The sequence below is a fragment of the Actinomadura sp. 9N407 genome, from assembly GCF_044326315.1.
GTDB lineage: Bacteria > Actinomycetota > Actinomycetes > Streptosporangiales > Streptosporangiaceae > Spirillospora.
On sequence record NZ_JBIRAW010000032.1, the window covers coordinates 1 to 55,709 of the forward strand.

The 55,709-nt window shown below is 73.4% G+C and carries 49 protein-coding genes and 1 pseudogene; 19 read left to right on the top strand and 31 right to left on the bottom strand.

The window, feature by feature from the left end:
* Window positions 1–102: 102 nt before the first annotated feature.
* From aztD to aztB, 4 genes are read right to left on the bottom strand one after another with little or no spacing between them, the layout of a single operon-like run.
* Window positions 103–1,281: a zinc metallochaperone AztD gene (aztD, locus tag ACH34Q_RS36460; protein ID WP_395987726.1), complete on the bottom strand. Its 1,179-nt coding sequence runs from the start codon at window positions 1,279–1,281 to the stop codon at window positions 103–105.
* Between the two features lie 47 nt (window positions 1,282–1,328).
* Window positions 1,329–2,252 (bottom strand): zinc ABC transporter substrate-binding protein AztC, encoded by a 924-nt coding sequence (gene aztC / locus ACH34Q_RS36465; protein WP_395987727.1) that lies wholly within the window; start codon window positions 2,250–2,252, stop codon window positions 1,329–1,331.
* The gene (locus ACH34Q_RS36470; protein WP_395987728.1) at window positions 2,246–3,424 is read right to left on the bottom strand and encodes a hypothetical protein; all 1,179 of its coding nucleotides are present in this window, start codon (window positions 3,422–3,424) and stop codon (window positions 2,246–2,248) included. The genes aztC and ACH34Q_RS36470 overlap by 7 nt, the downstream gene beginning before the upstream one ends.
* On the bottom strand, window positions 3,421–4,275 hold the full coding sequence (aztB, locus tag ACH34Q_RS36475) for a zinc ABC transporter permease AztB (protein WP_395987729.1): 855 nt from the start codon (window positions 4,273–4,275) through the stop codon (window positions 3,421–3,423). Before aztB ends, ACH34Q_RS36470 begins: the two co-directional genes overlap by 4 nt.
* Before the next feature lie 70 nt (window positions 4,276–4,345).
* Here aztB and aztA point away from each other — a divergent pair, with 70 nt between their 5' ends.
* On the top strand, window positions 4,346–5,011 hold the full coding sequence (gene aztA / locus ACH34Q_RS36480) for a zinc ABC transporter ATP-binding protein AztA (RefSeq protein WP_395987730.1): 666 nt from the start codon (window positions 4,346–4,348) through the stop codon (window positions 5,009–5,011).
* 29 nt (window positions 5,012–5,040) lie between these two features.
* Here aztA and ACH34Q_RS36485 read toward each other — a convergent pair whose 3' ends face one another.
* From ACH34Q_RS36485 to ACH34Q_RS36505, 5 genes are all read right to left on the bottom strand, one after another.
* A complete protein-coding gene (locus ACH34Q_RS36485; protein ID WP_395987731.1) occupies window positions 5,041–5,853 on the bottom strand; it encodes an enoyl-CoA hydratase/isomerase family protein in 813 nt (270 codons plus the stop codon).
* A complete protein-coding gene (locus ACH34Q_RS36490) occupies window positions 5,850–6,659 on the bottom strand; it encodes an enoyl-CoA hydratase (protein ID WP_395987732.1) in 810 nt (269 codons plus the stop codon). The genes ACH34Q_RS36485 and ACH34Q_RS36490 overlap by 4 nt, the downstream gene beginning before the upstream one ends.
* A 242-nt stretch (window positions 6,660–6,901) precedes the next feature.
* Entirely contained in the window at window positions 6,902–7,714 is an 813-nt protein-coding gene (locus ACH34Q_RS36495) for an acyl-CoA thioesterase (protein ID WP_395987733.1), read from the bottom strand.
* A 120-nt stretch (window positions 7,715–7,834) separates the two neighbouring features.
* Complete coding sequence (locus ACH34Q_RS36500) at window positions 7,835–8,890, bottom strand: phosphotransferase (RefSeq protein WP_395987734.1); 1,056 nt, start codon at window positions 8,888–8,890, stop codon at window positions 7,835–7,837.
* Complete coding sequence (locus ACH34Q_RS36505) at window positions 8,887–9,867, bottom strand: hypothetical protein (RefSeq protein ID WP_395987735.1); 981 nt, start codon at window positions 9,865–9,867, stop codon at window positions 8,887–8,889. Before ACH34Q_RS36505 ends, ACH34Q_RS36500 begins: the two co-directional genes overlap by 4 nt.
* A gap of 220 nt (window positions 9,868–10,087) precedes the next feature.
* Here ACH34Q_RS36505 and ACH34Q_RS36510 point away from each other — a divergent pair, with 220 nt between their 5' ends.
* Window positions 10,088–11,032 (top strand): PDR/VanB family oxidoreductase, encoded by a 945-nt coding sequence (locus tag ACH34Q_RS36510; RefSeq protein ID WP_395987736.1) that lies wholly within the window; start codon window positions 10,088–10,090, stop codon window positions 11,030–11,032.
* A 10-nt stretch (window positions 11,033–11,042) separates the two neighbouring features.
* Complete coding sequence (locus ACH34Q_RS36515; RefSeq protein ID WP_395987737.1) at window positions 11,043–12,236, top strand: cytochrome P450; 1,194 nt, start codon at window positions 11,043–11,045, stop codon at window positions 12,234–12,236.
* Window positions 12,237–12,291: 55 nt separating this feature from the next.
* Here the strand turns inward: ACH34Q_RS36515 and ACH34Q_RS36520 are convergent, their stop codons facing one another.
* Window positions 12,292–13,269 (bottom strand): polysaccharide lyase family 1 protein, encoded by a 978-nt coding sequence (locus ACH34Q_RS36520; RefSeq protein ID WP_395987738.1) that lies wholly within the window; start codon window positions 13,267–13,269, stop codon window positions 12,292–12,294.
* A 20-nt stretch (window positions 13,270–13,289) separates the two neighbouring features.
* Window positions 13,290–14,270: an arabinan endo-1,5-alpha-L-arabinosidase gene (locus ACH34Q_RS36525; RefSeq protein ID WP_395987739.1), complete on the bottom strand. Its 981-nt coding sequence runs from the start codon at window positions 14,268–14,270 to the stop codon at window positions 13,290–13,292.
* 302 nt (window positions 14,271–14,572) lie between these two features.
* Between ACH34Q_RS36525 and ACH34Q_RS36530 the strand changes: the two genes are divergently transcribed.
* Both ACH34Q_RS36530 and ACH34Q_RS36535 read left to right on the top strand, forming a co-directional pair.
* Complete coding sequence (locus ACH34Q_RS36530) at window positions 14,573–15,580, top strand: alpha/beta hydrolase (protein WP_395987740.1); 1,008 nt, start codon at window positions 14,573–14,575, stop codon at window positions 15,578–15,580.
* A gap of 119 nt (window positions 15,581–15,699) precedes the next feature.
* Window positions 15,700–17,031: a protein kinase gene (locus ACH34Q_RS36535; protein WP_395987741.1), complete on the top strand. Its 1,332-nt coding sequence runs from the start codon at window positions 15,700–15,702 to the stop codon at window positions 17,029–17,031.
* A gap of 27 nt (window positions 17,032–17,058) precedes the next feature.
* Here ACH34Q_RS36535 and ACH34Q_RS36540 read toward each other — a convergent pair whose 3' ends face one another.
* From ACH34Q_RS36540 to ACH34Q_RS36585, 10 genes are read right to left on the bottom strand one after another with little or no spacing between them, the layout of a single operon-like run.
* Window positions 17,059–17,898: an IclR family transcriptional regulator gene (locus ACH34Q_RS36540; RefSeq protein WP_395987742.1), complete on the bottom strand. Its 840-nt coding sequence runs from the start codon at window positions 17,896–17,898 to the stop codon at window positions 17,059–17,061.
* A 22-nt stretch (window positions 17,899–17,920) separates the two neighbouring features.
* The gene (locus ACH34Q_RS36545) at window positions 17,921–19,390 is read right to left on the bottom strand and encodes a dihydroorotase family protein (protein ID WP_395987743.1); all 1,470 of its coding nucleotides are present in this window, start codon (window positions 19,388–19,390) and stop codon (window positions 17,921–17,923) included.
* Window positions 19,391–19,427: 37 nt separating this feature from the next.
* Window positions 19,428–20,795 carry an FAD-binding protein gene (locus ACH34Q_RS36550; protein ID WP_395987744.1) on the bottom strand — a complete coding sequence of 456 codons (1,368 nt, stop codon included), beginning with the start codon at window positions 20,793–20,795 and terminating at the stop codon, window positions 19,428–19,430.
* Complete coding sequence (locus ACH34Q_RS36555; RefSeq protein WP_395987745.1) at window positions 20,792–21,445, bottom strand: aspartate/glutamate racemase family protein; 654 nt, start codon at window positions 21,443–21,445, stop codon at window positions 20,792–20,794. Before ACH34Q_RS36555 ends, ACH34Q_RS36550 begins: the two co-directional genes overlap by 4 nt.
* Window positions 21,445–22,845 carry an MmgE/PrpD family protein gene (locus tag ACH34Q_RS36560; protein WP_395987746.1) on the bottom strand — a complete coding sequence of 467 codons (1,401 nt, stop codon included), beginning with the start codon at window positions 22,843–22,845 and terminating at the stop codon, window positions 21,445–21,447. Before ACH34Q_RS36560 ends, ACH34Q_RS36555 begins: the two co-directional genes overlap by 1 nt.
* Complete coding sequence (locus ACH34Q_RS36565) at window positions 22,842–23,543, bottom strand: ABC transporter ATP-binding protein (protein WP_395987747.1); 702 nt, start codon at window positions 23,541–23,543, stop codon at window positions 22,842–22,844. Before ACH34Q_RS36565 ends, ACH34Q_RS36560 begins: the two co-directional genes overlap by 4 nt.
* A complete protein-coding gene (locus tag ACH34Q_RS36570) occupies window positions 23,530–24,324 on the bottom strand; it encodes an ABC transporter ATP-binding protein (protein WP_395987748.1) in 795 nt (264 codons plus the stop codon). The genes ACH34Q_RS36565 and ACH34Q_RS36570 overlap by 14 nt, the downstream gene beginning before the upstream one ends.
* Complete coding sequence (locus ACH34Q_RS36575; protein WP_395987749.1) at window positions 24,321–25,367, bottom strand: branched-chain amino acid ABC transporter permease; 1,047 nt, start codon at window positions 25,365–25,367, stop codon at window positions 24,321–24,323. The genes ACH34Q_RS36570 and ACH34Q_RS36575 overlap by 4 nt, the downstream gene beginning before the upstream one ends.
* On the bottom strand, window positions 25,364–26,434 hold the full coding sequence (locus ACH34Q_RS36580; RefSeq protein ID WP_395987750.1) for a branched-chain amino acid ABC transporter permease: 1,071 nt from the start codon (window positions 26,432–26,434) through the stop codon (window positions 25,364–25,366). Before ACH34Q_RS36580 ends, ACH34Q_RS36575 begins: the two co-directional genes overlap by 4 nt.
* Window positions 26,431–27,681: an ABC transporter substrate-binding protein gene (locus tag ACH34Q_RS36585; protein WP_395987751.1), complete on the bottom strand. Its 1,251-nt coding sequence runs from the start codon at window positions 27,679–27,681 to the stop codon at window positions 26,431–26,433. Before ACH34Q_RS36585 ends, ACH34Q_RS36580 begins: the two co-directional genes overlap by 4 nt.
* Before the next feature lie 303 nt (window positions 27,682–27,984).
* Between ACH34Q_RS36585 and ACH34Q_RS36590 the strand changes: the two genes are divergently transcribed.
* Genes ACH34Q_RS36590 through ACH34Q_RS36605 form a run of 4 tightly spaced genes read left to right on the top strand, consistent with a single transcriptional unit; the run spans window position 27,985 to window position 32,229 of the window.
* Window positions 27,985–29,172 carry a CaiB/BaiF CoA transferase family protein gene (locus ACH34Q_RS36590; protein WP_395987752.1) on the top strand — a complete coding sequence of 396 codons (1,188 nt, stop codon included), beginning with the start codon at window positions 27,985–27,987 and terminating at the stop codon, window positions 29,170–29,172.
* Window positions 29,169–30,005 carry an HpcH/HpaI aldolase/citrate lyase family protein gene (locus ACH34Q_RS36595; RefSeq protein ID WP_395987753.1) on the top strand — a complete coding sequence of 279 codons (837 nt, stop codon included), beginning with the start codon at window positions 29,169–29,171 and terminating at the stop codon, window positions 30,003–30,005. The genes ACH34Q_RS36590 and ACH34Q_RS36595 overlap by 4 nt, the downstream gene beginning before the upstream one ends.
* Complete coding sequence (locus ACH34Q_RS36600; RefSeq protein WP_395987754.1) at window positions 30,005–30,835, top strand: cyclase family protein; 831 nt, start codon at window positions 30,005–30,007, stop codon at window positions 30,833–30,835. Before ACH34Q_RS36595 ends, ACH34Q_RS36600 begins: the two co-directional genes overlap by 1 nt.
* Window positions 30,832–32,229 (top strand): MmgE/PrpD family protein, encoded by a 1,398-nt coding sequence (locus tag ACH34Q_RS36605; RefSeq protein WP_395987755.1) that lies wholly within the window; start codon window positions 30,832–30,834, stop codon window positions 32,227–32,229. Before ACH34Q_RS36600 ends, ACH34Q_RS36605 begins: the two co-directional genes overlap by 4 nt.
* A gap of 66 nt (window positions 32,230–32,295) precedes the next feature.
* Here ACH34Q_RS36605 and ACH34Q_RS36610 read toward each other — a convergent pair whose 3' ends face one another.
* Complete coding sequence (locus ACH34Q_RS36610; RefSeq protein WP_395987756.1) at window positions 32,296–32,808, bottom strand: hypothetical protein; 513 nt, start codon at window positions 32,806–32,808, stop codon at window positions 32,296–32,298.
* A gap of 74 nt (window positions 32,809–32,882) precedes the next feature.
* Complete coding sequence (gene ligA / locus ACH34Q_RS36615) at window positions 32,883–35,006, bottom strand: NAD-dependent DNA ligase LigA (RefSeq protein ID WP_395987757.1); 2,124 nt, start codon at window positions 35,004–35,006, stop codon at window positions 32,883–32,885.
* A 168-nt stretch (window positions 35,007–35,174) separates the two neighbouring features.
* Here ligA and ACH34Q_RS36620 point away from each other — a divergent pair.
* The 6 genes and pseudogenes from ACH34Q_RS36620 to ACH34Q_RS36645 all read left to right on the top strand — a co-directional run.
* Window positions 35,175–35,339 (top strand): annotated as a pseudogene (locus tag ACH34Q_RS36620) (PadR family transcriptional regulator); the annotation flags it as partial.
* Window positions 35,340–35,856: 517 nt separating this feature from the next.
* Window positions 35,857–36,360, top strand: a complete 504-nt coding sequence (locus ACH34Q_RS36625; protein WP_395987758.1) for an FtsX-like permease family protein — start codon at window positions 35,857–35,859, stop codon at window positions 36,358–36,360.
* A gap of 57 nt (window positions 36,361–36,417) precedes the next feature.
* The gene (locus tag ACH34Q_RS36630; RefSeq protein WP_395987759.1) at window positions 36,418–40,527 is read left to right on the top strand and encodes a HEAT repeat domain-containing protein; all 4,110 of its coding nucleotides are present in this window, start codon (window positions 36,418–36,420) and stop codon (window positions 40,525–40,527) included.
* A 106-nt stretch (window positions 40,528–40,633) separates the two neighbouring features.
* Window positions 40,634–41,296, top strand: a complete 663-nt coding sequence (locus ACH34Q_RS36635) for a TetR/AcrR family transcriptional regulator (RefSeq protein WP_395987760.1) — start codon at window positions 40,634–40,636, stop codon at window positions 41,294–41,296.
* Window positions 41,297–41,510: 214 nt separating this feature from the next.
* The gene (locus ACH34Q_RS36640; RefSeq protein WP_395987761.1) at window positions 41,511–42,455 is read left to right on the top strand and encodes an ATP-binding cassette domain-containing protein; all 945 of its coding nucleotides are present in this window, start codon (window positions 41,511–41,513) and stop codon (window positions 42,453–42,455) included.
* Entirely contained in the window at window positions 42,452–44,059 is a 1,608-nt protein-coding gene (locus ACH34Q_RS36645) for an ABC transporter permease (protein WP_395987762.1), read from the top strand. The genes ACH34Q_RS36640 and ACH34Q_RS36645 overlap by 4 nt, the downstream gene beginning before the upstream one ends.
* A 56-nt stretch (window positions 44,060–44,115) precedes the next feature.
* Here ACH34Q_RS36645 and ACH34Q_RS36650 read toward each other — a convergent pair whose 3' ends face one another.
* Genes ACH34Q_RS36650 through ACH34Q_RS36665 form a run of 4 tightly spaced genes read right to left on the bottom strand, consistent with a single transcriptional unit; the run spans window position 44,116 to window position 48,755 of the window.
* On the bottom strand, window positions 44,116–44,892 hold the full coding sequence (locus ACH34Q_RS36650) for a crotonase/enoyl-CoA hydratase family protein (protein WP_395987763.1): 777 nt from the start codon (window positions 44,890–44,892) through the stop codon (window positions 44,116–44,118).
* A gap of 43 nt (window positions 44,893–44,935) precedes the next feature.
* A complete protein-coding gene (locus tag ACH34Q_RS36655) occupies window positions 44,936–45,733 on the bottom strand; it encodes an SDR family NAD(P)-dependent oxidoreductase (protein ID WP_395987764.1) in 798 nt (265 codons plus the stop codon).
* Between the two features lie 41 nt (window positions 45,734–45,774).
* Window positions 45,775–47,295 (bottom strand): class I adenylate-forming enzyme family protein, encoded by a 1,521-nt coding sequence (locus ACH34Q_RS36660; protein WP_395987765.1) that lies wholly within the window; start codon window positions 47,293–47,295, stop codon window positions 45,775–45,777.
* The gene (locus ACH34Q_RS36665) at window positions 47,292–48,755 is read right to left on the bottom strand and encodes an aldehyde dehydrogenase (RefSeq protein WP_395987766.1); all 1,464 of its coding nucleotides are present in this window, start codon (window positions 48,753–48,755) and stop codon (window positions 47,292–47,294) included. The genes ACH34Q_RS36660 and ACH34Q_RS36665 overlap by 4 nt, the downstream gene beginning before the upstream one ends.
* A 114-nt stretch (window positions 48,756–48,869) precedes the next feature.
* On the opposite strand from ACH34Q_RS36665, the gene ACH34Q_RS36670 reads away from it, so the two are divergent.
* Genes ACH34Q_RS36670 through ACH34Q_RS36680 form a run of 3 tightly spaced genes read left to right on the top strand, consistent with a single transcriptional unit; the run spans window position 48,870 to window position 51,055 of the window.
* Window positions 48,870–49,232, top strand: a complete 363-nt coding sequence (locus ACH34Q_RS36670) for a Zn-ribbon domain-containing OB-fold protein (protein ID WP_395987767.1) — start codon at window positions 48,870–48,872, stop codon at window positions 49,230–49,232.
* Window positions 49,229–50,365 (top strand): thiolase family protein, encoded by a 1,137-nt coding sequence (locus ACH34Q_RS36675; protein WP_395987768.1) that lies wholly within the window; start codon window positions 49,229–49,231, stop codon window positions 50,363–50,365. The genes ACH34Q_RS36670 and ACH34Q_RS36675 overlap by 4 nt, the downstream gene beginning before the upstream one ends.
* Window positions 50,366–50,374: 9 nt before the next feature.
* Complete coding sequence (locus ACH34Q_RS36680) at window positions 50,375–51,055, top strand: TetR/AcrR family transcriptional regulator (protein ID WP_395987769.1); 681 nt, start codon at window positions 50,375–50,377, stop codon at window positions 51,053–51,055.
* A gap of 33 nt (window positions 51,056–51,088) precedes the next feature.
* Here ACH34Q_RS36680 and ACH34Q_RS36685 read toward each other — a convergent pair whose 3' ends face one another.
* The 3 genes from ACH34Q_RS36685 to ACH34Q_RS36695 form a co-directional block, all read right to left on the bottom strand.
* On the bottom strand, window positions 51,089–51,322 hold the full coding sequence (locus tag ACH34Q_RS36685) for a hypothetical protein (RefSeq protein WP_395987770.1): 234 nt from the start codon (window positions 51,320–51,322) through the stop codon (window positions 51,089–51,091).
* A 44-nt stretch (window positions 51,323–51,366) separates the two neighbouring features.
* Window positions 51,367–53,034 (bottom strand): catalase, encoded by a 1,668-nt coding sequence (locus ACH34Q_RS36690; RefSeq protein WP_395987771.1) that lies wholly within the window; start codon window positions 53,032–53,034, stop codon window positions 51,367–51,369.
* Window positions 53,035–53,199: 165 nt separating this feature from the next.
* Window positions 53,200–53,775, bottom strand: coding sequence for a hemerythrin domain-containing protein (locus ACH34Q_RS36695; protein WP_395987772.1), 576 nt, complete (start codon window positions 53,773–53,775; stop codon window positions 53,200–53,202).
* A 237-nt stretch (window positions 53,776–54,012) separates the two neighbouring features.
* Here ACH34Q_RS36695 and ACH34Q_RS36700 point away from each other — a divergent pair, with 237 nt between their 5' ends.
* A complete protein-coding gene (locus tag ACH34Q_RS36700; protein ID WP_395987773.1) occupies window positions 54,013–55,224 on the top strand; it encodes a hypothetical protein in 1,212 nt (403 codons plus the stop codon).
* A 20-nt stretch (window positions 55,225–55,244) separates the two neighbouring features.
* On the opposite strand, the gene ACH34Q_RS36705 is transcribed toward ACH34Q_RS36700, so the two are convergent.
* Window positions 55,245–55,706, bottom strand: coding sequence for an MSMEG_6728 family protein (locus ACH34Q_RS36705; RefSeq protein WP_395987774.1), 462 nt, complete (start codon window positions 55,704–55,706; stop codon window positions 55,245–55,247).
* Window positions 55,707–55,709 lie beyond the last annotated feature (3 nt).

Sequence of the window (55,709 nt, forward strand, 5' to 3'; positions counted from 1 at the left end):
TGATCGACCGGCCCGGGCGGCGGGTATCACCTTGGGGGTGAGCCCGGCGGCCGGGCATGCGGATGGCGGGTCGATGAGGGCGGGTCGATGGGTGAACGGGTGTCAGGCTCCGGTGAGCTCGTTGGGTGCCTGCGGCAGCTGCGCGGTGCCCTTCACCTTCCCCGTCTCGATGTCGACGGCGTGCAGCTTCCGGGTGGCGGGTTCGGTGACGTAGGCGGTGTGGTCGCGTACGTACAGGGCCGGGCGGGCCTGCTGCCATTCGATCGGCTCGCGCCACTCGCCCATGACCTTGATCTTCTTGGTGACCTTCGCGGTCGCGGGGTCGATGACGTGGACCGCGCCGTCGGTGCCGAGCACCAGGGCCTCGCCGTGCGGTCCCCGGCCCAGCGAGCGGAACGTGTAGCTCGTGCCGAGGTCGACCAGCTTGAGCCCGCCGGTGCGGCTGTCGATCAGCGAGACCCGCTCGGGGCGTTCGAGCTCGGCGTCGGGATCGGTCTTGTAGTCGCCCAGGACGATCGGGGACTCCTCGTGGCCGGCCTGGTTGCCGATCCGCCCGTACGGGTCGGGGGCCTTGACCTTGGTGATCGCGCCGTTCCGGTAGACCAGCGCGCCGGTCTCGCAGCCGATGATCACAGCCTCGCCCTGGGCGGTGGCCTCGCCGTGCACCCCGGGGCAGTCCTCGTTGCGGGTGATCTCCTTGCGGTCCTTGCCGAGCACCTGGATGCCGGGGCGCTTCTCCTCGTCCCCGAGCGTGAGCACCAGTTCGCCGTTGCTCAACTCGATGGCCACACCGTGGTGCGCGTGCTCGGTCGTGTGGGTCACCGTCTCGGGCAGCCCGGTACCGAGGTCGCGGGGATCGAAGAAGGTCACCTTGCCCGTCCCGTCGGAGAACAGGACGGTCTTGCCCGCGTGGTTGACGACGTGGCCGGGCTTCGGCGCGGCGAACTCGTCATCGGTGAGGCGGGCGCCGGCGGCGTCCATGACCCGGAAGCCGGTGGCGGTCGAGATCAGGACGTGGCGGCCGTTCCCGGCGGCGTTGATCCGGTTGAAGCCGGGCAGCGGGATCGTCTCGACGACCTTGAGCGTCTGACTGTCGAGCACGTAGAGGCCGCCGTCGTAGGTCGCCACGAGCGGCGCCTTCACCTTGACCTCGTTGTCCTCCTGTGCGGCGGGACCGGGCGCGTCCTGGCCGCAGGCGGTGAGGGCCAGGCCCAGCGCCACCATCGCGGGCAGGGCGGCCCTCTTCCTGAGCACGGTACGGGGCAGCACGGTACGGGGCATTGCGATCTCCTTGGGAGGGTGCGTTCAGAACAGTGCGGTGGGTGTGTTCAGGACAGTGCGGTGACGATGGCGCCGGTGTTGGCGCGCATCATCCGCAGGTAGGTGGGGGCCCCGCCGTCCGGGCCGGTGAGCGACTCGGAGTACAGCGGCACGATCGTGATGGCCAGCCCGGTCTCCCTGGCCATCACCTCGGCGAGCCGTCCCGGGCTGGCGGGATCGGCGAAGATCGCGGGCACGCCGGCCCGCCGGACCGCGCCGGCCAGGGACTCCAGGTCCGAGGCGCTGGGCGAGGCGAGCGTGGTGCCGCTGGGGATGACGGCCCCGACGACCTCGAAGCCGTACCGCCGGGCCAGGTAGCCGAAGACGTGGTGGTCGGTGACCAGCTTGCGGCGCGCGGCCGGGATCGTTCCGAAGCCGCTCCGCATCGAGCCGTCGAGCGCCGCCACCTGCTCGCGGTAGGCGGCCGCGTTGGCGCGGATCTTCGCGGCGTCGACTCCGGGGACGTGCTCCAGTACCTGGGCGGTGATGAGGTCGACGGCCTTGAGGGTCCGTACGGGATCGGTCCAGAAGTGCGGGTCGGGCCGCCGCGCGGTCTCGCCTTCGGTGTAGGTGATCGGGTCGATGCCCTCCCCCACCGCCAGCGTCGCCACGCCCTGCTTCCCGGCCGCCTGGACGTGGCGCGCGATGCCCTCTTCCAGGCCGAGGCCGTTGTGGACGAGCAGCGCGGAGTCCTCCATGCGGGCGGCCTCCCGCGCGGAGACGCCGAACGAGTGCGGATCGGCGCCGGCCTTCATCAGCACGGTCACCCCGGCCTGGTCGCCGACGATGTTGCGGGTGATGTCGCCGAGGATGTTGGTGGTCACGACCACGCCGGACCCTTGCGAGTCCGAGCCCGCGCAGCCGGCGGCCGGGAGCGCGAGGCACAGCGCGGCCAGCAGCCCGGTGAGGCGGCGGAACGGCGCGCTCACCATCCCGTCTCCACCATGTGGCCGGGGCTGAACGGGAGGTCGAACGTCCGGGCCAGGCGCAGGCCGTCCTCGTAGTCGATCTCGTGGACGGCGCGCCCGGCGGGATCGCTGACGTAGGCGCGCGTGGTGTCGACCTGGATGACCGGCGCGGGCCGATCGCCCCCGGTCTCCTTCAGGAGTTTCCTGCTCGCGCGCCGCTCGCCCGTCTCCGGGTCGTACGAGCGCAGCGTCCCGTCCTGTCCGAGCACCAGGACCGGCGAGTCTTCCCCGGCCGTGTTCACCGCGGCCACGGGCTCGTCGCCGACCCGGGTCCATTCGCCGGCGGCGAGGCCGAGGATCCACGCGCCCTTGTCACCGGCCTTGGCCGCCAGTACGGCCGTTCCCGGGCGGTGCTCGAAGCGCACCGCCCGTTCGCCCGCCGGGACGCGGCCCGGGTAGGCGATCTTCTCGGCGGCGAACCGGCCGTTCTCGCCGGTCACCAGCAGCGCTCCGTCGGAGCAGCCGAGGACGGCTCCGCGCCGGGTCACCGCCTGGCCGCGCGGGCCGGGGCACGGCTCCTCGATCTGCGACACGCGGCGTCCGGAACGGTCGTACACGGTGACCCGGCCGTCCGTACCGGAGGCGACCAGGATGTGCTCGCCATAGGGGACGGCCGCCTGCCCCTCGACGCTCGCGGTCTGCTGGATCCGTCCGGCATCGAGAGCCTTGCGGTCCAGAACGCGGATCCCGCCATCGGTGACCAGGACCGTCCGGGCGAGATCTCCGGAGACACCGGAGACCGTCCCGGCTGCGAGGTCGCCGACGACGCGCGTACGGGCGCGGTAGTAGTGCACGTGGTCGCCGTGAGGGACCGTCCACACGCCGGTGTCGATGACGCGCACGCCGCCGGCGGTGGCGAGGTAGGCGAAGCGTCCGTCGGTGCTCACGCCCCTGATGCCGCCGGCCTCCCCGATCTGCACGACCTTCTCGGTGGCGGGGTCGAGGGCGTGCGCCTTGCCGCCGCCCGCCTCGGCCAGGACCAGGCGCCACTGCGTCTCGGCCGTCTCCTCGGCGCCTTCGACATGCCCGTGCGGGACCTGCTCGGTCGCCTCGTCCTTCGGGCCGCCGGAACCGCATCCGGCGAGCAGCGTCGCGAGCGCGCCGGCGGCCAGCCAGGGAAGAAATGCGCGCCTCACGTGACCGCTCCTTCGGCACCGATCGCCGCCGGCCGTACGCGGTCGCGCAGGCGGGCGCCGAGGGCGGAGACGAAGAACAGGCCCACGGCGGTCACCGCGATCGTCGCGCCGGCCGCGGTGCGCAGGTGCCACGAGACCAGCAGGCCGGCGACCGTCGAGAGCGCGCCGATCAGCGCCGCCCCGGCCATCACCATCGGGACGCCGCGCGCCCAGAGCACGGCCGCGGCGGGCGGCGCGATCAGCAGCCCGAACACCAGCAGGGTCCCCACGACATGGAACGACGCGGTGATCGCCAGGGTGAGCAGGCCGAGCAGCAGCGCGTGCGCGAGCCGGGGCCGCATCCCGAGCGTCGCGGCCTTGCGCGGGTCGAAGGCCAGGGCGGTGAACGAGCGGTGCCCGGCGGCGGCGACCAGGGCGGCGGCGCCCAGCGCCGCCGCGAGCAGGGCGAGGTCGCGCGGTCGTACCGCCAGGACGTCGCCGAACAGGAACGCGGTCAGATCCACGGCGAAGCTCTGCGAGCGCGACACGATGATCACGCCGAGGCCGAGCATCCCGGCGAACAGCAGGCCGATGCCGGTGTCCTGGGACAGCCGCGGCGACCGGGACAGCGCCGTGACGCCGAGCGCCATCGCCGACGCGCTGAGCGCGGCGCCGAGCAGGGGGTTCCCGCCGAGCAGCGACGCGGTGGCGACACCGGGGAGCATCCCGTGCGACATGGCGTCGCCGAGGAAGGCCATCCCGCGCAGCACCACCCACGTCCCCGCCAGGGCACAGATCCCGGAGACCAGCAGACCACCCCAGAGCGCCCGTTCCACAAAAGAGACCCCAAAGGGGGCGAAGAGCCAACTCATGTCGGGCATCGTACAATGAAAACGGTTATCGTTTGCAAGCAGGGATACGGATGGAAGCGAGGGGACGCGGATGGAAGAGACGGCGATCACACTGGACGGGCTGCGCGCGGGCTACGGCTCCACGACGGTGCTGCACGGCATCACGGCCCGCGTGCCTCGCGCGCAGGTCACCGCGCTGACCGGGCACAACGGTTCGGGCAAGTCCACGCTGCTGGGCGTGCTGGCCGGATCACTCGCCCCGACGGCGGGCACGGTGGAACGGGCATCCGCGCGCCGTCCCGCCGTGGTGTTCCAGCGCACGGAGGTGCCCGCCACGATGCCGATGTCGGTACGGGAGGCGGTCGCGATGGGAAGGTGGGCGCATCGCGGCTGGTGGAGGCCCCTCACCAGGAACGACAGGGCCGTGGCCGCGCACTGCATGGAACGGCTCGGCGTCGCCGATCTCGCCCGTACGCAGCTGGACCGGCTCTCCGGCGGCCAGTACCAGCGCGTCCTCATCGCCCAGGGGCTGGCCCAGGAATCGGACCTGATCCTGCTCGACGAGCCCGCCGCCGGGCTCGACCATCGGGCCCGGGACCGGATCCTGGAGATCTTCGACGAGCTGGCGGCGGACGGTGTGACGGTCGTTCACGCCACCCACGACGACGAGGCCGCCCGGCGCGCGGACCACCGCCTGCACCTCAGGGACGGCCGGCTGGCCGCCGGGGTCAGGGAGCCCGCCGACCTGGCGCGGTGACGGCGCGAGGCGGCCCTACGACCGTTCTGTCAGCGGTTTCCGTACTCCGGGGGACGGCGTTCCACGAAGGCCTTCATGGCCTCGGACTGGTCGGCGGTCATCATGGTGAGGACCTGCTGGCGGTTCTCCAGCTCCACGGCGGCGTCGAACGAGGGGATCTCCAGCGACAGCCACATGCCCTGCTTGGTCAGCGACAGCGACAGCGGCGGCTTGTCCAGCAGCTCGTCGACGGCCGCGTCCACGCGCTCCTCGAGCCGTTCGGGAACCACCGCGTCGGCGAGCAGGCCGATCCGCAGCGCCTCCTCGGCATCGAACCGGCGAGCGGTCATCATCAGCTCGTGCGCCCGCCCCGCGCCGATCAGGCGCGGCAGCATCCACGAGGTCCCGATGTCGCAGCCGGAGAACCCGACCTTGATGAACGACACCGCGAACACCGCGGAGGTGGAGGCGATCCGCAGGTCGGAGGCGCAGACCAGGGCCAGACCGCCACCGGCCGCCGCGCCGTTCACCGCCGCGACCACCGGCTGCGGCAGCCGCCGGATCCGCTGGACGAGTCCGGCGATGTGCCGCTGGGTCGCCAGCCCGCGCTGGACGTCGCCCAGTCCCTCGGTGCCCTCGGTCTCGCCGTACCCGTTGAGGTCCAAGCCCGCACAGAAGCCACGGCCCGCACCGGTCAGCACGACCACGCGGCACTCGGGGTCGGTGCCCGCCGCCGCCAGCGCCTGGTGCAGTTCCTCGACCATGCTCGCGGTCATCGCGTTCAGCCGGTCGGGCCTGGACAGCTCGATCCGGGTCACGCCCGGCCGGGGCCTGGTGACCAGGACCTCGTTGGTGTCGCTCATCGGCCGCCCTCCTGGGAGATCTGGTCGCGGTTGCGGCGGAGCACCTGGACGCGGCGCTCCTCCAGGCCGGCGAAGTCGGTGCGGTGCCGCCGGGCCAGCTCGATCTCGGTGGCGAGCCCGGGCCCGACGCCGGAGACCTCGCCGTACATGTGCTTGAGCGCCCGCATGGCGTCGCCGGGCACCTCCGCCGCGGCGGTGGCCAGCTCCAGCGCCCGTTCGAGCAGCCCTTCGTGCGGGACGACCTCGGTGACCAGGCCCAGGCGCTCGGCGCGGGCGGCGTCGACGACCTCGCCGGTCATCGACATCCGGCGGGCGGCGGCCTGGCCGATCAGGCGGGGCAGCCGGGCGGTGAGCCCGCCGCCGGGCAGCACGCCGACCCGGACATGGGTGTCGGCGAAGACCGCGCGCTCGGAGGCGACCAGGAAGTCGCAGCCGAGCGCGATCTCCAGCCCGCCGGTGAACGCGGCGCCGTTGACCGCGCCGATGACGGGCTTGCGGACCTCGGCGACCCGGTTGATGCAGTTGGCGTCCTGGAAGCGGCGGAAGTACGCGGCGCCCTCGGCCGCCGCCTGCTTGAGGTCCAGTCCCGCGCAGAACGCGGGGTCGGCGCCGGTCAGCACGAGGGCCTTGACTGCGTCGTCGGCGTCGGCCGCGTCCAGGGCCGCCAGCAGCGCGGTGTTGAGCTCGCCGCTCAGCGCGTTCCGCGCACCGGGACGGTTGAACGTGAGGACGCGGACGGGCCCGGTGTCCTCGCTGGCCAGTACCTCGCTGCTCAGTGCCTCGCTGGTCGGTCCCTTGTCGGTCATCTCACTCCAAGGTCGGGGCGGCTGAACGCACTCTAATCACCGCGTACCCGCAGGAGTTCACCGGGCTAGGGCGCGTTTCAAAGTCACGGCCCACGGTGCTCGCCTGGCGGCTCGCACCGTGACCGTGCCTTGTGCGAGCGCGGCATCGCTTCGCGATCTGCCCGGTGAGGCTCGCCTCCGGCATCGCCGCACCGGCCAGGTAACGCGCTCGCGCGGTGGCTGTGGCCACTTTGAGACAGGCCCTAGGACGTGCTGCGCGGCGTGCGGAAGAGGGTCTCCTGGGTGAGGCTGGCGGCCAGGGTGCCGTCGTGGGCGTGGATGGTCCCGGTGTACCAGCCGCGGCCTGCGGAAACGGTCTGCGGGACCAGGTCCATCAGGACCCACTCGTCCATCCGTACCGGCCGGTGGAACCACACCGCGTGGTCCAGGCTCGATCCGCCGCGCGCCGGGCCGTCGTGCAGCGCCGCGAGGCCGGTGGAGATGTCGGACAGGTACGTCAGGACGCAGGCGTGCACGAGCGGGTCGTCCGGCAGCGTCTGCGTGGAGCGCGCCCACATCCGGGTGGGCCAGTCGCTCTCGTACGGCTGCGCCGGCACCCGGCCCTCCATGGAGAACAGCCGGGGCAGCGTGCCCCCGGCCGCGTCGTCGGGCAGCGCGGAGTCGGGCATGGGGTGCGCCTGGCGGTCGACGTCGTCCTCGGGCGTGTGGAAGGAGGCCGACATGTTGAAGATCACCTCGCCGCCCTGCAGCGCCACGACCCGCCGCGCCGAGAACGACCGGCCGTCCCGGTCCCGGTCCACCCGGAAGATCGTCGGCCGGGCCGCGTCCCCTCCGCGCAGGTAGTAGCCGTGCAGCGAATGCGGCAGCCGCCCCTCCGGAACGGTGCCGCCCGCCGCGCGCAGCGCCTGCGCCGCCACCTGCCCGCCGTACAGCGGGTACGGGTCGTCGAAGGCGACGGTCGTCCGGTACAGGTCCCGGTCGAGCTCTTCCAGTGTCAGCAGTTCGAGCACGGTGGGGAACGTTCCCTCGGCGGTCTCGGTCATCGTCGGTGGCACACCGAGAAGGTATCCGACCGCGGATCATGGCCTGGAGGCCCGTGCGGGGATGCGGCCGGGCCCGGCGTCCGTACCGCCGGGCCCGGCTCCTCAGGGCAGCGCTCCTCAAGGCAGCGCTCCTCAGGGCAGCAGTGCGAGCGCCTCCAGGTCCCGCGCGTGGCCGGCGTGGCGGTCGGTCATCGTGCAGAACATCGTGTCGCCGCGTTCCGTGCGCTCCACGAGCATGGCGGCGCCGATCGCCATCACGATCCCGTGGAAGGCGTAGGTGCGGTAGTCGTTCCAGCAGTCGTCCCAGGCCAGCTCGACACCGCGAGCGGTGAGCGCCGCGTGGTAGCGCTGGACGAGCGCCTGTTCGTGCTCGCGCCGTACGGGGACCGGCAGGCTGGATCCCAGGAAGTACGCCAGGTCGGACAGGCCGGGACCGTACACGCAGGTCTGCCAGTCCAGCACGGCGGGCCGGCCCGCGCCGAACATCAGGTTGTCGGCGCGGAAGTCGCCGTGTACCAGCGTCAGCGGCCCCCCGCGCGGGGCCAGGTAGGCGCCCATGCTCGGCAGGAACTCCTCGATCAGCTCGGCGGTCCCCGGGGCGAGGCGCTCGGCGTAGCGCTCGCGGAAGCCGCCGTACAGGTCGGTCACCATCGCGGTGGTGAACTCGGCGGTGCCGGCGTCGTGCCGGTTGAGCCAGCCGAGCGCGGCGAGCTCGGGATCGTTCCAGCCCGCGGCGTGCACGGCGGCCATCTCCTCGACCGCGGCCCCCGCGTCCGCCGCGGGCACGCCCGCCAGCTGGTCGCCCGGCTCGGCGGGCGCCAGGTCCTCCAGCAGCACCACGTAATCGTCGCGCTCCCCGTCGTAGGCGACGAAGTGGCAGGCGGGCACGCTCGCGTCCAGGCGCGGCGCGATCCCGGCGTAGAAGCTCGCCTCGACCTCGTAGGTACGGATCGTCCTGGCCGCCTGGCGGCTCGCGGGGTCGGCGGCCGGGACCTTGGCGACCATCGTGGCCGGCAGGCCTGCCGGGCCCTCGTACGACAGATGGAGCCGCAGGCTGTCGGAGACCTGCCCGGTGCCGACGGGCTCGGCCCGTACGGAGGTCACCTTCCCGCCGTCCAGGTGCGGGGCCAGCGCCTCGGTCAGCCAGGCCGGGGTCAGGCCGGCGGCGCCGGAGACGGGACCGGTCACGCGCCACCGTCCTCGGCGAGGAAGGACCAGCCGTGGTCGCGCCAGGCGGGCGGCTGGTGCCATTCCGTCCAGCCGTATCCGGTACGGCCGTCCTCGGCGTCGAACCGGCACAGGGCGCGCGGGAAGTGCGCCTCCAGCCCGTCGGGCGAGGTGACGGCGACCGGCGCGAAGGCCACCGGTGTCGCCGTCATCGGCAGGTCCCTGAGCCGCAGCCGCGACAGCTCGGGCAGGTCGCGGGCGTCGAACACGGTCTCCGCCGAGAAGCCGTCCCGGTGCTCGATCTCCTCGCCGGGCGGGACGGTGAACGAGGGCCACGGGATCGGGAAGCCGATGTTGGCCTGCATGCAGTGGAACGCGGTGCCGTCCCCGAGCCGCCCCGACGACCACAGCCAGGAGACGTTCCACCAGTCGCGCTCGCCCCAGCTGTGGTCGCGCTCGCCGTGCCCGGCGATGGTGAACGTCTCCGATCCCACCTTGACCGTCCCGGTCACCGTGCACGGGATCTCGTAGCGGGGAAGGTCCTTGTACGGGTAGACGCCGCCGACCGTGTGCCATTCCAGGTCGAACACCAGCCGCGTGGTCTCGGCGCCGCTGAAGTCGCCGTACGCCGCCGTCGCGTCGGGCAGCACGGACGCGGTCGCGTCCAGCGTGACCCGGGTGGGCCCGAACGGCTCGCTGACCTTCTGCGTGGCCTCGTACGAGCCGGTCCGCACATCGGTGCTCCCGGCCGCGGGCATCGGCGCCTCGTTGTCGGCGACCAGCACCAGCGGGCGGTCCGGGCCGACGACGCACGCCCAGTACCAGGCCCGGTCCCAGTTGGGATACAGCCCGAGCCGGACGTACCCGGCGATCGAGCCGTCCGCCGCGACGAAGTCGAAGTAGTACGACTCGTTCCACAGGAGCTCGGGGCCTGCCGGGTGCCGGTCCTCGTCCTCCCGCTTCAGCTCCCAGGTGCCATGCTCGACGATCTTCACCATGCGGTCGGGTCTCCTGCCTCGCGCCGGGGGTGGGGGTGGCGATCAAGCGCTTGGTCCACTGTAGGGACGAATGATCGTCCGATCCAGGATCGGCCGTGGTCCGGGAGGGCACAGCTGTGAGGGCCGCCACGAATGTTTCTCATTCAATGAGAAAGCGCTAGGTCACCGGGGCCCTCCCGGACGATCCTCGGGTTCCCGCCCCTGGGAACGAGGAGGATCGATGGCCCTCGCGATGGACCTGCGCGTGGCCGCCAGGACCGAGGTCGCCGACGGCGTGCTGGCGCTGACGCTGGTGCACCCGGCCGGACGGCGGCTGCCGAACTGGACGCCCGGATCACATGTCGACCTGGTGCTGCCGGGCGGGCTGACGCGGCAGTACTCGCTGTGCGGCGACCGCTGGGACGCGCACTCCTACCGGCTCGGTGTGCTGCGCGAGCCGGACGGCCGGGGCGGATCGGCGTTCATCCACGACGAGCTGCCCGAAGGCGCGACGGTCGCGATCGGCGGGCCGCGCAACAACTTCCGGCTCGTCCCGTCCGAGCGCTACCTGTTCGTCGCGGGCGGGATCGGGATCACTCCCCTGCTGCCGATGGTGCGGCAGGCCGAGCTGGTCGGCGCGCGCTGGCGGCTGCTGTACGGCGGCCGCACGCGGGCGTCGATGGGCTTCGTGGACGAACTGGAGCCGTACGGCGACAAGGTCGTCGTGATGCCGCAGGACGAGCACGGCCTGCTCGACCTGCCCGGATGGCTTCCGGAGGCGGCCGATCCGGGCCTCAAGGTCTACTGCTGCGGCCCCGGCCCGCTGCTGGACGCGGTGGAACGGCGCTGTTCCGGCTGGCCCGCCGGGCTGCTGCGCACCGAACGGTTCGTGGCCAAGGACAACGGGCCGGCGCGGGACGAGCCGTTCGAGCTGACGCTGAACCGCTCGGGCCGTTCCGTCACCGTCGCGCCCGGCCAGTCGGTCCTCGACGCGGTCGGCACGGCGGGCGTCGGTGTGCTGTCGTCGTGCCGGCAAGGGCTGTGCGGCACGTGCGAGACCGCCGTGCTCGACGGGGAGCCCGACCATCGCGACTCGATCCTCGACGACGACGAGCGCGCGGCCGGCGACTGCATGTTCGTGTGCGTGTCCCGATCCCGTTCCGAACGCCTCGTCCTGGACCTGTGAGAGGAACCCCATGAACACCCAGGCGCTGCCCTCCATCGACACCGACCCGTTCGGCCACGAGGCCCTCGAGGACCCCGCCGAACTGCACGCCGCGCTCCGCGACGCCGGCCCGGTCGCGTACCTGAGCCGGTACGACGTCTTCGCGCTCGCCCGCTACGAGGAGGTGCACGCCGCGCTGACCGGCTGGCAGGACTTCCAGTCCGCCGCCGGGGTGGGGCTGAGCAATTTCCGGCATGAGAAGCCGTGGCGCCCGCCCAGCCTGCTGCTGGAGGCCGACCCGCCCCGGCACGACGCGCCCCGCGCCGTCCTGTCGAAGGTGGTCGGGCCGCGCGCGCTTCGCCGGCTGCGCGAGTCGTGGCTCGCCGCCGCCGAGGAACTCGTCGACCGGGTCGTGGCCGAGCCGGAGTTCGACGCCCTTCCCCGCCTGGCCGAGGCGTTCCCGTTGCGGATCTTCCCTGACGCGGTCGGCCTCGGGCCCGACGGGCGGGAGAACCTGCTGCCGTACGGGGAGTTCCTCTTCAACTCCTTCGGCCCGCCCAACGACCTGGTCGAGAAGGGCCGGCCGGACGCGGGCCGCCTTGCGGCCTGGGTCAACGAGCAGTGCGCGCGGGACCGGCTGGCGCCCGACGGCTTCGGCGCCCAGATCTGGGCGGCGGCCGACCGGGGCGACATCACCCACGAGCAGGCGCCGCTGGTCGTGCGGTCGCTGCTGTCTGCGGGCGTCGACACCACCGTGCACGGGCTGGGGGCCGTTCTGTACGCGTTCGCCACCCACCCTGACCAGTGGGAACGACTCCGCGCCGAGCCCGGCCTCGCGCGGGTCGCGTTCGACGAGGCGGTGCGCTGGCAGTCGCCCGTGCAGACCTTCTTCCGTACCGCGCTCGGCGACCACGAGATCGGCGGGACGACCATCCCCGACGGCCGCAAGATCCTGATGTTCCTGGGCGCCGCCAACCGCGACCCGCGCCGCTGGGACGATCCGGACGCGTTCGACCTGTCCCGCGACCCGTCCGGCCATGTCGGCTTCGGGATGGGCCTGCATCAGTGCGTCGGCCAGCATGTCGCGCGGCTGGAGGCCGAGGCGCTCCTGACCGCGCTCGCCCGCCGGGTGGAGCGGATCGAGATCGCCGGAACGCCCCGGCGGCACCACAACAACACGCTGCGCGCCTGGGAGTCGCTGCCCGTACGGGTCGCGCTCGCCTAGACCTTTGCGACTAGACCTTTGCGACTGGACCTTTGCGACTGGGCCTTCCGGCCGATCAGACCTTCCCGACGCCCGCGCCGGCGGTGACCACCGACTTCACGGTCGGGGCGCCGTCGGGGGTGTAGGGGTACGGGATCGCCGCGACGCTGCCGGAGTTGCGCGACACCGGCGTGCCCGAGTTGACCAGATGGTTGTTCAGGACCTTGATGTTGCCGGATCCGGAGTCCCCGGTCTGGGTCACCGTGGGCTTGGAGGTGTTCTCGAAGTAGTTGCGCTCGACGTACACCCCGGCGTTCTCGGTCGAGGCCACGCCGTAACTGCCGATGTCGCTGTAGTAGTTGTTCAGCACGTGCACCGGGTTGGCGAAGCGCACGCGCGGGTGGCGCTGGCCCGTCCCCTGGAACCAGTTGTGCACGTACGTGACCCGCAGATGGCCCCGGTCCTGGGATCCGTTGTCGTCGGAGTGGCCGAGCAGTGCCGTCTTGTCCTGCCGGTGGAAGCGGTTCCAGGACACGGTGACGAAGTCCGATCCGCGCTTGATGTCGACCAGCCCGTCGTAGGCCCCGCTGAGGTCGTTGTGGTCGATCCAGATGTTGCGGGCCGACTGCTCGATGTTGAGGGCGTCGTCCCGGGAACCGGTGAACGTCAGGTTGCGGATGATCACGTTGCGGGAGCCGTTCAGCGTGAGCCCGCCGCCGCTGATCCGGCCGGACGTGCCGGTCCCGACGATCGTCTTGTCGGACCCGACCCGCTGCATGCCCGACAGCGACAGGGTGCCGGAGACCCGGATCACGTACCGGCCGGAGGCGTTGGCGTACTGCGCGAACTGCGACGCGCTCGACACCGTGACCGTGGTGCCGCCCGCACCGCCGGTGGTGCCGCCGTTCATGCCCGCGTAGCCGACCGGGCTGCTCTCGTACGCGGCGACGTGCCGCGCCTGGACGGTGTCCGCACCGCATCCGGCGGCGGCGAGCCCGGAGGCGGCGAGGGCGAGCGCGGCGCCGCCGCTCGCGAGCCTGGCGGAGGTTCTCATCGGGGAGCTCCCATCGTTGGTCACCAGACGTACGGCCAGCCGGCCGAGTCGAAGCCGAGGTGGTTGACGCCGAGCTTGTGGCGCCCGCCGTCGGCGCGGTCGTAGTAGTGGTAGACGAGCAGGTCCTGGTCCCCGTCGCGCAGCACGCTCTGCCCGCCGGGCCCGATCACGCGGCTCCCGTGCGTCGCCAGCACCTCGGTGCCGCCCCCGCCGGTCAGCGCGCGGCCGCCGCGGTCGGTGTACGGGCCGGTGATGGAGCGGGACCGGCCGACCATGATCCGGTACGTGCTGGCGGAGCCGCGGCAGCACAGGTCCCAGGAGGTGAACAGGTAGTAGAAGTCGCCGTGCCGGACGATGTGCGGTGCCTCGATGCCCAGGTCCGTCCGGGTGCGCGAGGCCAGCGAGCGGACCGTGCGGTCGCTGTGCCGGTTGCCGGTCGCGGGATCGATCCGGATCATCTTGATCCCGGTCCACCACGACCCGAACGCCAGCCACCACCGGCCCTCGGCGTCCACCGTCAGCTGCGGGTCGATGGCGTTGTAGTCGTTGCGCGAGGACGAGGTGATGACCCGGCCGCGGTCGCGCCAGCTGCCCGGCCTGCCCGTGTCGCTGATGGCCAGGCCGATCGCGGAGTTGTTCGAGCCGAACGAGGAGGCCGAGTGGTACATCAGGTACCGGCCGCCCTGGTAGGACACGTCCGGTGCCCACAACTCCCGCGCGTCACCGCTGTAGGCCCGGGCCCATGAGGCGCCGTTCGGCAGTGCCGCCCCGGCGCCCGCGAAGTCGATCCGGTTCGTGGACGAGCGCGCCTCGAGCCCGTTGTGCGTCGAGTACGTGTAGTACGTGCCGTCCGCCGTGCGGATCATCGTGGGGTCGTGCACGCCGATGTCGCCGCGGACCAGTCCGGGCTCCGGATAGGCCGCGAGCGCGGTCCCGGCCATCGCCGCCACCGCCGTCACCGCGACCGCCGCCGCCACGGCCCCGCGGAACAAATCGATCATGTGGGAGCGCCTCTCGGTTCGTCCGGGGGCGCAGTTCACCACGGCATCGGGCGCCCGTTCCAGAGCGGGCCGGTGATTCTGGGAGCGCCGACAGCGGCCGCTGTGGCCGGGCCACCGATTTCCCGGCGCCCGGCGATCTCACGCATGCGGATCCGGCCGGACCGGGCCATACTCACCCGGCCTCGCGCCGCCGTACGCACGCGGGCCTGGGCGGGGGCGCGCCGGCCGGTCACCGGCCGTCCCGCTTAATGTGGGCGTGTCCCGCCAGTCGGCGGGCGGTGACCGCTCAAGCAGGAGACGCGATGACCACCCCCACCACTCCCCCGCAGGACACCGGCGCCCTCCCCCCGCCGCCGTTCGATCCGGAACTGGCCGCCGCGCTGGAGATCATCGGCGCCACCCTGCCGTCCTCCATCCCGGCCGCCGCGCTCCCGGCGATGCGCGAGGGCTCGGCCCTGATGCGGGTCCCGCTGGAGGAGCTGCGCCGGGACGGGGCGTTCGAGGTCGAGGAAAGGAACGTGCCAGGGCCCGCCGGGGCACCCGACATCTCGCTGCTGATCTGCAGGCCCGCCGGGGCCACCGCGCCGCTGGGCGCCGTCTACCACAGCCACGGCGGCGGCATGGTCCTCGGCGACAACCGCTCCGGTGTCGTCGAGATCCTGGACTGGGCGCAGGAGCTCGGGCTCGTGGTGGTGTCGGTGGAGTACCGGCTCGCTCCCGAGCACCCGCATCCGGCGCCGGTCGAGGACTGCTACGCGGGCCTGGTGTGGACGGCCGGGAACGCCGCCGAACTGGGCATCGACCCCGATCGCCTCATCGTCGCCGGGGCCAGCGCGGGCGGCGGGCTGGCGGCGGCGGTCGCCCTGCTGGCCCGCGACCGCGGCGGGCCGGCCCTGGCCGGCCAGGTGCTGATGTGCCCGATGCTCGACGACCGCAACGACACCCCGTCCAGCCGGCAGATGGCCGGCCGCGGCGTCTGGGACCAGGCCTCCAACTCGACCGGCTGGACGGCCCTGCTCGGCGAGGCCCGGGGCGGCCCGGACGTGTCCCCGTACGCGGCGCCCGCCCGCGAGCCGGACCTTTCCGGGCTGCCGCCGGCGTTCATCGACGTCGGCTCGGCGGAGACGTTCCGGGACGAGGACGTCGCCTACGCCGCGCGGCTGTGGCAGGCGGGAGGGCAGGCCGAGCTGCACGTCTGGCCCGGCGGGTTCCACGGATTCACCATGATGGCGCCCCAGGCGGTCCTCTCCCAGGAGGCGCGTGCCGCACGGATCCGCTGGCTCGCGCGGCTGCTCGCAGGCGCGTCCTGAGCACGCCTTTGCCATCAGGGTCGAACCGCATTACCCGCAGATGCGTACCCCTTGATGGTTTGCGGTAGGGGCGGCCGAGTCCCCCGCGAGCCCTCGGGTATGGCACAGAGGTGAGTGCAGTGGAACCAGGACTCAGACTCACCGAGCGCTACCGGCTGCTGGAACGGCTGGACGGCGGTGCCGGCGACCACGTCTGGCGGGCCTGGGACGAGGCGCTCGAGCGGCCGGTCGCGGTGAAGCTGCCCGCCGCCGGGCGGTCGGCGACGGCCGAGCGGCACCGGCGGTTCCAGGAACGGGTGGTCCGCGCCGTGCGGATCACTCATCCGGCCTTCATCACCGTCTACGACTGCGATCTGACCCGCGACGCCGGCGGGCGGCCGACCTCCTACGTGGTGACCGCGTTCCTCGACGGCGAGCACCTCGCCGGGCGGATCGCGCGGGAGCCGCTCACGCTGCCCGAGGCGCTGGAGAGCTGCGCGCAGATCGCCGACGGGCTCGCCGCCGCGCACGCCGCGGGGGTGGCGCACGGCGATCTGCGGCCGGAGAAGGTCTTCCTCACCCCGGACGGGACCAGGATCGTGGACCTGGGCCTGAACGCGGCCTCCGAGCCGGGCACCGGCGAGCCCGGGGACGATGGCGGGGCCGGGAGCGATGGGAAGGCCGCCGACGTGCTCGCCCTCGGCGCGGTGCTCGCCGCGTGCCTGCCCGCCTCCGGGGACGTACCGGAGGAGGTGGCCGAACTCGCCTCGCGGTGCCGTTCCCCCGATCCCGGGCGAAGACCCGAGGCCGGGGCGGCGGCGGAGATCCTGCTGCGCGCCCGGGCGGCGCTGGACGGCGAAGAGCCCGAGCCCGTGGCCGTCCCCGTACCGGAGCCGGAGCCTGAGCCGCCACCGGTGTCCGAGCCCGCACCCGAGGAGCCGCCGACCCGGGTGTACGAGCGGCCCGCGGGACCGGCCGGCCTGGAGAGCGCGCACCAGGACAGCCGGCTGGTGTTCCGCATCGCGGTGGCCGCGGCCGTCCTGGCGGCGGCGCTGGCGGTGCTGGCGATCCTGAACCGCGAGGACCTGAACCCCGCCCCCCGGCCGGAGGGCAGGCTCCCCGTGCCGGCGGCGCCCACCTCGCCGGGCGGTACCGTCTCGGCCTCTCCCACCCCCGACAGCCCGGGCCGCGACGAGCCGGTGTCGGCGCCCGCCGCCTACGCCACCCTCGGCCGGCTGCAGCCGATCATCGACGGCGGGCGGGCCTCCGGCGAGATCCGGTCCGACGTGGCGGTGGACTTCAACAACCTGATCACCAACCTGCGCAACGACCTGGCCGCCGGCCGTACCGAGGGGATCGACCAGGACCTGGCGCGGATCCGGGAGAAGATCGCCACCCGCACCCGCGAGCGCGCGCTCGACCGCGAGGTCGCGGCGCGGATGAACGCCGTCCTGTCCGGCCGCAGCCAGTGATCATGCACCTTCGGCCGGCGCCGGGCCTCACTCCCCCTGGGACGCCGAGTCCTGGAGCCAGGCCCAGCCGGCGCGGATCTCCTCGGCGGCCTCCCGGACCAGCACGCGGTAGCGCTCGACGGCCTCGGGCGTGAACCGGTACGCGGGGCCGCAGACACTGATCGCCCCGTGCACCTCGCCGTCCGGCCCGAGGAGCGCCGCGGCGACCGAGCCGGCGTCGGCCTGCCGCTCGCCCATCGAGGCCGCGACGCCGTCGGCGCCGATCACGGCCAGGTCGGCGCGCAGCTCCGCCTCCCCGGTGACCGTCCGCTCGGTGAGCGCGGCCCGCGGCCCGGCCAGGATCGCCTCCCGCCGGTCCGCGGGCAGCGAGGCCAGGATGACCTTGCCCGAGGAGCCCGCGTGCAGCGGGAACCGGGTGCCGATCTCGACGGTCATCTTGATCTCGTTGCGGCTCTCGAACTGGTCCAGGTACACCCGCTGGTCCCCGACCAGCCCCGACAGGGTGGTGGTCTCCCCCGTCTGGTCGCGCAGCCGGCGCAGCACCGGCGCGGCCGCCGCGCGCGCGTCGAAGCGGCGCAGCGCGCTCACGCCGAGCGCCACCGCGGCGGGACCAAGCCGGTAGCCGGGCACCCCGTCGTCGGTGGCCAGCATCTCCCGCGAGACCAGCGACCGCAGGATGCGGTGCACGACCGCCTTGGAGATGCCGAGCTCGCGGCTGATCGCGCTCACGCCCAGGTAGCGCGGCCCGCCCGCGAACAGCAGCAGAACGTCGGCGACGCGCGCCGCCGCCTCGGTACCGACGCCGTCGCTCGCGGGTGCGGGTACGGCTGCGGGGGGCTTGCGCACGGACACGCTCCGGGTAGTCACGGGTGAATCCTAGGCAGCCGGATCAGCGCCCGCGCCGGAGGTAGCGTCCGGCGGGGGTCCCCGTGATCGCGCCGTCGGCGTACACCCGGTTGCCGCGCACGAACGTGTCGGTCACCCGGGCGGTCATCGGGAAGCCCTCGAACGGGGTGTACTCCTGCGTGGACTCGGAGTCGGCGGCGCGGACCGTCCAGTTGACGTCCGGGTCGACCAGGGCGATGTCGGCGTCGTAGCCCTCGGCGATCGTGCCCTTCTTGGTCAGGCCGTACCGCCGGGCCGGGTTCCACGAGGTCAGCTGCGCGACCCGCTGCAGCGACATGCCCCGCTTCATGCCCTCGCCGACCAGGCCGGGCAGCAGGTACTCGGCGCCGCCGAAGCCGGACTTGGCCAGGAAGACGTCGTCGCGGTCGGCGCCGAACTTCATCTCGTCGCGGCAGCAGGCGTGGTCGCTGACCACCCAGTCCACCTCGCCGGCCAGCACGTGCCGCCACAGCGCCTCGACGTCGCCGCGCTCGCGCAGCGGCGGGTTGACCTTGCCGCCGATGCCGTGCGCGGTGTCGACGTCGGCGAGCAGGTGGCCGATGGTGACCTCGCGGCGGAAGTCGATGTGCGGGAACGCCGCCTTCATCGTCAGCGCGGCCGACAGCGCCTTCTCCGAGGACAGGTGCAGCAGGTTGATGTTCGGCAGCCCGGTCTCGTGGGCCAGGTACGAGGCGATGGTGACCGCCAGGCCCTCCGAGTGCGGCGGGCGCGACGCGCTGTAGGCGCGCAGGCCCGACAGCGAGCCGTCGCGCTCGACCATCCGGGTGTAGGCGGTCATGATCTCGGCGGTCTCGCAGTGCAGCGACAGCGAGAGGGAGTCGGCGTACTCCGGCAGCGCCTCCCGGGCCTTCTGCAACCCGCGCATGACGAACTCGAAGTGCGCCAGGTCGTACCGCTCGTCCGGCGGGATCATCAGGAAGTCGCTCTGCGAGGTGGACCGGCCGTGCAGCCCGTGCGTCCCGTAGAACATGAAGATCTTGAACGAGGTGATCCCGTGCTCCTCGACGAGGTAGGGGATCTCCTCGATGTGCTCGGCCGACATCGGGGCCAGGTGGAAGGCGTAGTCCACGTACGAGCGGCCCTCGGAGGCGGCCAGCACCTCGGGGAAGAACTCCCGGTACGAGCCGCCCTTGTTGAGGTAGTACTGGCCGGTCCGCATGTAGGTGAGCGCGGTGGTCACGCCGCCCTGGGCGCTGGCGCGGCTCTCGGTCGCGGTGTCGGTGCCCAGGTCGTTGTAGATGCCCCAGTGCTGGTGGGCGTCCACCACGCCGGGGAAGGCCAGCATGCCCCGGCCGTCGACCACGGTGGCCGCGTCGTCCGCCGGGAGCCCGGGCGCGACCCGGGTGATGGTGCCGTCGTTCACCGCGATGTCGAGGGTCTCCGGGACGGATCCCTCGGCGTCGTCGGGACGGACCACCCGGACGTTCTTGATCAGCAGTTCGGTCGTCGCCATGAGTGCTCCTCCGCTTTCGAGGCGTTGGTGGGTGGGTTCAAGGGGTACGGCCGGCCACGTCGCCCGCGGCCAGGTAGGCCAGGCCGAAGGCGGGCAGCAGGCCGTTGCCGGGCAGGTAGCCGGCGGCGCCGTGGCCGGAGACGCCGGCGGCGGCGCCGCCCGCCGCGTACAGGCCGGGGATGGGCCGATCGGCACCGTCGACCACGGCGGCGTGCTCGTCGACGAGCAGTCCGCCCTGGGTGTGGAACAGCGCCGGTACGACCCGTACGGCGGCGTACCGGGGTTCGAGCGGCCGCTCCCAGTTGGTGCGGCCGAACGGGTCGGGACGCTCGCCGCGCGCGATGGCCGCGGCACCGTCCAGCTCGTCGGCCAGGGCGTCGGCGGGCAGGCCGGTGGCCTTCGCCAGCCCGGCCGCGTCATCGGCCCAGACCAGCACGCCGGACTCCACGGTGTCGCGGAAGTCCTGGAACGCCTGGCACTGCTCGTAGATCTTCTCGTCCAGCACGATCCAGCCGGTGGAACCGGGCCGGGCGGCCAGCTCCGCCGCGTACTCCGAGTAGCCGCGGGTCTCGTCGCCGAACCGGCGGCCGAGGGTGTCGACCAGGACCGCGCCGTGGATGATCGTCGCCCAGCCGACCAGCGTGCCCGCGCCCGCCGCGACCGCGCCGTGCCCCTGGTAGGCGTCCAGGAACCCGGTGGCCGCGCCGAGCCTGCCGCCGATGCGCAGCGCGTCGCCGAGCGACTGGTCGCTGCCGTGGTAGAGGGCGTCGGAGATCTCCGGCAGGTGCTCGGCGACCAGCTCGCGGTCGGCGCCGAACCCGTTGGTGGCCAGCAGGACGGCCCGGGTCGGGATCTCCTCCTCGGTGCCGTCCGGATAGCGCACGACGGCCGCGTTCACCGCCCCGCCGGCATCGGTGCGCACGTCGGTGAGCCGGGCCGGGACGAGCATGTCGATCGCGGGGTGCTCGGCGACCTTGCGCGCCAGGTGGTCGATCACGCCGGAGCCGTGCCGGCCGGGGATCGAGTGGCAGCGCGGGACGGCGTGCCCGGGGTAGTTGAAGTCGGTGACCAGCGACAGCGGAAGCCCCACCGCGTCGGCGAGCCACTCCACCAGAGGGGCGCCGACCTCGGCCAGCGTCCTGGCCAGCCGCGGATCGGCCCGCCCCTTGGTCTTGGCCATGATGTCGGCGACGAACCGCTCCGGGGAGTCATGGACGCCCGCCTCGGCCTGCCAGCGCGAGCCGGCGCCCGGGAACATCGCCGTGGACATCGAGGTGTTGTTGCCGCGCCGGTAGTGCTCGCTGGCCTCCACCACCAGGACGCTCAGGCCCAGCTCGGCGGCGCGCAGCGCACCGGCGAGGCCGCCACCCGCGCCCGCCACGATCAGATCGGGTCCCTCGCTCATGCCGCCTCCCCGGCCTCGTGCTCGGCCACCATCAGTCGCAGGGCCAGCGCGGTCGGGTCGACGATGCGGGCGGGCAGATCGGCGGGCTCGACGTCGACGGCCGAGCAGCCGTTGATCACGGCGGTGGCGCCCCGCCCGGCCAGCTCGCGGACCGCGCCGCCGAGCGCCGCGTTCCAGGCGCCGGTGTCGGCGATGGCGTCGAACGGCAGGTCCATCACCGTGACGCCCGCGACGTACGGGTCCAGCCCGTACGCGGTCAGCCGCCGGGCCAGCTCGTCGCCGATGGCCTCGTTGCGGACGACCGCGCCGAAGCGCACGCCCGTGGCGGCCAGGTGCATGGCGCTGAGCTTGAGAAGGCCCAGCACCGGGGTACGGCCCGCGGCCGCCACGCCGTCCGGTACGGCGGGGTCGAGGACGCAGTCGGGGAACGCCACGTCGAAGCCCGCGCCCGCCTCGCGCTCCAGCACCGTCGCGACCTCGCGTTCGGAGGCCCGGATACCGTCCTCGGTGTCCAGGGCACCCGGTGCGGAGGAGCCCACGTCGCGCAGTTCGATCCGCAGGCCGGGCGGCGCGAGCCGGTCGTAGCGGGCCTGCCGCCGCGCGATCTCCTCGACCGGCAGGTGGATGGGCGTCACCGCGAGGGCACGCATCAGCTCTGCTCCCTGTCTTCTGTTCCCGAGAGGTCTTCCGTTCCCGGCGGCTCTTCCGTCCCCGCGAGCGTGCGCAGGGCGTCGCCCACGCGCTCCAGGCCGGGCAGGTCGCGGGAGACCCGGACCGCCCGCTCCACGAACTCCGGCCGTCCGGGCAGCCAGGCGTGCAGCAGCCCGACGAGATCCGCCTCGCCGAGCGGATGGTGATCGGCGTCCCCGATGGGGTTGGGCACCTCCCGTACGGCGCTCGTCCCGTCCTCGAACGTGACGGTGACGCGGGCGGCGCGCTCGTCCGGCAGCCGCGCCGTCAGATCGCCGGCGGCGGCGACGCGGACCCGGCGGGCCAGCGCGACCACGTCGGGACGGTCGAGCGGGGACCGGGGGCCGACCTCGCCCGTGAGCGCCGCGCAGGCCGCCACGAACGGGGTCGAGAACATGGCCGAGAGCCTGTTGTCCCAGGTTACCGCCGTGAGACCGGCCCCGAGCGCATGGGTCTCGACCAGGATCTCCCTGATCGGCCGGGCGGTCGGATCGATCTCCGCGCGCAGCGCGAGGACGGCGTCCGCGGCCGGGTGGGTGAACGAGCACGAGGCGTGCCGCTTGAAGTACCCCCGCGTGATGTCCCAGCGGGTGCCGAGTCCGGCGGTCAGCTCGGCTGCGTCGATCTCGCCCAGCAGGGTGCCGAGCGAGAGCGCGGCCGTCCCGGTGTTGCGGGCCATCCCGGCCGCCGCCATGCGGGCGGCGGCGAGCCCGGACGCGTTCGAGGCGCCCATCCAGGCGTCCCGTACGGGGTTGCCCGCGGTCGCCGAGCCGAAGTGGCCGGCGACCGGGAGCCCGGCGGCGGTGTCGATCGCGGCGGCCGTGGCCTCCGGGCCGAGGCCCAGCAGGCGCGCGCAGCCGGCCGCCGCGCCGGGTACGCCCCAGCTCCCGTGCGGGTGGCCGCCAGGTCGCAGCCGTACGGCCCGGCCGAAGCGGGCCGCCACCTCGTAGGCGGCGAGCAGCGCGGCGGCGGTGTCGGGGCCGGTGCTGTCCAGCTCGGCGGCCAGCGCCAGCACGGCGGGGAAGCCGTGCGCGGCCGGATGGCCCTTGGCGTACTTGTTGCCCTCGTCCAGCTCCAGGGCCACCAGCGCCATCGCGTTGAGCCAGGCCGCGGTGTCGGACGGGACCAGCCGGCCGCCGCCGATCAGCGGGGACCGGCCCTCTGGAGCGGTCCAGGCGGCCCGGAGCGCGCGGTGCTCCGGCAGGCTCGCGCCCACCGCCGTCACGCCCGCGACGTCCAGCAGCACCAGCGAGAGCCGCTCGACCACCCCGGCCGGGACCGCGGCGGCGTCCAGGCCGGACACCCAGGTGCCCAGCCCGGCCACGGCCGCGGCCGTCTCCTGCTCACGAACGGTCGTCACAGCCCCAGGTACGCCTTCCTGACCGCGGCGGAGCCGGCCAGCTCGCTCCCGGTGCCCTCCAGCACCACCGAGCCGCTCTCCAGCACGTACGCCCGGTCCGCGATGGCCAGCGCTTGCTTGGCGTTCTGCTCGACCAGCAGCACCGCCACCCCCGTGTCGCGGATGCGGCGGATCGCCTCCAGCATGATCCAGGTGAGCTTGGGCGACAGGCCCGTGGACGGCTCGTCCAGCATCAGCAGCCGGGGACCGGCCATCAGCGCGCGGGCGATCGCGAGCATCTGCTGCTGCCCGCCGCTGAACGTCTGCGCGATCTGCGACCGGCGCTCGGCCAGGACCGGGAACAGCTCGTACACCTCGGCCAGGCTCGCGTCGGCCTGCTCGTGGGTCCGGGTCCACGCCCCCATCCGCAGGTTCTCCTCGACCGTGAGGGTCCCGAACAGCGCGCGGTCCTCCGGTACGTGCACCAGCCCTTCCCGGACGAGCTGGTCGGGGCGGCGGCCCAGGGTCGCCGCCCCGTCGAAGGTGATCTTCCCCGACACCGGCCGCAGCTGCCCGCAGATCGTCCGCAGCGTGGTCGTCTTGCCCGCGCCGTTCGCGCCGACCAGTGCCACGATCTCGCCCTGGCCGAGCCGCAGCTCGATGTCGTGCAGGATCTGCATCCGGCCGTATCCGGCACAGACCTTCTCAAGAGTCAGCATGCGTCGGCTCCTCCCCCGCATCCCCGGTCACGGGCTCCTCGCCCAGGTACGCCTCGATCACGCGGGGGTCGCTGGTGACCTCGTGCGGCGTACCGGCGGCCAGCATCCGGCCCTGGTCCAGGACCAGCACCCGGTCGGCCAGCCGCATCACCGCGGCCATGATGTGCTCGATGAACAGCAGCGTGGTGCCGTCCTTCTCGCGCAGGTCGGCCAGCAGGTCCAGGACGGGGTCGCGCTCGGCCGGGACGAGCCCGGCCAGGACCTCGTCCAGCAGCAGCACCTTGGGCCGCATCGCCAGCGCCCTGGCCAGCTCCAGCCGCTTGAGCCCGGCCGTCGGCAGCTCGGTGGCGCGCCGGTAGGCGTAGGACCCGAGCCCGACCCGCTCGATCACGTCGAGCGAGCGGTCGCGCAGCCGCTGAGCGGGCATCCGCTCGTGCTGGGCGGCCAGGCTCACGTTCTCCAGCACCGTCATGGTGCCGAACGGCCGCATCAGCTGGAACGTGCGGACCATGCCGGCCCTGGCGATCTTGTACGGGGCGCTGCCGGTGACGTCGCGGCCGTCCAGCGCCACGCTGCCGGTGTCGGGCGTGAGCGCGCCGCAGATCACGTTGAACAGCGTGGTCTTGCCGGCGCCGTTGGGCCCGATGATGCCGAGGATCTCGCCCTCGGCCACCTCGAACTCGACCCCCGACAGCGCGTGCAGCCCGCGGAAGGACTTGCCCACGCCGGTGACCCGCACCAGCGGGCCGCCCGCCCCCGTCGTCTCGGTCGTCCCGGTCATCGCCGCCGCCTTTCCAAGATCGTCCCTACGATCCCCTTGGGCAGCAGCCGCACGATCAGGATCAGCAGGAGCGCGTACAGCACCACGTCGAGCCCGCTGCGGCCCTGCAGGAAGGACAGGAACTCCGGGGGCGTGCGCAGCATCGTGGCGGTCACGTCGTTCAGCGAGCCGACGATGATCGCGCCGACCGCCGGGCCCCAGATGGTGCCGATGCCGCCGATCACGACGGTCACGATCGCCTGGATCGAGACCGCGGAGCCGAACGCCAGCTCCGGGTTCACGAACAGGTAGTACTGGGTGTAGAAGGCCCCGGCCACCGAGGTGATCGCCGCCGACAGCGCGACCGTGATCAGCTTGTACCGCATCACCGGGGTCCCCAGCGAGGACGCCGCCAGCTCGTCGTCGCGGATCGCGGTCACGTACCGTCCCGTACGCGAGTACAGGAACCAGATGCTCACCGCGACGGCGGCGCCCGCCAGGCCCAGCGCGATCCAGAAGTAGGCGTGCGAGTCGGCCGGGAACTGCATCAGCGAGAGCGAGGAGCCCTCGATCAGCGGCACCGTGAAGCCGACCGCCTTGTTGGTGAACTCGGTGCTGGTGACGATCAGCCGGAGCATCTCCGCGAACGCGAAGGTGGCCAGCGCGAAGTACGCGCCGCGCAGCTTGTAGCGGAACGAGAAGTAGCCGATCACCAGCCCGACCAGGGCGGCGACCGCCATCCCGGCCAGGATCCCGATCCAGGGCGAGACGCCGTGCTCGACCAGCAGGTAGGCGCTGGTGTACGCGCCGATCCCGAAGAACGCGGCGTGCCCGAAGCTGAACATCCCGCCGAAGCCGCTCATGATGTTCCAGCCGACGGCCATCAGCAGGAAGATCAGGATCCGGACCGCCACCGCGCCCTGCGCGGCGGGCAGCACCAGCGGCAGCGGGATCGCCACCAGCAGCAGCACCAGGAGCACCAGGAACTGGCGGTTCTGCGGCCGCAGCGGCGGGGTCTTGACCGCCCGCTCGGCGGGCCTCTCGGCCAGCGTGACGCCGCTCATGTGGAGTCACCCGCCTTGCGTCCGAACAGGCCCTCGGGGCGCAGGAACAGCACCAGGACGAACACCACGAACACGCCGAGCAGCGAGCTCTGGCCGTTCATGTAGATCGTGGTCAGCTGCTCCACCAGCCCGATCAGCAGCCCGCCGACCAGCGCGCCGGCGACGTTGCCCATCCCGCCGAGCACCACCACCACGAACGCGGTGATGTTGAACTGCTCGCCGAGCGTGGGGGTCACGGTCACCAAGGGGGCGGCCAGGACCGCCGCCGCGCCCGCGCAGGCCGTGCCGATCGCGAAGGTCAGCGTGTGGATGGCGCGGACGTTGATGCCCACCAGCCGAGCGCCCTCGTCGTTGGCCGCGACCGCGCGGATCGAGGTACCGAGCCGGGTGTGCCGCAGCATCCAGAACAGCAGCCCGCCCAGCGCCAGCGCGCCGATGAAGGCGTACAGCCGGGCACCGCTCACGACGGCGCCGAACAGCGAGAACTGGAAGTCGCCGGGCAGCGGGACGCTCTTGGGCTCGGCGCCGAAGAACATCAGCAGCCCGTTCTCCAGCAGCAGCGACAGTCCCAGCGTGATCAGCAGCTGGTTCTCCAGCGAGCCGCCGCCGGCCCCGCTCAGCAGGCCGCGATGCACCAGGCCGCCCAGCAGGAACAGCGCCGGGACCGCCACCAGCAGCGTCAGGTACGGATGCATGCCGGTGGCCTGGATCACCCCGAACGAGATGAACATGGCCACCGCCAGCAGCGCGCCGTGCGCGAAGTTGACGATGTCCAGCACGCCGAAGATCAGCGTGAGGCCCATCGCGATCAATCCGTACAGGCCGCCCATCAGCAGGCCGGTCACCACCGACTGCCAGACCACCAGCCCGCTGCCGGACTGCAGCAGCGCGACCACGATCGCGACCACGACCGCGCCGCCGGCCACCCCGGCCCGCCGCAGCACGGCACCGCTGCCGTTCAGCGTGCCGCCGAAGCGGCCCTTCCCGCCCGGGGCGCCCTGGGGCGCCGCGGCGGGGTCCTGATCGGGGGCGAGCGCCGCCGGCCCCGCGTTTGCTCTGTCGTTCATGAACGCCACGTCACCGAGTAGTTGGGCTGGGATTCGGCCTTCTCCTGCGGATATACCTGCTTCACCTGGCCTCCCTGGACCTGCATCAGGATGGTCGCCGCGTTGACGTTGTCGCCGTTGGGGCCGAACTTGATCGGGCCGTTGCCGGCCGCCATCGGCACCACCTGGGAGCCGCGGATCCCGTCCCGGACCTTCGCCGGATCGGTGGCACCCGCGCGCTCGACGCCCTGCGCGATCACCTGGATCGCGTCGTAGGCGAGCACCGCCCCCGTCCGCATGGGATCGCCGTAACGCCGCTGGTAGTCCGCCCGGAGCCGGGCGGTCTGCGGGTTCTTGGCGTCGTGGTGGTAGTTGGCGCTGAAGAAGCGCTCACCGAGCGGCCCCGCGTCCTGGACGAACTTGGGCTGGTCGAACGCGCCGTTCGACACGCCCCAGACCGCGTTCAGTTCCGGCTTGACCGCGTTGACGGCCTTGGCCGCCAGCAGGCTGTCGCGGTAGTAGCCGACGACGACGAGCACGTCCGCGCCGGACGCCTTCACCTGGGTGACCTGCGCGGTGAGGTCGGAGGTGGTGAGGGCGTCGTAGCTGATGTTGGGGCCGATCGGCAGGCCGAGCTTCTCCGCCTCGGCGGTGAACGCCTCGGCGGCGCCGCTGCCGAAGTCGGACTGCTCGTGCAGGATCGCCACCTTGCGCACCGGCTTGCCCGCCGCGTCGGCCACCTGCTTGAGCTGCCGGGCGCCGGCCGACGAGATGGCCTTGCTGCCGGGCTGGACGCGGAACGCGTAGTCGTAGCCGTTGGCGAAGATCGTGTCGGTGGCCGTCACGTCCATCACGAACGGGATCCGGTTGCGTTCGGCGACCACGGCCACGTTGGTGCTGACGGCGCTCTGGTACGTGCCGGTCAGGCCGACGGCGCCCTCGGCGATCAGCCGCTGCGCCTCGCTCTGCCCGACCTCGGCCTTGCCCTGGGTGTCGCCGGTGAGTAGTTCGATCTTGCGGCCGCCGAGCGACTTCACACCGCCGGCCGCGTTGATCGCCTGCACCGCCATCTGGGCACCGCGCCGCATCTGCTGGCCGTCCACCGCGTTGGCGCCGCTGACCGGGTGCAGCGCGCCGATCTTCACCGGCCCGTCGTCCCGGCCGGCGGCCGCGCCCGCGGCACCCGAGGGGGCCGACCCGCCGCAGCCGGCGAGGGTGACCACGAGCGCGCACGCACTGAGCGCGGCGCCGAGCTTTCGAGCGGACATTCCACCTCTCTCCGCCGGACCCTCTCCGGAGTCTTGTCTCTGTTCCGCCAAGCGTTCCGCTTAGAGGAACGTTCTTCTAGAGTAGGCTCATGGTGGCACCGGTCACGTCACTCGGTCAATACCCGCACTTCACTTGACTGACGTGTCGGAGCGGTGCGAACTTGGGAAAGGGCGCCGGATGGGGCCTCATCGCACGACTTTTACTATCGTTCCTCTAGGGGAAACACTCAGATCCGGCCGCTCCACCATCCGGTCCCGCGCCGGCGCGGGACCGGCAGGCCGACAGGAAAGGCAGGTAAGCCCATGACGGGGGCTTTGTCTGGAATCCGGGTCCTCGACACGGCCACGCTCTTCGCCGGACCGCTCGCCGCGACGCTGCTGGCCGACTACGGGGCCGAGGTCATCAAGATCGAGCACCCCAAAGGCGATCCGGTGCGCACCCACGGCGCGCAGCGCGACGGCGTCGGCCTGTGGTGGAAGATGCTCGGCCGGGGCAAGAAGGCGATGACCCTCTACCTCGGTTCGCCGGAGGGCCAGGAGCTGTTCCGCAGCATGGTGGCCGACGCCGACGTGGTGATCGAGAACTTCCGGCCCGGCACGCTGGAGCGCTGGGGCCTCGGCCCCGAGGAGCTGCACGCGATCAACCCCCGGCTGGTGCTGACCCGGGTCACCGGGTTCGGGCAGACCGGCCCGTACGCCAAGCGCCCCGGGTTCGGCACGCTGGCCGAGGCGATGAGCGGGTTCGCCGCGATCACCGGCGAGCCGGACGGGCCGCCCACGCTGCCGCCGTTCGGGCTGGCCGACGGGATCGCCGCGCTCAGCACCGCGTTCGCGGTGATGACCGCGCTGCGGGCGCGCGAGGCCACCGGCCGCGGCCAGGTGGTCGACCTGGCCATCATCGAGCCGATCCTCACCCTGCTCGGCCCGCAGATCATCACCTACGACCAGCTCGGCACGCTGCAGGAGCGCACCGGCAACCGGTCGCACAACAACGCGCCGCGCAACACCTACCGCACCAGCGACGGCAAGTGGGTCGCGGTCTCCACCAGCGCCCAGTCGATCGCCGAGCGGGTGATGCGGCTGGTGGGCCGGCCCGAGTTCATCGACGAGCCGTGGTTCGCCTCCGGCGCGCAGCGGGCCGAGCACGCCGACGAGCTGGACGAGGCCGTCGGCTCCTGGATCGCCGCGCGCGACCGGGACGAGGTCGTCAAGGCGTTCGAGGACGCCCAGGCCGCGGTCGCGCCGATCTACGACGCCTCCGACGTCATGAGCGACCCGCAGTTCGCCGCGCTCGGCACCATCGCGACCGTCCCCGACGACGAACTCGGCCCCCTGAAGATGCAGAACGTGCTGTTCCGGCTCTCGGAGACGCCGGGCAGCATCGAGTCGGCCGGCCCGCCGCTCGGCAGGCACACCGCCGAGATCCTCGGCCGGTACGGGGTGGACGAGGCCCGGCTGGCCGAGCTGCGCGGCAAGGGCGTGGTCAAGTGACCGTGCCCCTCCCGGGGAGCCCCCTCCGGAGCTGGCTGTACGTCCCGGGCGACCGGCCGGACCGGATCGGCAAGGCCCTGGCGAGCGGCGCCGACGCGGTGATCCTCGATCTGGAGGACGCCGTCGGCCCGGCCGCCAAGGACGAGGCCAGGCGTACCGTCCTGGACACCCTCGCCTCGGGCGCGCCCGCCTATGTCCGGATCAACGCGCCCGCGACCCCGGAAGGGGCCGCGGACATCGAGGCACTGGCCAAGGCCCCCGAGTCCCTCAGCGGCGTACGGGTCCCCAAGTGCGAGGACCCCGGAGAGCTGGCCCGGGTGGCCGACACGCTCGGCGTTCCGGTCTTCCCCGTACTGGAATCGGCCCTCGGCGTGGAGCACGCCTTCGCCCTGGCCGGCGCGCATCCGCTGGTGGCGGGCATCTCGCTGGGCGAGGCCGACCTGTCGGCCGACCTGCGTACCACCGGCGGGGAGGCGCTCGCCTGGCCGCGCTCGCGGATCGTGGTCGCGGCCCGCGCGGCCGGCCTGCCCAGCCCGGTGCAGAGCGTGTGGACCGGCGTCCGCGACCTGGACGGGCTGCGCGCCGACACCGAGGCGGGACGGCGCGCCGGATTCTTCGGCCGCTCGGTGATCCACCCCGCGCAGATCCCCGTCGTGCACGAGGTCTGCGCGCCCGATCCCGAAGAGATCGCATGGGCCCGGGCCCTGGTGGAACGGCTCGAGACGGCCACCGAGGCGGCCTGGATCGACGCCGACGGACGATTCGTCGACAAGGCGGTCGTGGAGCGGGCCCGCTGGCTCCTCGCGCTCGCCGGCACGGAAGGACAGCACTGATGACGGACAAGACCGACTCCCGCGATCCCCTCCTCGCGGCGGTCGCCGCCGGGGTCCGGACCATCGAGCTCGGCCAGCCGCACTTCACCGGCATGCCCTGCTCGCCCAACCACCCCGGGTTCCGGATGACGCTCATCCGGCGGCACGGCGACATGGAGCGCGCCGACGGCGGCTCGGCCGCCAACGAGATCATCGTCACCGGCGGCCATGTGGGCACCCACATCGACGCGCTCTCGCACGTCAGCCACAAGGGCAAGCTGCACGGCGGGATCGACGCCGCCGAGGCCCAGCAGGGCGGCGCGTTCCGCGCGCACGGCGCCGAGAACCTGCCCGGCCTGCTGCGCCGCGCCGTCCTGCTGGACGTGGCCGCGGTGCACGGCGTGCCGACGCTGCCCGCCGGATACGGCGTCACCGCCGGCGATCTGGACAAGGCCGCCGAGCGGGCGGGCGCCGAACCCGGCGAGGGCGACGTCGCCCTGATCCGTACCGGCTGGGCCCGCAACTTCGACGACGCCGCCGCGTACATGGGCAAGGAGACCGGCGTCCCCGGCGCCACCGTCGACGCCGCCCGGTGGCTCGCCGAGCGCCGGATCGTCGCCACCGGCGCCGACACCACCGCCTACGAGCAGATCCCGGCGGGCGCCGGACACGCCGTCCTGCCCGTGCACCGGGTCCTGCTGGTCGAGTCGGGGATCTTCATCATGGAGCATCTGAACCTGGAGGCGATCGCCGCGGAGGGCGTGCACGAGTTCGTGTTCGTGCTGGCCCCGCTGCGCATCGTCGGCGGCACCGGCTCCCCCGTACGGCCGCTCGCGGCGGTGAGCGCGTGAGCACCCTCGTCCAGCGGCTCGCCGCCTTCGCCGCCGACGCCCGCGACCAGGGACTGCCCGCCGAGCTGCGCGCCGACGCGGCCCGCCGGGTCCTGGACGTCCTGGGCAACAGCCTGGCCGCGACCTCCGAGCCCCCCGCCAAGGCCGTGGGCTCCCTGGTCGCCGAATGGGGCGGCGGCGGCAACGCCACCGCCATCGGTACCGGCGGCAAGCTCCCCGAGCCCAGCGCCGCTCTGCTGAACGGCACCCTCGCCCACTCGCTCGACTTCGACGACACGCACCTGCCCTCGGTGCTGCACCCGTCCGCCTCCGTCGTCCCGGCCGCGCTCGCCGTGGCCGAGTCGCGCGGCGCCACCGGAGCCGCCCTCCTGGACGCGATCGGCGTGGGCATCGAGATCGCCGTCCGGGTCGGAATGGGCGGCTACGACGCGGAGCTCGGCAACTCGGTGTTCTTCGAGCGCGGCCTGCACGCCACCGCGATCTGCGGCGCGCTCGGCGGCGCGGCGGCCGGCGCGATGCTGTCCGGCCTGCCCGCCGAGGGCATCGCCGACGCGATGGGGATCGCCTCCAGCATGGGCTCCGGCCTGCTGGAGGCCAACCGCACCGGCGGCACCGTCAAGCGGATCCACTGCGGCTGGGCGGCGCACGCCGCCGTCACCGCCGCCGGGCTCGCCCGTACCGGGATCACCGGCCCGCCGACCGTGCTGGAGGGCCGGTTCGGGCTGCTCCAGGCGTTCTGCGGCGACCAGGCCGACCCGGACGCGGTCGTCCGGGGGCTGGGCGAGGACTGGGAGCTGCCGGGGATCTTCTTCAAGCCCTACCCCTGCAACCACTTCACCCACGCCGGGATCGACGCCGCCCTGCGGCTGCGCTCGCGCGACCTGGACCCGGCCGCCATCGCGTCCATCGAACTCGGCGCCCCGACGGCGGTGCTCCGGACGATCGGCGAGCCGCGCGAGGACAAGATCCGGCCGAAGTCGGGCTACCACGCGGCGTTCTCCGGCCCGTACACGGTCGCGGCCGCGCTGCTCGGCGGCGGCGGGCTCGGGCTGTTCCACGAGGACTTCACCGACGAGGCCGCCGCCGACCCCGCCCGCCTCGAACTGGCCGCGAAGGTCGGCTGCGTACCGGACGCCCGGTGCGACGAGATCTTCCCGCACCAGTTCCCCGCCGTCCTGCGCGTCCGGCTGCACAGTGGCGAGGAGCTGGAGGAGCGTGTCGACAGCAACCGGGGCGGCCCCGGCAATCCGCTGTCGGCCGAGGAGCTGGCCACCAAGTTCCGGCTCAACGCCGCCCGGCGCGTCTCCGCCGAGCGGGCCGACAGGATCACCGAGCTGACCTACGGCCTCCCCGGCCTGGCCGATCTCGGCACCCTGACGTCCCTGCTCCACTGACCACGCGTGCGCCCGGCACCTCCGAGGAGCCGGGCGCACGCGTCTCCAACGTCGGCACGGCCGGCGTCAGCGGCGTGTCACTCCGACCAGGCAGCCCGCGAGCAGCACGGCACCCGAGAGCACCCCGCTGACGAACGGGATCCAGTCGACCGCCGACATCGCGGCCATCACCATCCCGGCCACGCCCAGCCCGGTCAGCAGCACGCCCGGCACGGCGATCACCGGTTCCTTCCAGATCGGCGCCAGCACCACGAAGTGCAGGCCCACGATCAGCGCGATCCAGGCCACGTTGACCTCCTGCGGGGCGTCCAGCGCCCGCAGCACCGAGATCCCGCCGAAGATCAGCGCGAACTCGGCCACCACCACGAGCCCGAACTTCGGCCCGAACCACCCCGGCCGCCCGCCGCCGTCCCGTTCGCCGTTGCGGAAACCGAACACCACCACGGCGGCGAGGCAGAGCACCGCCGCCACCCGCAGCACGATCCCCGCGGCCCCGGGCAGCGGCTCCCCCGCGTTGGCGAGCACGAACGCGGTACCGAATCCGGCACCGATCAGCAAACCCAGCAATTGTGGCGGCATTCGGATGATCTTACTCCCGGGCCGTACCGCTTGAGCTGCCACGGGACGCCGGAGCGGCACGGGCGGTGCCGGCCTCAGAGGTGGTCCTTGACGCGGTCGGCGAACTCCTCCGGGGTGGTGATCTCGACGCCGAGCTTCTCGGCCTTGGCCTTCTTGGAGCCGGCCTTCTCACCGGCCACCAGGAGGGAGGTCCGGGCGGAGACCGAGGACGAGGACCTGCCGCCGGCGCGCTCGATCAGCTCGTTCACCTCGTTGCGGGACAGCTCGGCCAGGGGGCCGGTCATGGACCCGGTGACGACGACCGACATCCCCGACAGCGGCAGCGCCCCGGTATCGGACTCGGCGGGCTCCTCACCCTCGACCGTGCCCGTGGTGGACGAGCCCGTGGTGGACGAGCCCGTGGTGGACGAGCCCGGGGTGGCGGGCCGCGTGGCGCCGGGCTCGGTCATGTTGACGCCGGCGGCGACCAGCTTGTCGATCAGGGGGGCCAGCTCGGCGATCTCCTCGACCAGGACGCCGGCCCGCTCCGGGCCGACGCCGTCGACCTCCTGGAAGGCGTCGATGTCGGCGGCGCGGATCGCGTCCATGGTGGCGAAGTGGCGGGCGATGCGCCGGGACATGGAACTGCCCGTGCCGCGGATGCCCAGCGCGCAGAACACCTTGTTGAGCTCCTTGGCCTTGGCGCCCTCGATCGCGGCCAGCAGGTTGTCGGTGCTGGTCTCGCCCATCCGCTCCAGCTCCAGCAGCGGGTCGCGCTCCAGGGTGAACAGGTCGGCGAAGTCGGTGATCAGCCCGGCCTGGACGAGCTGGTCGATGCGGTTCTCGCCGAGGCCCTCGATGTCGAGCTGGCCGCGGCCGACGGCGTAGCGGACCGACGCGATGGCGTGGCAGGCGCGGCCCTTCGCGCAGCGCCAGCGCTTCTGCGAGTCGTCGATCTCGTCGCCGCAGCGCGGGCACGACTCGGGGATCGGGATCGGGGTCTCGGCGCCGGTGCGCAGGTGCACCACGGGTGCCTCGATCCGGGGGATCACGTCGCCCGCCTTGTAGACGGTGACGTGGTCGCCGATCTTCAGGTCGCGGCGCGCGATGTCGCCGGCGTTGTGCAGGGTCGCGTAGGTGATCACCGAGCCGTCCACCTCGACCGGGTCCAGCACGGCGCGGGGCGCGATGATGCCGGTGCGGCCGACGTTCCACTCCACCTCCAGCAGCCGGGTGATCTTCTCGGTGGCGGGCAGCTTGTAGGCGATCGCCCAGCGCGGGGCCCGCGAGGAGTTGCCGGCCTGCTCCTGGTCGGCGGCCAGATCGGCCTTGATCACGATGCCGTCGATGCCGAACTCCAGCCCGGCGCGCAGCCCCGCGATCGCGGCCACCTGGTCCTGGGCCTCGGTGATCTGCTTGCAGGTGATGCCCGCCACCGGCGTCGTCGCGCTGGTGTGCGCGCCCCATCCGGCGATCCTGGCCATGATCTCGCTGTGCGGCAGGCTCGCCAGCTCCGTGACGACGCCGTCCAGCGGCAGCGCGCCGTAGGCGAAGAACGTCATTTCCACCTGGTAGTCCCGGTCGCGGGCGCGCAGCGAGCCCGCGGCGGCCGAGCGGGGGTTGGCGAACGCGGGGTAGCCCGCTCCGGTACGGGCCGTGTTGGCGTCCTCGAACTGGGCGTGGGTCATCAGGACCTCGCCGCGGAGTTCGACCGTGACCGGCTCGGCCAGCCGCCCCGGCAGGCCCGCGATCATGCCGATGCCGTGCGAGACGTCCTCGCCGGCGACGCCGTCGCCCCGGGTCACCAGCTGGACCAGCCGGCCCTCGCGGTAGCGCGCCGAGATCGCCAGCCCGTCGAGCTTGGGCTCCACGCTCCACTGCTCGACCGGGCGGCCGATCCGGCGCTCCAGCCCGGCGGCCCAGCTCTCCAGCCCCTCGGCGGAGAAGACGTTGTCGAGGCTCAGCATCGGCACGGTGTGCGGCACGTCGCCCACGACCGCTCCCCCGGCGACCTTGCCGGTCGGCGAGTCGGGCAGCACGTGGTCGGGATGCTCGGCCTCGTACGCCGCGATGCCGCGCACCAGGCGGTCGAAGGCGTCGTCGTCCAGCCCGGAGTCGCCCTCGCCGTAGTAGGCAGCGGCGGCGGCGACGGCGGTCTGCACGGCGTCGGCGTAGGCGGCCTGGTCGCTGATCTCGGTGAAGCCCGGAGTCTCGCTCATGACCCCATGTTCTCGCGTCCCTACGACAAAACCAGCGCAGGTCACGCGCCGTTCGCGGCCGATTTCGAGGCGATCGCGGGCGGCACGGCGGCGGCTCCGCTTGACCACGGTCCTAGGTGACGGTTAACACGGCTCGTCGTCAGGGAGGTGCGTTCCGTGCAGGACGTGGTGCTCGCGCTGCTGGCCAAGGAGCCCTCGCACGGGTACGAGCTGCGCGCCCGGCTGCAGGAGGCGCTCGGGCCGCTGGGCGAGGAGCTCAACGCCGGCCAGGTGTACGTGACGCTGCGCCGGCTGGAGAAGGCGGGGCTGGTGGACGTCCGGCTGGTCGGGCAGTCCGACCGGCCCGACCGCAAGGTCTACGAGCTGACCCCGGCCGGCCGGGACCGCGTGGCGGCCTGGCTCGCGGACGTGAGCTGGAGCCGTCCGGCGCCGACCGAGTTCCATCTGAAGCTGGTGACCGCGGCCGCGTCGCGGCTCGCCGATCCCGTGGACCTCGTCGACGCGCAGCGCCGCGCGCTGCTGCGCGATCTGGCCGGCGTGCAGCGGGCCGCCCTGGAGCAGCGGCTCACGGACCCGGCCGCCGCTCCCGCGTTCGCCGCGAGCCACAAGGGCGTGCGGTCCTGGCAGGACATGGGCGCGTACGCCACCGCCGAGCTGCGGCTGGCGAACGAGGCGCTGCTCGGCGGCACCTGGGCGCTGGCGATCCTGGCAGGGATGAGCGTGGCCCTGCTGGTCGGCGGGCTCCCGCCTCGCCGCCGCGTTCGCGGGCCTGCCGCTGCCCCTGCCGATGCTGCTGGGCGCGCGGATCGCCGCCCGCCGCCCGCGCCGGACGGTCCTGGCCGGGCTCAGCATGACGGTCACCGTCGCGATGGTCGTCGCGGCGCTGGCGATGCGCCGGGACGTGGCGCGCAGGGACACCGTCATCCTCGGCCCCGACTTCGTCCCGGGCGTGGGCAACCCGGTCACCGACCGGCTGAGCCAGATCATCCTGGTGATGTCGGTGGCCATGCTGCTGCTCGCGGGGGTCAACGCCGTACTCACGGCCTGGACGGGCGCCCTCGACAACCTCCGTACCGCCGCGCTAACCCGGGCGTTCGGCGCCACTCCCCGTCAGGTCACCACCGGGCTGGCCGCCGCGCAACTGCTCCCCGCCGCGCTCGCGGCGGCGGGCGGGATCCCGCTGGGCCTGGCCGTGTACATGGCGGCCCGGACGCTGGGCGGCTCCGGCGGATCGGCGGACGTGCCCGCGCTCTGGCTGGCGGCGGTGTTCCCGGTGACGCTCGCGGTGGTCGCGCTGCTGACGGCGATACCGGTCCGGTACGGGGCCACCCGCCCGGTGACGGAAGCCCTCTAGAGGGCGGGCGGTTAACGGATCGCGTGGCGGCTCCGCGCCTCCGTACACTCGGCGCTCATGCCCTCCGAGCACGACATCGAGGACGAGTCACCCGAGGCGGCGCTCGCCCTGGCCAGGCATTACCTGCGGTCCGGGCCGGATCCCGGCGCCTGGCCACGATGGCGTGCGGCCGACCTGCCGGTACCGGTGCGGATCGCCTGGCTGCGGGCCGAGATCGCGCGCCGTCCCGGGACCGTACGGGACGAACCGGCCGGTGAGCTGCTCTACCAGGCCGTCCACGGGCTCGCGGCGGCCGACGCCGAGGACGGTGAACGGCTCGTCCGGGACCTGTCGGACCGCGCCGAACCGCTGCTGCACGCCGAGGCCCTGCGCCTCGCGCGCGAGGCCGTACGCGCGGGGCTGCTCGCTCCGGACCGCGCCAGGACGCTCCTGCTGGGCCTCCTCACGGACGCGAGCACGCCCGATGTCATCGCGGGCGCGCTGCGCGAACTCGCCCAGCCGTGGGCCGCTCTCGAGCCGCTGCCGGGACGGCGGTTCCTGCGGTTCCTCGACCAGGCCTCCACGGCGGACGCGGCGCTCGAAGCGGCGGCGCGGCATGGCCATCGGGACCTGCTCCTCGACATGGCCGCCGATCCGGAACGGCCGCCCGTGCCGAGGCGCCGGGCGCTGGAACTGCTCGGCGGCCTCGCGTCCCGTGACGACACCGGCCACCTCGTGGAGATCGCCGGTGAGGATCCGCTCCTGCTCGCCGGGCCCGCCGTGCAGTGCCTGCTGGAGATGCATCAGCGTGGGCATTTCCCTGGCGATGGCGACGTGCCGGGGATCGTGGACCTGGCGCTCGCCGACCATTCCGTCGACGCGGACGACGTCGCCACCCTGCTCTACACGTCCAGGCACGCGATGCTGCGAGAGGTCGCGAGCGCGGCCCCGGACGACACGGGCTGGCCGCGGCGGCTGGAACTGCTGATCGCGCTGGCGGCACAGGGCACCGGCGAGCTGCCGATCGGTGAGGGTGTCACCGGCCTGCTGCCCGCCGTACCGGATCCGGCCCCGTTCCTGGAGGCGCTCCGGGCGCTGCGGCACACCGGCGCGGAAGAGGCCGTCCTCGCGGTCCTGCCCCGTTCACCGGCGGCGGCGCTGGACGCGCTCGAAGCCGTGGGCGGGGAACGGACGGCCGCCGTCCTGCGCGAAGGCCTGGACCAGGTGGACACCGCCGCCCATCTGCTGCCCGTACGGCATCGCGCGCTCGAACTCCTGTGGCATCTCACCGATGACCCCGGCAGCCGGGGTTCCCTCCTGGCCAGGCTCGACCCGCGCGATCTTCCGGCGCGGATCGCACCGGACCTCGGCGGGCCCGACGCGCGGGAGCTGGAGCTGCTGCGGGCGGGCCTGGATCCGGACAAGCCGGCCGAGGCCCTGTGCCGGCTGGCGCGCACCGGCGGCGCCGGTACGGTCCCGGCCATCGCGGACCTGCTGCTGAACGTCGTGGCCCGCGAGCGCGAGGTCCCGGACGAGGTGCTGTCGGCCGTCCGCGACCTGGGCGGGCGGCTGTACGGGCGCGGCAAGATCAGGCCGCGCTGCCTGCTCGATGCGGCGGACGCGCGGGAAGCCGGCGACGCCCTCCTCGCGAGCATCGTCCTGGACCTGCTGGACGATGACGCCCTGGGCCCCGCCGAGCAGGCGATCCTTCTCGAACTGCTCCTGGACGTCCCGTACCGCGAGACCCGCGCGCGGGTCCACCGGCTGCTGCGCCATCGCGACCGGCACGTCCGCAAGCACGCGATCGCCCTGCTCGCCCGCGATGGCGGCGGCCGGAACGCCCGGGCGCTGGCGGCGAGCCTCATCCCGCTGACCAGGGCCTCCGACGTGCAGACCGTACGGCAGGCAGTACTGGCCCTCAGAGACGCGCGCGTGCGCGGGGCCGCGGTGGCGATCGCGGACTGCCTCGACCACCCGAACATGAACATCAAGAAGACCGCCGCCGAGGCACTCGTCCTCGCGGGCACTCCGGCGGCGGTACCGAAGCTGCTGTTCTGGCTCGGGCGGCACGACAATCCGGGCCTGCGCCAGGCCCTGAGCGAGGCCCTGCGCGCGGTGCTCGGGGACGTTCACCGCGCGGTGATCGTCGCCGCGGCCGACCGCGCCGCGGACGAGCGCACCCGTTCGCTGCTCGTCCAGAGCATCGACGGCCGGCTGACCGAGAGCGCGGTCCGCGTTCTGGCCGCCCAGGGTTCACCGGCCGGGGAGGCCTTGCTGCGTCTCCTTCCGGACCGGCCGCCCGGGCCGTCGAAGACCCCGCTCGACGAGCTGGCCGAGCGCGGCTGGGACAGCGCGATCGCGCGGCAGGTCGTGGACCTGCACGAAGAGGACCCCGACGCGCCCGCCTTCCAGCGGACCGGCCGACTCCGCCCGATGCTGGCGCACTGGCTGGACCTCGCGGCGACCGGCGGGACCGGCCGCGCCGCCGTCCTGCGCCTGACGCTGCGGCTCTGCCCGCCGCCGTGGAGCATGCCGGAACGGGAGATCTTCGCCCGCCGGCTGCGGACGCTCGCGGAGGGGGCGGCCGGTATCGGGGATGCCCATCGCGAGCGCCTCCTTGCGATGATCGAGGAGGCCGTCCCCCTGCTGCCCGTCGAGGACGGGCCGGAGTTCGCCCCGCGGATCCGCGGATTGCCGCCGATGGGCCGGCCGGTGCTGGCGCTGCTGCGCCGCTGCGGCGCGGTCCTGACCCGCGACGATCTGGATCAGGCCCTGGCGGCGGCGCGGAACGGCCCCGATCCGTGGCTCGCCGAGGAGTCCGTGCTGCGCGAGGCGTTCGAGCCGGCCCCGCGTCCGGAGGAGGGACACGGGCTCACCTCCCGCGAGCGGCTCGAGGAGCTGATCACGGCCTTTCCGACCGCACCGGCGGACGCCCGCGAGGGCCTGCTGGAGCGGATGCTCGAACTACAGCCGCTCGGCACGCCTCCCTGGGTCCTGGCGGAAGATGCCGGACGGACGGCGCCGGAGGTCCGCGCGCCCCGTTCAGGCGACTTGGACCAGCCCCGTTCGGCGGCCCAGCGGGATCGGCTCCTGGCGATGCTGGACGATCCGGAACGATCCGCAACCGCCGCCCGCGCTCTCCTGGACTGGCCCGAGCCCGGGATCCGCGCGGCCGTCCTGCGCGCGTTCCTCGACGGCAGGGTGGACCTGCCGATCACCGCTCCCCTCGCCGGTGCCCTGCGCTCCCTGAGCGAGACCGAGATGCGCGAGGCCGCCGACGGCGCCCGCGAACGGATCGCCCAGGCCGCCGGCCGTCTCGAGCCCCCTGACCGGGCCCGGTTCCTGCCCCTGCTGCTGGAGTGGTGGGAGACAGGCGGATCCGCGACCCGTTTGGCTGCGGAACGTGCCCTGCGCGGCGCCGACCCCGACCTCCTGGCCGGGTCCCTGGCCGAACGGCTCGAAGCCGGAGCCTGGGGTGTGCTCGACCTCGTCAAGGGTGTCCCGCTCCGGCGCACCCCGTCCCTGAGCCGGGCGTACCGGCGGCTGGAGGCGGAGGGACGCGCCGATCTGGCCGACGGGATCGTCCTGGTGGACGGCCCGTTCCGCCCGCCGGGCGCCGAACGCAAGGACGCCGCCGCGCTGGCCGCGTTGCGTGACCGTACCCGCGTCGGCGAGACCCGGCAGGAGCGCCCTTCGCGGGAGTCGCTGCTCGCCTCGGCCCGTACCGGCACCGCCGAAGAGGTCCGCGCCGCGCTCACCCTCCTCGCCGAAGCGCACGACGAGGTGCGCTCGGCAGGGGGCCGCGATCCCGGGCTGGAGGAGCTGCTCGGTGAGCTGATCGGCCATTCCGCTCCGGCGGTCCGTCTGCACGCCCACCGGATCTCCCGCCGGGTCCTGGACCGTCCCGCCTACCTGGAGCTGACCTCGCGGCTCCTGGACGACGGCCGGGCCGACCTGGCCCGTACGGCGATCAGGACGCTGTCCCACGCGGGCTGGAGGCCGGCGATCCCGGCCCTGGTCGGGCTGCTCGCCGACACCCGCGTCCCGGTGCGCAAGGAAGCCGGAGACGGGCTCGTCCGGTACGGCGCCGCCGCGATCCCCGCCCTCAAGCACGCCGCCGGCCGGGCCCGTCCGGACCGGCGGCCCCTCTACACGGCGGTTCTGGAGCAGATCTCCGCGCCGAGTTGAAATCCCTCCACCCGGGGTATACAAACGTATTGGAAGCTGAACGTTTGTATTGGACGTCGTGGACAGCAGCCGCCGGCACGGCCGGCGGGCATCGGGGGGCGGAACGATGGCGGGGGGCGAAGATCTCACGGCCAGGGCCAGGATCAGGGACGCGGCGCTGCAGCAGTTCGCCGCGCACGGGATCAAGGGCACGACGATCCGCGGCATCGCCCAGGCTGCGGACGTGTCGCCCGGTCTCGTCCAGCACCACTACGGCTCCAAGGCGCGCCTGCGCGAGGCCTGCGACGAGTACGCCATCGAGACCCTGCGGACCACCAAGCTGAAAGGGCTCGAAGGCGGGATGGGCGACCCGGGCTTCATCATGGTCGCGATGCGGACCGCGATCCCGGTCCAGCGCTACCTGGCCCGCGCCCTGGTCGACGGATCGCCCGCCGCCGCGCGGCTCTTCGACGAGGCCGTCGCGTTCAGCGAGGAGGTGCTCGCGGAGCCCACGGCCGGTGCGAACAAGGCCAACACCTCCGACCTGCGCGGCTATGCCGCCGTCCTGACCACGATGTCGTTCAGCGTGCTGGTGCTGCACGAGCATCTGGCCCGCAGCCTGGGCGCCGAGCCGCTGTCGATCGAGGGCTACCCCCGGATGGCCAAGGCGATGTTCGACATCTTCACCGACGACCTGCTGAGCCCCGAACTCGTCGCCGAGGCCAGGGCCGCGCTCGACCGGCTGCCCGGGCAGCCGGGCCACGAGGACCGGGAGGGGCAGGAGCGATGACCGGCTCGCACGCGATCGCCTCCGGGTGCGCGGGACGCATCTCGACCTCGGACGCCGCTGCCCGCAAGTGCGACTCCGATCCGCCCGCGCGGCCCCGCCCCCGACGCTCCACCGGTACGTGGTCAAGCCACCGGGCTCCCCTGCCTTAACGCAGTCGTGCCCTGGGGTCGGCGGCCGCGTGCCTGCCGATCCGACCCCCACACGAGGTGTCCCCATGGCTCCACACACCACCGACACACCGATATCCGCCGCCGGCCTGGTCAAGACGTTCGGCCGGACCCGTGCCCTGGACGGCCTGGACCTGAGCGTCCGCACCGGCGAGGTGCACGGCTTCCTCGGCCCGAACGGCGCCGGCAAGTCCACCACGATCCGCGTCCTGCTCGGCCTGCTGCGCGCCGACGCGGGCACCGCCACGCTGCTGGGCGGCGACCCCTGGAAGGACGCCACCGAGCTGCACCGCCGCCTGGCCTACGTCCCCGGCGACGTCACGTTGTGGCCCAACCTGTCCGGCGGCGAGGTCATCGACCTGCTCGGCCGGATGCGCGGCGGCCTGGACCCGCGCCGCAAGGCCGAGCTGCTCGACCGCTTCGAGCTCGACCCGAAGAAGAAGGGCCGCGCGTACTCCAAGGGCAACCGGCAGAAGGTCGGCCTGGTCGCCGCGCTGGCCTCCGACGCCGAGCTGCTGATCCTGGACGAGCCCACCTCCGGGCTGGATCCCCTCATGGAGGAGGTCTTCCAGGAGTGCATCCGCGACGAGCGCCACGACGGGCGCACCGTCCTGCTGTCCAGCCACATCCTGTCCGAGGTCGAGGCGCTGTGCGACCGGGTGACCATCATCCGCAACGGCGTCGCGGTCGAGACCGGGACGCTGAACGATCTGCGCCACCTGACCCGGACGTCCATCGACGCCGAGCTGGCCGCCCCGCCCAACGGCCTGTCGGCCCTGCCGGGCGTGCACGACCTGCAGGTGGACGGCAACCGGGTGCGCTGCGAGGTCGACACCAGCCGGCTGGACGAGGTGCTGAAGCAGCTGGTGTCCACCGGCGTGCGCAGCCTGTCCAGCCGGCCGCCGACACTGGAGGAGCTCTTCCTGCGCCACTACAAGGACGAGCTGCCCGGCGGCCCCGCAAGCGCGCTCGACGGCGAGGCCGTACGATGACCGCGCTCACCGGGACCGGCGGGATGATCCGCCTGATCCTGCGCCGCGACCGGTTCCTGCTGCCGGTCTGGATCCTGTTCCCGGCGCTGATGCCGCTCAGCTTCATCGCCTCGTTCGAGCAGCTCTACCCCACGGCCGCCGAGCGGCTGGGCTACGCCCGCGCGACCGGCGAGACGCCGACGTTCCTGGCGCTGTACGGGCCGCTGCACGACACCTCGATCGGCGCGATCGTCGCGCAGCGGTCGGGCTTCATCCCGGTGGTCGTCGGGTTGTTCTGCGCGCTGACGGTCATCCGGCACACCCGTACCGAGGAGGAGGCCGGGCGCCGCGAGCTGCTGGGCGCCACGGTCATGGGACGCGGCGCGACGCTGGCCGCCGCGCTGCTGGTCTCCTCCGGGGCCGCGCTGGCGATCGGCGCCGTGCTGACCGCCGGGATGGCGAGCCAGGGGCTTCCCTTCGGAGGCTCGCTGGCGTTCGGCCTGCAACTGGCCCTGGCGGGCCTGGTCTTCGCGGCGGTGGCCGGGGTGGCCGCCCAGCTCACCGAGGGCGCCGGCGCGGCGCGCGGTATCGCGATCGCCGCGCTGGGCGGCGCGTTCGTCGTCCGGATGGCCGCCGACGTCGGCGGCGACGGCAGCGCGCTGGGGTGGCTGTCGTGGCTGTCCCCGCTCGGCTGGGGCACCCGGCTCCAGGCCTACGGCGACGAGCAGTGGTGGGTGCTGGTCATTCCCGCCCTCGCCGTCGCGCTGCTCATCGCGGCGGCCGGGGTCCTGACGGTGCGCCGCGACGTCGGCGCCGGGATCCTGCCGCCCCGGCTGGGCCCGGCGGACGCCGCGCCCGGGCTGCGCGGCCCGTTCTCGCTGGCCTGGCGGCTGCACGGCCGCGGCCTGTACGGCTGGCTGGCCGGGTTCGCCGCGCTCGGCGTCGTGTGGGGCGGGGTCGCGGGCACCGTCGAGGACATGCTCAAGGACAACCCGGACCTGGAGGAGATCTTCTCCCGGCTCGGCGGCGGTACCGGCGCGATCGTCGATGTCTACTTCGCCTCGGTGATGGGCATCATGGGGCTCATCGCGGCGGGGTACGCGGTGTCGGCGACGCTGCGGATGCGGTCCGAGGAGACGGCCCTGCGCGCCGAGCCCGTCCTGGCCACCACGGTCGGCCGGATCCGGTGGGCCGCCTCCCACCTGGTGATCGCCGCGCTGGGCTCGGCCGCCGCGATGGCCGTGGGCGGGTTCACCGCCGGGCTGACGCGCGGGCTGGACGCCGGCGACATCGGCCGGGAGGTGCCCCGGGTGACGCTGGCGGCGGTGGCGCAGCTGCCGGCCGTCTGGGTGATCGGTGCCGTGACGGTGGCGTTCTTCGGGCTGCTCCCCCGCTTCGGCTCCGCCGGGTGGGGCGCGCTGGCGCTGGCCGCGTTCGTGACGCTGTTCGGCGGCGCGGTCCAGGCCGACCAGTGGGTCCTGGACATCTCGCCGTTCACCCACATCCCGAAGCTGCCGGGCGGCGACGCCGAGATCATGCCGTTCGCCTGGCTGGTGGCCGTGGTCCTCGCGCTCGGCGCCGCCGGGCTGGCCGGGTTCCGCCGCCGCGACCTGGCGTCGGCCTGACCCCCGGCGTTCCGGCCGGGTGGGCGTTCGATCGAACGCCCACCCGGCCGGGCGCTTCAGACACCGCGCCACAGGGGCGGGCGCTTCTCGGCGAACGCGCGCAGCCCTTCGGCCGTGTCGGAGGACCGCATCGCCGGGGTGGCGACGGCCATCTGCTCCCGCCAGGCCTGCTCCTCGGTCCAGTCGGCGGCGCGGCGCATGATCCGGGCCGACGCGGCGACCGCGAGCGGCCCGTTCTCGCCGATCCGGGCGGCGAGGGCGAGCGCCTTCTCCACCGCGGTACCGGGCGCGACGACGTGGTTCACGATCCCCCACTGGTGGAAGTAGGCGGCGGGCCGCGGCTCGGCGGTCAGCGCCAGTTCCATGGCCAGGTGGTACGGCATCCGCTGCGGCAGCCGGAACAGGGCCCCGCCGATCGCGACGAGGTTGTGCCGCACCTCGGGCAGGCCCATCCTGGCGTCCTCGGCGGCCACGACGAGATCGCAGGCGAGGGCGAGTTCGAAGCCGCCCGCGACGGCATGGCCCTCGACGGCGGCGATCAGCGGCTTGCCGGCCGGTACGGCGAACACGCCGAAGCCGCCGCGGCGCCGGGTCGCGGGCCGTTCACCGCGGGCGGCGGCCTTGAGGTCGGCGCCCGCGCTGAACGTGCCGTTCGCGCCGGTGATGACGGCGGAGCGCAGGGCGGCGTCGCCGTCCAGGAGGTCCATCGCGGCCTCCATCTGCACGGCCGTCTCCCGGTCGAACGCGTTGCGCGCCTCCGGGCGGTCGACGGTGATCAGGAGCGTGTGCCCCCGGCGTTCGGTACGGATGTGCGCGGTGGTGTGGTCGTCCATGGAGCCGGCTCCCTGGGGTCGTCGAGCTGGAGGGGTCGTCGAGCTAGAGGGTCATCGAGTAGCCGCCGTTGACCGGCATGGTCTGGCCGGTGATCCAGCTCGCGGCGTCGGAGGTCAGGAAGAGGATCATGTTGGCGGCGTCCTCGGGCTCGCCGAAGCGCCGCACGACGTAATTGGCCAGCGCCTTCTTGGCGAAGTCCTCGTTCTCGGTCAGCTTCTGGATGGCCGGGGTACGGGTCGCGCCGAGGGCGACGCTGTTGGCGGTGACGCCGTGCCTGCCGCCGAGGCGCGCGACGGCCCGGGTGAAGCCGGCGGCGCCCGCCTTGGCCGCGGAGTAGATCTCCAGGCCGTGGGCCTCGCCGACGCGGCCCGCGTCGGAGATGACGGTGACGATCCGCCCGTACCCCTCGGGCACCATGTGGGACAGCGCGCCGCGGGTGCAGTTGAGCACGCCGTCGAGGTTGACGTGGATCCAGGGGGCCCAGTCGTCGGGGGTCTGCTCCCAGAACGGGCGCGGCCGGGTCTTGGGACGCGCGGCCACGCCCCGGTTGCCGGCGTTGTTGACCAGGATGCCGACCGGGCCGAGATCGGCGCGGACCTTGTCGAACATCGCGCCGACGGCGTCGAAGTCGCCGACGTCGGCGGCCGCCGCGACGGCCGGCACGCCGGTGGCCGTGATCTCCTCGGCCACCGCCGCCGCGCGGCCGGGGTCGGCGTCGTTGACCGCGACACCGCCCGCGCCGTGCGCGGCCAGGTGCAGTGCCGTCCGCCGGCCGACGCCCCGGCCGGCCCCGGTGACCAGGGCGATCCGTCCGCCAAGGTCGCACATGTCGTTGTTCACGTGGGGATTCCTCTCGTTGCCGGTGCTGCGGAGTCGCGGGCTCAGATGGGGCGGTCGTGGCCGCGCCAGTACGGGTCGCGGAGCCGGCGTTTCTCGATCTTTCCCATCGGGTTGACGGGGAGGGCGGCCACGAACTCCACCCGGCTCGGCCACTTGTAGCGGGCCAGCCGCTCGGCGCAGAAGGCGATCAGCTCGGCCTCGCCCGCCGAGGCGCCGGGCCGCAGCTCGACCGCGGCGACCGGCCGCTCGCCCGCGTCGGGATCGGGGACGCCGAAGACGGCGGCCAGCGCCACCGCCGGATGCCGGGCCAGCACGGCCTCGATCTCGGCCGGGTAGACGTTGGTCCCGCCGGAGATGATCATGTCGATCCGGCGGTCGGAGATGAACAGGTAGCCGTCCTCGTCCAGCCGGCCGACATCGCCGGTCCGGTAGAAGCCGTCCGCGTCCAGCCGGTCGGGGCCGAGCGGGCCCCGGCCGATGTAGCCGGAGATCACCATCGGGGTGCGGACCGCGATCTCGCCGGTGGCGCCGGGTGGCAGCGGGGTCCCGTCGCCGTCCAGGATCCGGATCTCCACATGCCGGAACGGCCGGCCGGACGTGCCCGGCCTGCGGCGGTGGTCCTCGGGCCGGCAGCCGGTGATCATCCCGGCCTCGGTGCAGCCGTACCCCTCGTGCAGGATCTCGCCGAAGTGCTCCAGCACCGCGTCCTTCAGCCCGTGCGGCACGGGCGCTGCGCCGGTGCTCAGGTAGCGCAGCGAGGAGACGTCGTAGCGGCGCAGCACCGGCCCGGGCAGCGTCATGATGCGCTGCAGCATGGTCGGCACCGACGCCCAGTGCGTGATCGCGTGCCGTTCGATCAGCGCCAGCGCCGCCTCGGCGTCGAACCGCCGCAGCAGGAAGGCGGTGCCGCCGGTGCGCAGCGCGGTCCGTACGGCGGCGGGGCCGGCGCCGTGGTGCATCGGCAGCGTGACCATGGTGCGGTTGCCGCGCCCGCCGGTGGCGCCGTCGAAGCCGACCGAGGACAGGTACTCGCGGAACACCTTCGGGTCGGGCCGGGTGTTCCAGCCGCCCAGCGGTGCCCCCTTGGGCGCGCCCGTCGTCCCGGACGAGTAGATGATCAGCGGCGCGAAGTGCTCGCCCGGCCACTCCCGCGCGGGCTCCTCCGCCAGCAGGTCGGCCAGCCGCTCGACGCCCGGTACGGCAGCGCCGGTGCCGACGCCGACGACGGTGCGCAGGCCGAGGTGCTCCCAGGCCGCCGCCAGCGGGGCGAGGTCGTCGTCGTCCGCGACGGCGGCGCGCACGTCGCAATCGCGCAGGATGTGCTCGGTCTCGGGCGGTGCCAGCCGGTAGTTCAGCGCGACCTGGACCGCGCCGAGCTTGCCGAGGGCCAGGCTCACCACGAGCCACTCCAGGCGGTTGCGCATCCGGACCGCGACCCGGTCGCCCTTCGCCACTCCCCTGGCGTCCAGCGCCGAGGCCAGCCGGTCCGCCCGCTCGCGCCACTGGCGGTGGGTCAGGACCTGGTCGCCCTCGTGCGCGCAGGGCTCGTCCAGGCCGCTCACCGGTCCCGCGCCTCGGCCGGCAGGAACATCGACTGGGGTTCGAGGAACTCCGCCAGTGCCTCCGGGCCGCCCTCGCGGCCGATGCCCGACTCCTTGAAGCCGCCGAACGGGGCGTCGGCGTCCAGCCGGAAGGCGCCGTTGACGTAGATCGAGCCGGCCCTGATCCGGGTACCGACCGCCGCCGCGCGCTCCGGGTCGGCGCTCCAGACCGAGCCCGACAGGCCGTACTCGGTGTCGTTGGCGATCGCGACGGCCTCCTCCTCGCCGTCGTAGGCGATGACCGTCAGCACCGGCCCGAAGATCTCCTCCCTGGCCACCCGCATGTCGTTGCCGACCCCGCTGAGCACGGTGGGCTCGACGTACCAGCCGCGCTCCAGCCCGGCCGGGCGGCGGCCGCCGTGAACGAGCACCGCGCCCTCCTCGATCCCTGTCCCGACGTAGCCGAGGACGCGGTCCCGGTGGGCCTGGGTGATCATCGGGCCGAGCAGCGTGGCCGGATCGGCGGGGTCGCCCGGCGGTACGGTCTCCGCCGCCGCGCGGATCGCCTCGACGATCTCCTTCTCGCGGGTCCTGGGCACCAGGATCCGGCCCTGCACGACGCAGGCCTCGCCGTTGTTGTTGACGAGCCCCATCCCGACCGCGCCCGCCGCGACCCGGCCGGCGGGCGCGTCGTCCAGGACGATCGAGGCGGCGTTCCCGCCGAGTTCCAGGGAGCAGCGCGCCGTCCGTTCCGCGCAGGCCACGGCGATCCGCTTGCCGGCGGCGGTGCTGCCGGTGAACGTGACCTTGTCGACCCCGGGATGGGCGACCAGCGCGGCCCCGGCCTCGCGGCCGGCGGGAACCACGTTCAGCACGCCGGGGGGCAGTCCGGCCTCGTGCGCCGCCTCGGCCAGCATGCAGGCACTCAGCGGCGTCTCCGGGGACGGCTTGAGCACGACCGTGCAGCCGGCCGCCAGCGCCGGGCCGATCTTGGCGCAGGCGCCGAGCAGCGGGATGTTCCACGGCACGATCGCCGCGACCACCCCGGTCGGCAGCCTCCGCAGCCGGAACGGGAACCGCGCTCCGGGCCGTTCCTCCTCGAACGGCGTGACCCGGATGAGCCGCGCGTAGTAGCCGAGGGTGGCGATCGCCGCGTGCGTGTGCGCCGGCTTCACCACGGTGATCGGCAGGCCGGTCTCGCCGGTGATGGTCTCGGCCAGCCTCGCGGCCCGCCGGGTGAGCGCGGCGGCCAGGGCGTCGATCAGGTCGGCGCGCTCGGCCGGCTCCATCCGGGGCCAGGGCCCGGTGTCGAACGCGTCGCGGGCGGCGTCCACCGCCCGCCGCATGTCGGCGGCGGTGCCGTCGGGAACCGATCCGATGATCTCCTCGGTGGCGGGGTTCTCCACCTCGATCCGGCCGGACCGGGTCGAGGGGACCCAGGTACCGCCGATGTACAGCTCGTCCCACGCAAGCACGGCCATCTCCTTCTGGGGGCGGCTGGGGCCCGGTGCCGGACGGCCCCGCCCGAACATACAAGTTGGTCAGCCAACTAGTAAATACTTGTTAGTCGACCAACAAGATGGGAGCATCGGCACATGTCGACGTCCCTCCACGGCACCGGCCCCTCCGGCGATCCCGTCCTGCACGGGCGGCGCTGCCTCACCTGCTCCCACATCTCGTTCCCCCGACAGCCGTACGGGTGCGAGGGGTGCGGCGCCCCCGGCCCCGGCGAGCCGCTCGACCTCGCCGGCACCGGCGTCGTCCAGGCCGCCGCGACCGTCCACCGGCATCCCGACCCCCGGGTCGCGGTGCCGTTCACGCTCGTCTCGGTCCAGCTCGACGACGGGCCGCTCGTACGCGGCGTGCACGCCGGGGCGGCCACGGCGGGCGGCCGGACCCGCGCCCGCCTGCACGAGGACGGCGACCACACGGCCCTGCGCTTCGAAAGCGAGCGATGATGCCCAGGAACCTCGCGGATCTGCGGCCCGTGTACGTGGCGGGCATCGGGCTGCACCCGTACCAGCGCCCTTCGGAGACCCCGTACGTCCAGCTCGGCCTCACCGCGGTCCGCGCGGCGCTGGCCGACGCCGCGCTGCGCTGGACCGACGTGGAGAGCGCCTGGACCGGCACCGCGAGCCTCGGCATGGCGGTCTCGCGCGGCATGCTGCGCTACCTCGGCGCGACCGGCATCAGGATGACCCAGGTCGAGAACGCCTCCGCCTCCGGTTCGTCGGCGTTCCGCCAGGCCTGCCTGGAGGTCGCCTGCGGGCTGGCCGACGTGTCGCTGGCCCTCGGCGTCGACAAGCCGTCGCGCGGCGGGCCCGCCAGGACCGGCGTCCCCGCCCTCGCCGGGCGGCGGGGCATCCCCGCCGCGCACTTCGCGCTGCTGGCCGACGCGTACATGCGGCGGTACGGGGCGACGCCCGAGCAGGTGGCGGCGGTCGCGGTCAAGAACCACCGCAACGGCGCGCGCAACCGGTTCGCCCAGCGCCGGAAGGAGCGCACGCTGGCGGAGATCCTGGACGAGGCGCCCATCGCCGGGACGCTGACCAGGCTCCAGTGCTGCCCGATCGGCGAGGGCGCGGCGGCCGTGCTCGTGGTGTCCGGCGAGGCGATCGGACGGCTGGGCCTGGACGCCGCCCGCTGCGTGCGCGTCACCGCCTCCGTGCAGCGTTCCGAGCGCCTGAACGACACCGACGCCGAACTCACCCGGGTCACCACCGCCGAGGCGCTCGCCCAGGCCGGGACCCCGCCGTCCGGCGTGGACGTGGTCGAGCTGCACGACGCGTTCGGCATCGAGGAGCTGGAGTACGCCGAGGCCATGGGGCTGTGCGGCGAGGGCGAGGCGGCGGGGCTGCTCCAGGACGGGGCGTTCGACATCGGCGGCCGGTGCGCGATCAGCCCGTCCGGCGGGCTGCTGGCGATGGGGCATCCCATCGGGCCCACCGGCGTCGGCCAGATCGCCGAGATCACCCGGCAGCTGCGCGGCGAGGCCGGCGACCGGCAGCATCCCGGGGCCGCCACCGGCCTGGCGCACATGGTCGGCATCGGCGCGGTCTGCGTGGTCCATGTCCTGCGGCGGCCGGTCTAAGCTCGTTCCATGCCACCGCCGCCCACGTCAGAGCCGCCCGTACCGGGCAGGGCGGCGCCGGAGCGGCGCACCCAGGCCGACCGGTCCGCGCAGGCCCGCCGGCGCCTGCTGCGCGCCGCCATCCGGCTGCTGGCCGAGCGCGGCTACACCGGCACGACGCTCGGCGAGATCGGCCGCGAGGCCGGGCTGAGCCGCGGCCTGGTCACCCACCACTTCGGCACCAAGGACGCCTGCCTGGCCGCCGCCGTGGAGGAGATCCGCAGGTCCGCCACCCGCAGCATGGCACTCGGACAGGGCGGGCTGCGCGGCCTCGCCGCCCTCGACCACCTCATCACGGCCTACATCGGCTCGCTGCGCGACGGCGACGAGTTCATGCGCGCCATGTACGTGGCGATGTCCGACTCGGTCAGCTCCGCGCCCGGCCTGCGGGACGCGGTCGCCAACGCCAACGAGCAGTTCCGCGTCGCGATCCGCTCCTGGCTGGTGCAGGCCGCAGAGGACGGCGAGATCCCCGCCGGCACCGACCACGGCGCGCACGCCGTCCTCATCGAGGGCCTGATCCGCGGCGTCTGCCTGCAGTGGCTGGTCGATCCCGGCCGCGTCGACCTCGACGCGGCCATCGCCACCGCCCGGCACATGGTCCACACGGCCCTCACCGTCCCGGCCCCGCAGGCGGTCGGACAGAGCTGAGCGGGGGTGACCCGGGCTGAGCGGCCGGGCCGGTCAGCCGGATTCGCCGCGGGCCCGGCGGGCCTCCTCGGGATCGGCCTGGATGCCCGCGGTCGGGTCGCCCTTGCGCGTCCCCTCGTCCGCGTCCTCCCCGTCGTACCCCTCGGCGGCGGTGCCGGTGCCCCGGATGACCCGCTCCTGCGGGAGGCTCTCGCGCCCCGAACTCGCCCCCGGCCCGCGATCGGCCGGATCCGGCTGCCGCTCGTCCGGCTCCCTGTCGTCGCTCATCGTCTCTCTCGCCCTCTCCTTGCGGCCTTCTCCTTGCGGGGGCATCAGCCCTCGCCGAAGCGCTGGACGGCCCGGTCGTTGGGAACGCAGTGGGTCATCTGGAGGCCGGACACGTCGCGCGGCCCGTTCTTGCCGAGGTTGGACAGCCGCTTGCGGTCCTCCTCGGTGAGGTCCTGGCTCGCCAGCGGCTTCAGGTGCACGACGTCGCCGGGCCCGATCCCGAGCCCCTCGCCGACCCGCAGGCCCAGGTCGTCCTCCACCAGCAGGAAATGCCAGACCATGCGCTCCTGGATGGGGCGATCGCACTGCGACAGCAGCGCGATGAAGTTCTTGACCAGGTCGTCGCGCTCCCAGTCGTGCAGGAGGCGGTACCGCTGCCCCGCCTGGAGGTAGTCGTTGGGGAGCGGGATGCGCTTGCGGGTGAGCCGTCCCCTGATCTCCGGCCCCTGGTCGTCGTGCGTCGGGTACTGCGCCTCGCGGAGCCCGCCGGTGATGGACGGCTCGTAGTTGACGTGGGGATTCTCGCCCCCGCCGTCGACGTAGTACGTCATCTGCCCGTCCCGCTGGTTGGTGCGGACCTTGGCCTCCTTGGCCTGGTTGACGGGCAGCTGCAGGTAGTTGGGCCCCACCCGGTGCCGCTGGGTGTCGCTGTAGGAGAACGTCCGGCCCACCAGCATCTTGTCGTCGGAGAAGTCGAGGCCGTCGACCAGCACACCGGTACCGAACGAGATCTGCTCGTTGTCGGCGAAGTTGTTGGACACGTTGCGGTCCAGCACCATGCGCCCCACGGGCCGGGCCGGGAACTCGTTCTCCGGCCAGACCTTGGTGTCGTCCAGCGGGTCGAAGTCCAGCTCCGGGTGGTCCTCGTCGCTCATCATCTGCACGAGCAGCTCCCACTCGGGGTAGTCGCCGCGCTTGATCGCCTCGTGCAGGTCCCTGGTGGCGTGCCCGAGGTCGCCGGCCTGGACGGCCGCCGCGTCCTCCTCGGTCATGCTCTGCACGCCCGCCTTGGGCATCCAGTGGTACTTGACCAGGACGGTGTCGCCCCGCTCGTTCACCCACTTGTAGGTGTTGACGCCGAAGCCCTGCTGGTGCCGGTAGTCGGCGGGGATCCCGCGCGGGCTGAACAGGTTGACCAGCATGTGCATGCACTCGGGCGTCTGCGACATGAAGTCGAAGATGCGGTTGGGCTCCTGCCGGAACGTCACCGGGTCGGGCTTGAGCGCGTGGATCACGTCCGGGAACTTGATCGCGTCCCGGATGAAGAACACCGCCAGGTTGTTGCCGACCAGGTCCCAGTTGCCGTCCTCGGTGTAGAACTTCACCGCGAAGCCGCGCGGGTCGCGGGCGGCCTCGGAGGAGTCCCGGCCGCCGATGACCGTGGAGAACCGGATCGCCAGCGGCGTGCGCTTGCCGCGCTTCTGGAACAGTTTGGCCCGGGTGTACGCGGAGATCGGCTCGTCGCCCCAGGCGCCGTAGGCCTCGAAGTAGCCGAAGGCGACCGCGCCCCGGGCGTGCACGACCCGTTCGGGGATCCGTTCCCGGTCGAAATGGCTGATCTTCTCCAGGAACTGGTAGTTCTCCAGCGTCGCGGGGCCGCGCGCGCCGACGGTGCGCTGGTTCTGGTTGTCGTAGACGGGATGGCCCTGCCGGTTGGTCAGCACGGCCCGCTCGTCCCCGGGCTCGGGTCCCTTGCTCGAAACGTCCGTCATGGCCTGGACTCCTCTCCCCCACGCTGTGTCCACGATGTGTCCCGGTGGCGGCACCTACCCGATCCGCGCGGCCTCAAAGCGGCCGCCCGCGCGGCACCGGTCAAGAATCCGCCAACGCGCGCCGCCGCAGGCCGGAGCCGTGCCGGCCGCAGGCCGGAGGCCGGATCAGCCGTCCGACCTGGACTTGCGGATCATGTCGCGGACCCGGTCGGCGATGGCGGCGGCGGGCCCGACCAGCATGTTCTTGGTGGCGCTCTCGGTGCCCGGGCGCGGATGGGTGGGCGCGGTCGACTCGGCGGCCTGGAGCGCCGTGGCCATGGCGCGGCGCTGCGCCGCGTCGAACTCGTCGCCGAGCCGCTCGAACTCGTACCGCTCCTCGGCCCTGGCGTGCGTGAGCACGTCGATCCTGAGCCGGTCGAGCTTCTCGGGGAACGCCGGGTCGCCGGTGTCCATCCCGTCCAGCTCGGCCAGCAGCTCCTTGGCCGCGCGCTCCTCGGCGAGCCGGTCCGCCACGATCCCCTCTCCGCCCGGAAGGCGGCGCCGCGCGACCGGATGGACGATCTCCTCCTCGGCGGTCTCGTGCACCGCCAGCAGCCGGACCAGGTCCTGGAAGGCGTCCCGGCGCGCGTCCCCGCTGGAGGACAGCACGAGGTCGAACAGGTCGCGGATCCGGCTGTGCTGCTCGCGCAGCAGGCCGACGATGTCATCGGTGCCCGCGACCTGCGCCCGTGTGGTGGTCATGAGTACTCCCCTGGGAACGAGACGGCCCGTACGCACGCCGCGTACGGCGGCTGCCCCCTACCCCGGCCGCGCCGGGCCATGCCGCCGGACCCGCGGGGCGAGCGGCAAAGAATCTCGAATGAATCTCGAAAAAAGGGCCGGGGATCCGTGAGGGGGATCACCTGCCGGGTAGGGCGGCGCGCACACACTCGGCGACGCGGGTCCGGTCCGGATCCGGCGTGGAAAGGCTGGCAGGCCGTGAGCTTCAACCCGCTCGAACACCGGGGCATCCCGCTCGACCGGCAGGTGCGCAACTGGCGGGAGCTGAACGTGGCGCCCGTCGACCCGGACCGGTCCGACCCGTACACCAAGTGCCGCATCATCACGATGAACGGCATCGAGGTCGAGGCCATCATGTTCAGCCACCACTTCAACCGGGTCTGCCCCGACATGGAGGTCAAGCGGAAGCTGGCCGAGGTCCGCTACATCGAGCAGCAGCAGCAGAAGGTCGTGAACTGGCTGCTGCCCGGGCAGGCGTCGGTGCTGGAGACGACGATCGCCTACGAGCAGGTGGCCGTCGACCTCACCGGCTGGGTCGCGCGGATGGAGCCCGACCCGTACCTCAAGCAGGCCTACCAGTTCGGCGTCCTGGAGGACTTCGACCACCTGTACCGGTACGCGAACCTGTACGAGATGATCGAGCACCGCAAGGCCGAGAAGCTCGTGGAGCAGCTCACCGAGGTCATCCCCGGCCGGCCCACGGTCCGGCACCACCGCGACCCGGCCGACAACGTGCGCGACCACTACGACCGCGCGACCGCCGCCCCGATCTCCAAGCTGCACGCGCTGACGATCATGTCGGCCGAGCAGCAGACGATGAACTTCTACATGAACGTCGGCCCGATGTACATGGAGCCGATCGCCCGCCAGCTCTACCAGGAGATCGGGCTGGTCGAGGAGGAGCACGTCACCCACTACGAGTCCCTGGTGGACCCGGGCGAGACCTGGTGGGAGCGGCTGGTCAACCACGAGTACAACGAGTGCTACCTGTACCACTCGTTCATGGAGACCGAGAGCGACCCGGGCGTGAAGGCGATCTGGGAGCTGCACCTGAACATGGAGCTGGAGCACCTGCACATCGCGTGCGACCTGATGCGGCGGCACGACGGACGCGACCCCGCGAGCGTGCTCGCGCCGGAGCTCCCGGTGCCGGTCACCTTCGAGCCCAACAAGGAGTACATCCGCGAGCTGCTGGCCACCCAGCTCGACCTCACGACGCTGGGCGCCGGGTACGTCCGCGACGCGCACGAGCGGTTCGAGCGGATGCAGGAGCAGATCAACGGCGGCGACAAGCCGCCGAGCGAGCGCGTGATCGACCAGCACCGCGAGATGTTCGGCGACGAGTACCGGCTCTCCACCGACGGCCCGCACCCGGTCGGCGCCCTGCGCGACAAGCCCGCCGGCCGCTGAGCACCCGCCTCCGGGCGCGGTCAGCGGTCGGAGGCGGGCCAGACGTAGGGAAGGTCGTCCGGTACGCCGGGGAACAGGCGGCCGTAGAAGCCGGGGTCCTTGCGGACCAGCGCCGATCGGTGGCCGAGGTGGAATTCCGGGTCGCCCAGCCAGGGCGGCAGCTCCCCCGCCTCGGCGAGCCGGCGCTGGTCCCGGGCGCTTTCCACGCCCCGGGCCGTGAGAAGGTCGGCGGCCAGCGAGACGGCGCAGGTGTCCCGCCGGCCCGCCGCGCACCATTCCGCGCAGATCTCCAGGCCGTAGCGGACGAGCGCCTCCTCGTACCCCTTCCACATCCGCACGGCCGGATGGTGGCGCCAGCCGTACCCGGGAACCGTCAGCCCGCGCAGCACCTGCAGCGCCTCGACGCGCTGCTTGCCGAGCCGGCGCGGGTCCAGGACGCGGGCCGACGCGGCGAAGTCCGCGTGCGGCAGGAAGGTCTGCACGGG

Excerpts from the sequence above, each read along its gene's own strand:
- aztD (WP_395987726.1), bottom strand. The coding sequence starts at position 1,281 with ATGCCCCGTACCGTGCTGCCCCGTACCGTGCTCAGGAAGAGGGCCGCC.
- aztC (WP_395987727.1), bottom strand. The coding sequence starts at position 2,252 with ATGGTGAGCGCGCCGTTCCGCCGCCTCACCGGGCTGCTGGCCGCGCTG.
- aztB (WP_395987729.1), bottom strand. The coding sequence starts at position 4,275 with ATGAGTTGGCTCTTCGCCCCCTTTGGGGTCTCTTTTGTGGAACGGGCG.
- aztA (WP_395987730.1), top strand. The coding sequence starts at position 4,346 with ATGGAAGAGACGGCGATCACACTGGACGGGCTGCGCGCGGGCTACGGC.
- ACH34Q_RS36485 (WP_395987731.1), bottom strand. The coding sequence starts at position 5,853 with ATGAGCGACACCAACGAGGTCCTGGTCACCAGGCCCCGGCCGGGCGTG.
- ACH34Q_RS36490 (WP_395987732.1), bottom strand. The coding sequence starts at position 6,659 with ATGACCGACAAGGGACCGACCAGCGAGGCACTGAGCAGCGAGGTACTG.
- ACH34Q_RS36505 (WP_395987735.1), bottom strand. The coding sequence starts at position 9,867 with ATGGTGAAGATCGTCGAGCATGGCACCTGGGAGCTGAAGCGGGAGGAC.
- ACH34Q_RS36510 (WP_395987736.1), top strand. The coding sequence starts at position 10,088 with ATGGCCCTCGCGATGGACCTGCGCGTGGCCGCCAGGACCGAGGTCGCC.
- ACH34Q_RS36515 (WP_395987737.1), top strand. The coding sequence starts at position 11,043 with ATGAACACCCAGGCGCTGCCCTCCATCGACACCGACCCGTTCGGCCAC.
- ACH34Q_RS36520 (WP_395987738.1), bottom strand. The coding sequence starts at position 13,269 with ATGAGAACCTCCGCCAGGCTCGCGAGCGGCGGCGCCGCGCTCGCCCTC.
- ACH34Q_RS36525 (WP_395987739.1), bottom strand. The coding sequence starts at position 14,270 with ATGATCGATTTGTTCCGCGGGGCCGTGGCGGCGGCGGTCGCGGTGACG.
- ACH34Q_RS36530 (WP_395987740.1), top strand. The coding sequence starts at position 14,573 with ATGACCACCCCCACCACTCCCCCGCAGGACACCGGCGCCCTCCCCCCG.
- ACH34Q_RS36545 (WP_395987743.1), bottom strand. The coding sequence starts at position 19,390 with ATGGCGACGACCGAACTGCTGATCAAGAACGTCCGGGTGGTCCGTCCC.
- ACH34Q_RS36550 (WP_395987744.1), bottom strand. The coding sequence starts at position 20,795 with ATGAGCGAGGGACCCGATCTGATCGTGGCGGGCGCGGGTGGCGGCCTC.
- ACH34Q_RS36555 (WP_395987745.1), bottom strand. The coding sequence starts at position 21,445 with ATGCGTGCCCTCGCGGTGACGCCCATCCACCTGCCGGTCGAGGAGATC.
- ACH34Q_RS36565 (WP_395987747.1), bottom strand. The coding sequence starts at position 23,543 with ATGCTGACTCTTGAGAAGGTCTGTGCCGGATACGGCCGGATGCAGATC.
- ACH34Q_RS36570 (WP_395987748.1), bottom strand. The coding sequence starts at position 24,324 with ATGACCGGGACGACCGAGACGACGGGGGCGGGCGGCCCGCTGGTGCGG.
- ACH34Q_RS36575 (WP_395987749.1), bottom strand. The coding sequence starts at position 25,367 with ATGAGCGGCGTCACGCTGGCCGAGAGGCCCGCCGAGCGGGCGGTCAAG.
- ACH34Q_RS36580 (WP_395987750.1), bottom strand. The coding sequence starts at position 26,434 with ATGAACGACAGAGCAAACGCGGGGCCGGCGGCGCTCGCCCCCGATCAG.
- ACH34Q_RS36585 (WP_395987751.1), bottom strand. The coding sequence starts at position 27,681 with ATGTCCGCTCGAAAGCTCGGCGCCGCGCTCAGTGCGTGCGCGCTCGTG.
- ACH34Q_RS36590 (WP_395987752.1), top strand. The coding sequence starts at position 27,985 with ATGACGGGGGCTTTGTCTGGAATCCGGGTCCTCGACACGGCCACGCTC.
- ACH34Q_RS36600 (WP_395987754.1), top strand. The coding sequence starts at position 30,005 with ATGACGGACAAGACCGACTCCCGCGATCCCCTCCTCGCGGCGGTCGCC.
- ACH34Q_RS36610 (WP_395987756.1), bottom strand. The coding sequence starts at position 32,808 with ATGCCGCCACAATTGCTGGGTTTGCTGATCGGTGCCGGATTCGGTACC.
- ligA (WP_395987757.1), bottom strand. The coding sequence starts at position 35,006 with ATGAGCGAGACTCCGGGCTTCACCGAGATCAGCGACCAGGCCGCCTAC.
- ACH34Q_RS36625 (WP_395987758.1), top strand. The coding sequence starts at position 35,857 with ATGACGGTCACCGTCGCGATGGTCGTCGCGGCGCTGGCGATGCGCCGG.
- ACH34Q_RS36630 (WP_395987759.1), top strand. The coding sequence starts at position 36,418 with ATGCCCTCCGAGCACGACATCGAGGACGAGTCACCCGAGGCGGCGCTC.
- ACH34Q_RS36635 (WP_395987760.1), top strand. The coding sequence starts at position 40,634 with ATGGCGGGGGGCGAAGATCTCACGGCCAGGGCCAGGATCAGGGACGCG.
- ACH34Q_RS36640 (WP_395987761.1), top strand. The coding sequence starts at position 41,511 with ATGGCTCCACACACCACCGACACACCGATATCCGCCGCCGGCCTGGTC.
- ACH34Q_RS36645 (WP_395987762.1), top strand. The coding sequence starts at position 42,452 with ATGACCGCGCTCACCGGGACCGGCGGGATGATCCGCCTGATCCTGCGC.
- ACH34Q_RS36650 (WP_395987763.1), bottom strand. The coding sequence starts at position 44,892 with ATGGACGACCACACCACCGCGCACATCCGTACCGAACGCCGGGGGCAC.
- ACH34Q_RS36665 (WP_395987766.1), bottom strand. The coding sequence starts at position 48,755 with ATGGCCGTGCTTGCGTGGGACGAGCTGTACATCGGCGGTACCTGGGTC.
- ACH34Q_RS36670 (WP_395987767.1), top strand. The coding sequence starts at position 48,870 with ATGTCGACGTCCCTCCACGGCACCGGCCCCTCCGGCGATCCCGTCCTG.
- ACH34Q_RS36675 (WP_395987768.1), top strand. The coding sequence starts at position 49,229 with ATGATGCCCAGGAACCTCGCGGATCTGCGGCCCGTGTACGTGGCGGGC.
- ACH34Q_RS36680 (WP_395987769.1), top strand. The coding sequence starts at position 50,375 with ATGCCACCGCCGCCCACGTCAGAGCCGCCCGTACCGGGCAGGGCGGCG.
- ACH34Q_RS36685 (WP_395987770.1), bottom strand. The coding sequence starts at position 51,322 with ATGAGCGACGACAGGGAGCCGGACGAGCGGCAGCCGGATCCGGCCGAT.
- ACH34Q_RS36690 (WP_395987771.1), bottom strand. The coding sequence starts at position 53,034 with ATGACGGACGTTTCGAGCAAGGGACCCGAGCCCGGGGACGAGCGGGCC.
- ACH34Q_RS36695 (WP_395987772.1), bottom strand. The coding sequence starts at position 53,775 with ATGACCACCACACGGGCGCAGGTCGCGGGCACCGATGACATCGTCGGC.